The sequence below is a fragment of the Streptomyces sp. NPDC051219 genome, assembly GCF_040682335.1.
Taxonomy (GTDB): Bacteria; Actinomycetota; Actinomycetes; order Streptomycetales; family Streptomycetaceae; genus Streptomyces.
In genome coordinates this window covers 1-56,449 of sequence record NZ_JBFBAS010000016.1, presented here as the reverse complement: position 1 = coordinate 56,449, position 56,449 = coordinate 1, and the positions used below count along the sequence as shown (strand labels likewise).

54 protein-coding genes (1 of these 54 cut by a window edge) are annotated in these 56,449 nt (G+C 70.7%); 33 read left to right on the top strand and 21 right to left on the bottom strand.

The window, feature by feature from the left end; translation table 11 throughout:
• Positions 1-876, top strand: the 3' portion of a protein-coding gene (locus AB0M62_RS19610) for an ABC transporter substrate-binding protein (RefSeq protein ID WP_366075503.1). The gene continues 102 nt to the left of window position 1, outside the view; only the last 876 of its 978 coding nucleotides appear in the window; its start codon lies beyond the left edge, outside the window; its stop codon occupies positions 874-876.
• A 94-nt stretch (positions 877-970) separates the two neighbouring features.
• Positions 971-1,996 (top strand): hypothetical protein, encoded by a 1,026-nt coding sequence (locus AB0M62_RS19605; protein WP_366075502.1) that lies wholly within the window; start codon positions 971-973, stop codon positions 1,994-1,996.
• Between the two features lie 245 nt (positions 1,997-2,241).
• Here AB0M62_RS19605 and AB0M62_RS19600 read toward each other — a convergent pair whose 3' ends face one another.
• A complete protein-coding gene (locus tag AB0M62_RS19600; RefSeq protein WP_366075501.1) occupies positions 2,242-3,171 on the bottom strand; it encodes an endonuclease/exonuclease/phosphatase family protein in 930 nt (309 codons plus the stop codon).
• Positions 3,168-4,310, bottom strand: a complete 1,143-nt coding sequence (locus tag AB0M62_RS19595) for an NADH-quinone oxidoreductase subunit D (protein ID WP_366075500.1) — start codon at positions 4,308-4,310, stop codon at positions 3,168-3,170. The genes AB0M62_RS19600 and AB0M62_RS19595 overlap by 4 nt, the downstream gene beginning before the upstream one ends.
• A gap of 31 nt (positions 4,311-4,341) precedes the next feature.
• Here AB0M62_RS19595 and AB0M62_RS19590 point away from each other — a divergent pair, with 31 nt between their 5' ends.
• Positions 4,342-4,842 (top strand): PH domain-containing protein, encoded by a 501-nt coding sequence (locus AB0M62_RS19590; RefSeq protein ID WP_366075499.1) that lies wholly within the window; start codon positions 4,342-4,344, stop codon positions 4,840-4,842.
• 17 nt (positions 4,843-4,859) lie between these two features.
• Positions 4,860-6,191, top strand: a complete 1,332-nt coding sequence (locus tag AB0M62_RS19585; protein WP_366075498.1) for a PH domain-containing protein — start codon at positions 4,860-4,862, stop codon at positions 6,189-6,191.
• A gap of 25 nt (positions 6,192-6,216) precedes the next feature.
• On the opposite strand, the gene AB0M62_RS19580 is transcribed toward AB0M62_RS19585, so the two are convergent.
• The 3 genes from AB0M62_RS19580 to AB0M62_RS19570 form a co-directional block, all read right to left on the bottom strand.
• Entirely contained in the window at positions 6,217-6,816 is a 600-nt protein-coding gene (locus AB0M62_RS19580; protein ID WP_366075607.1) for a class F sortase, read from the bottom strand.
• A 123-nt stretch (positions 6,817-6,939) separates the two neighbouring features.
• Positions 6,940-7,428 (bottom strand): sortase, encoded by a 489-nt coding sequence (locus tag AB0M62_RS19575; protein ID WP_366075497.1) that lies wholly within the window; start codon positions 7,426-7,428, stop codon positions 6,940-6,942.
• Positions 7,429-7,725: 297 nt separating this feature from the next.
• On the bottom strand, positions 7,726-8,715 hold the full coding sequence (locus AB0M62_RS19570; RefSeq protein WP_366075496.1) for an SAM-dependent methyltransferase: 990 nt from the start codon (positions 8,713-8,715) through the stop codon (positions 7,726-7,728).
• 107 nt (positions 8,716-8,822) lie between these two features.
• Here AB0M62_RS19570 and AB0M62_RS19565 point away from each other — a divergent pair, with 107 nt between their 5' ends.
• Together AB0M62_RS19565 and AB0M62_RS19560 are read left to right on the top strand one after the other, a co-directional pair.
• Positions 8,823-10,022 (top strand): sensor histidine kinase, encoded by a 1,200-nt coding sequence (locus AB0M62_RS19565; protein WP_366075495.1) that lies wholly within the window; start codon positions 8,823-8,825, stop codon positions 10,020-10,022.
• A gap of 25 nt (positions 10,023-10,047) precedes the next feature.
• Positions 10,048-10,722, top strand: coding sequence for a response regulator transcription factor (locus tag AB0M62_RS19560; RefSeq protein WP_366075494.1), 675 nt, complete (start codon positions 10,048-10,050; stop codon positions 10,720-10,722).
• 48 nt (positions 10,723-10,770) lie between these two features.
• Here AB0M62_RS19560 and AB0M62_RS19555 read toward each other — a convergent pair whose 3' ends face one another.
• Positions 10,771-11,883 carry a DUF5937 family protein gene (locus AB0M62_RS19555; RefSeq protein ID WP_366075606.1) on the bottom strand — a complete coding sequence of 371 codons (1,113 nt, stop codon included), beginning with the start codon at positions 11,881-11,883 and terminating at the stop codon, positions 10,771-10,773.
• Positions 11,884-11,988: 105 nt separating this feature from the next.
• Between AB0M62_RS19555 and AB0M62_RS19550 the strand changes: the two genes are divergently transcribed.
• Positions 11,989-12,207, top strand: coding sequence for a hypothetical protein (locus AB0M62_RS19550; protein ID WP_366075493.1), 219 nt, complete (start codon positions 11,989-11,991; stop codon positions 12,205-12,207).
• On the opposite strand, the gene AB0M62_RS19545 is transcribed toward AB0M62_RS19550, so the two are convergent.
• Positions 12,183-13,433 (bottom strand): beta-eliminating lyase-related protein, encoded by a 1,251-nt coding sequence (locus AB0M62_RS19545; RefSeq protein WP_366075605.1) that lies wholly within the window; start codon positions 13,431-13,433, stop codon positions 12,183-12,185. The two genes, AB0M62_RS19550 and AB0M62_RS19545, sit on opposite strands and share 25 nt — an antisense overlap.
• Before the next feature lie 260 nt (positions 13,434-13,693).
• Here AB0M62_RS19545 and AB0M62_RS19540 point away from each other — a divergent pair, with 260 nt between their 5' ends.
• The 10 genes from AB0M62_RS19540 (at position 13,694) to AB0M62_RS19495 (ending at position 21,797) form a co-directional block, all read left to right on the top strand.
• Entirely contained in the window at positions 13,694-14,605 is a 912-nt protein-coding gene (locus AB0M62_RS19540) for a DUF2520 domain-containing protein (RefSeq protein WP_366075604.1), read from the top strand.
• Between the two features lie 83 nt (positions 14,606-14,688).
• On the top strand, positions 14,689-15,669 hold the full coding sequence (panC, locus tag AB0M62_RS19535) for a pantoate--beta-alanine ligase (RefSeq protein WP_366075603.1): 981 nt from the start codon (positions 14,689-14,691) through the stop codon (positions 15,667-15,669).
• Complete coding sequence (locus tag AB0M62_RS19530) at positions 15,666-17,423, top strand: L-aspartate oxidase (protein ID WP_366075491.1); 1,758 nt, start codon at positions 15,666-15,668, stop codon at positions 17,421-17,423. The genes panC and AB0M62_RS19530 overlap by 4 nt, the downstream gene beginning before the upstream one ends.
• Before the next feature lie 6 nt (positions 17,424-17,429).
• A complete protein-coding gene (gene nadC, locus AB0M62_RS19525; RefSeq protein WP_366075490.1) occupies positions 17,430-18,413 on the top strand; it encodes a carboxylating nicotinate-nucleotide diphosphorylase in 984 nt (327 codons plus the stop codon).
• 2 nt (positions 18,414-18,415) lie between these two features.
• Positions 18,416-19,213 (top strand): type III pantothenate kinase, encoded by a 798-nt coding sequence (locus AB0M62_RS19520; RefSeq protein ID WP_366075489.1) that lies wholly within the window; start codon positions 18,416-18,418, stop codon positions 19,211-19,213.
• 98 nt (positions 19,214-19,311) lie between these two features.
• Complete coding sequence (locus AB0M62_RS19515) at positions 19,312-19,938, top strand: hypothetical protein (RefSeq protein ID WP_366075488.1); 627 nt, start codon at positions 19,312-19,314, stop codon at positions 19,936-19,938.
• Positions 19,939-19,951: 13 nt separating this feature from the next.
• Positions 19,952-20,134, top strand: a complete 183-nt coding sequence (locus AB0M62_RS19510; protein ID WP_366075487.1) for a hypothetical protein — start codon at positions 19,952-19,954, stop codon at positions 20,132-20,134.
• A 104-nt stretch (positions 20,135-20,238) separates the two neighbouring features.
• Entirely contained in the window at positions 20,239-20,742 is a 504-nt protein-coding gene (locus tag AB0M62_RS19505; protein ID WP_366075486.1) for a BlaI/MecI/CopY family transcriptional regulator, read from the top strand.
• 9 nt (positions 20,743-20,751) lie between these two features.
• Positions 20,752-21,294, top strand: coding sequence for an amino-acid N-acetyltransferase (locus AB0M62_RS19500; protein WP_366075485.1), 543 nt, complete (start codon positions 20,752-20,754; stop codon positions 21,292-21,294).
• 164 nt (positions 21,295-21,458) lie between these two features.
• The gene (locus tag AB0M62_RS19495) at positions 21,459-21,797 is read left to right on the top strand and encodes an Lsr2 family protein (RefSeq protein ID WP_366075484.1); all 339 of its coding nucleotides are present in this window, start codon (positions 21,459-21,461) and stop codon (positions 21,795-21,797) included.
• On the opposite strand, the gene AB0M62_RS19490 is transcribed toward AB0M62_RS19495, so the two are convergent.
• A complete protein-coding gene (locus AB0M62_RS19490) occupies positions 21,776-22,351 on the bottom strand; it encodes an SCO3374 family protein (protein ID WP_366075483.1) in 576 nt (191 codons plus the stop codon). The two genes, AB0M62_RS19495 and AB0M62_RS19490, sit on opposite strands and share 22 nt — an antisense overlap.
• Positions 22,352-22,787: 436 nt before the next feature.
• Here AB0M62_RS19490 and AB0M62_RS19485 point away from each other — a divergent pair, with 436 nt between their 5' ends.
• Positions 22,788-25,316 (top strand): ATP-dependent Clp protease ATP-binding subunit, encoded by a 2,529-nt coding sequence (locus AB0M62_RS19485; RefSeq protein WP_366075482.1) that lies wholly within the window; start codon positions 22,788-22,790, stop codon positions 25,314-25,316.
• A 106-nt stretch (positions 25,317-25,422) separates the two neighbouring features.
• Here the strand turns inward: AB0M62_RS19485 and AB0M62_RS19480 are convergent, their stop codons facing one another.
• Entirely contained in the window at positions 25,423-28,587 is a 3,165-nt protein-coding gene (locus tag AB0M62_RS19480; RefSeq protein WP_366075481.1) for an NACHT domain-containing protein, read from the bottom strand.
• 467 nt (positions 28,588-29,054) lie between these two features.
• Here AB0M62_RS19480 and AB0M62_RS19475 point away from each other — a divergent pair, with 467 nt between their 5' ends.
• Positions 29,055-29,738: a M23 family metallopeptidase gene (locus AB0M62_RS19475; protein ID WP_366075480.1), complete on the top strand. Its 684-nt coding sequence runs from the start codon at positions 29,055-29,057 to the stop codon at positions 29,736-29,738.
• 13 nt (positions 29,739-29,751) lie between these two features.
• Here the strand turns inward: AB0M62_RS19475 and AB0M62_RS19470 are convergent, their stop codons facing one another.
• Entirely contained in the window at positions 29,752-30,330 is a 579-nt protein-coding gene (locus AB0M62_RS19470) for a TetR/AcrR family transcriptional regulator (protein ID WP_366075479.1), read from the bottom strand.
• A 110-nt stretch (positions 30,331-30,440) separates the two neighbouring features.
• Between AB0M62_RS19470 and AB0M62_RS19465 the strand changes: the two genes are divergently transcribed.
• The 3 genes from AB0M62_RS19465 to AB0M62_RS19455 all read left to right on the top strand — a co-directional run bounded on the left by AB0M62_RS19465 (position 30,441) and on the right by AB0M62_RS19455 (position 33,029).
• Positions 30,441-32,018, top strand: coding sequence for an MDR family MFS transporter (locus AB0M62_RS19465; protein WP_366075478.1), 1,578 nt, complete (start codon positions 30,441-30,443; stop codon positions 32,016-32,018).
• An 83-nt stretch (positions 32,019-32,101) separates the two neighbouring features.
• A complete protein-coding gene (locus AB0M62_RS19460; protein WP_366075477.1) occupies positions 32,102-32,527 on the top strand; it encodes a helix-turn-helix transcriptional regulator in 426 nt (141 codons plus the stop codon).
• 55 nt (positions 32,528-32,582) lie between these two features.
• Entirely contained in the window at positions 32,583-33,029 is a 447-nt protein-coding gene (locus AB0M62_RS19455; protein WP_366075476.1) for a VOC family protein, read from the top strand.
• Between the two features lie 73 nt (positions 33,030-33,102).
• Here AB0M62_RS19455 and cseC read toward each other — a convergent pair whose 3' ends face one another.
• The 5 genes from cseC to AB0M62_RS19430 all read right to left on the bottom strand — a co-directional run bounded on the left by cseC (position 33,103) and on the right by AB0M62_RS19430 (position 37,353).
• Positions 33,103-34,413 carry a two-component system sensor histidine kinase CseC gene (cseC, locus tag AB0M62_RS19450; RefSeq protein ID WP_366075475.1) on the bottom strand — a complete coding sequence of 437 codons (1,311 nt, stop codon included), beginning with the start codon at positions 34,411-34,413 and terminating at the stop codon, positions 33,103-33,105.
• Positions 34,410-35,111 carry a two-component system response regulator CseB gene (cseB, locus tag AB0M62_RS19445; protein WP_366075474.1) on the bottom strand — a complete coding sequence of 234 codons (702 nt, stop codon included), beginning with the start codon at positions 35,109-35,111 and terminating at the stop codon, positions 34,410-34,412. The genes cseC and cseB overlap by 4 nt, the downstream gene beginning before the upstream one ends.
• Positions 35,112-35,120: 9 nt before the next feature.
• A complete protein-coding gene (locus tag AB0M62_RS19440; protein ID WP_366075473.1) occupies positions 35,121-35,759 on the bottom strand; it encodes a hypothetical protein in 639 nt (212 codons plus the stop codon).
• Positions 35,747-36,307: a SigE family RNA polymerase sigma factor gene (locus tag AB0M62_RS19435; RefSeq protein ID WP_366075472.1), complete on the bottom strand. Its 561-nt coding sequence runs from the start codon at positions 36,305-36,307 to the stop codon at positions 35,747-35,749. Before AB0M62_RS19435 ends, AB0M62_RS19440 begins: the two co-directional genes overlap by 13 nt.
• A gap of 140 nt (positions 36,308-36,447) precedes the next feature.
• Positions 36,448-37,353 (bottom strand): A/G-specific adenine glycosylase, encoded by a 906-nt coding sequence (locus AB0M62_RS19430; RefSeq protein ID WP_366075471.1) that lies wholly within the window; start codon positions 37,351-37,353, stop codon positions 36,448-36,450.
• Between the two features lie 272 nt (positions 37,354-37,625).
• On the opposite strand from AB0M62_RS19430, the gene AB0M62_RS19425 reads away from it, so the two are divergent.
• The gene (locus AB0M62_RS19425) at positions 37,626-38,432 is read left to right on the top strand and encodes a hypothetical protein (protein WP_366075470.1); all 807 of its coding nucleotides are present in this window, start codon (positions 37,626-37,628) and stop codon (positions 38,430-38,432) included.
• A 125-nt stretch (positions 38,433-38,557) separates the two neighbouring features.
• Here AB0M62_RS19425 and disA read toward each other — a convergent pair whose 3' ends face one another.
• Together disA and radA are read right to left on the bottom strand one after the other, a co-directional pair.
• Positions 38,558-39,682, bottom strand: coding sequence for a DNA integrity scanning diadenylate cyclase DisA (gene disA / locus AB0M62_RS19420; RefSeq protein ID WP_366075469.1), 1,125 nt, complete (start codon positions 39,680-39,682; stop codon positions 38,558-38,560).
• 146 nt (positions 39,683-39,828) lie between these two features.
• Positions 39,829-41,244, bottom strand: coding sequence for a DNA repair protein RadA (radA, locus tag AB0M62_RS19415; protein WP_366075468.1), 1,416 nt, complete (start codon positions 41,242-41,244; stop codon positions 39,829-39,831).
• A 161-nt stretch (positions 41,245-41,405) separates the two neighbouring features.
• Between radA and AB0M62_RS19410 the strand changes: the two genes are divergently transcribed.
• Entirely contained in the window at positions 41,406-43,079 is a 1,674-nt protein-coding gene (locus tag AB0M62_RS19410; protein ID WP_366075467.1) for a hypothetical protein, read from the top strand.
• Here the strand turns inward: AB0M62_RS19410 and AB0M62_RS19405 are convergent.
• Positions 43,076-43,924, bottom strand: coding sequence for a hypothetical protein (locus tag AB0M62_RS19405; protein WP_366075466.1), 849 nt, complete (start codon positions 43,922-43,924; stop codon positions 43,076-43,078). The two genes, AB0M62_RS19410 and AB0M62_RS19405, sit on opposite strands and share 4 nt — an antisense overlap.
• 71 nt (positions 43,925-43,995) lie before the next feature.
• Here AB0M62_RS19405 and AB0M62_RS19400 point away from each other — a divergent pair, with 71 nt between their 5' ends.
• The 4 genes from AB0M62_RS19400 (at position 43,996) to ilvD (ending at position 48,394) form a co-directional block, all read left to right on the top strand.
• Positions 43,996-44,928 (top strand): Ppx/GppA phosphatase family protein, encoded by a 933-nt coding sequence (locus AB0M62_RS19400; protein WP_366075465.1) that lies wholly within the window; start codon positions 43,996-43,998, stop codon positions 44,926-44,928.
• Between the two features lie 22 nt (positions 44,929-44,950).
• On the top strand, positions 44,951-45,775 hold the full coding sequence (locus AB0M62_RS19395; RefSeq protein WP_366075464.1) for a sugar phosphate isomerase/epimerase: 825 nt from the start codon (positions 44,951-44,953) through the stop codon (positions 45,773-45,775).
• Positions 45,772-46,386 (top strand): TetR family transcriptional regulator, encoded by a 615-nt coding sequence (locus AB0M62_RS19390; protein ID WP_366075463.1) that lies wholly within the window; start codon positions 45,772-45,774, stop codon positions 46,384-46,386. Before AB0M62_RS19395 ends, AB0M62_RS19390 begins: the two co-directional genes overlap by 4 nt.
• 157 nt (positions 46,387-46,543) lie before the next feature.
• A complete protein-coding gene (gene ilvD / locus AB0M62_RS19385; RefSeq protein ID WP_366075462.1) occupies positions 46,544-48,394 on the top strand; it encodes a dihydroxy-acid dehydratase in 1,851 nt (616 codons plus the stop codon).
• Positions 48,395-48,426: 32 nt separating this feature from the next.
• Here the strand turns inward: ilvD and AB0M62_RS19380 are convergent, their stop codons facing one another.
• Positions 48,427-50,550 (bottom strand): serine/threonine-protein kinase, encoded by a 2,124-nt coding sequence (locus AB0M62_RS19380; protein WP_366075461.1) that lies wholly within the window; start codon positions 50,548-50,550, stop codon positions 48,427-48,429.
• Positions 50,551-50,678: 128 nt separating this feature from the next.
• Between AB0M62_RS19380 and AB0M62_RS19375 the strand changes: the two genes are divergently transcribed.
• Together AB0M62_RS19375 and AB0M62_RS19370 are read left to right on the top strand one after the other, a co-directional pair.
• On the top strand, positions 50,679-50,993 hold the full coding sequence (locus tag AB0M62_RS19375) for a peptidase (RefSeq protein WP_366075460.1): 315 nt from the start codon (positions 50,679-50,681) through the stop codon (positions 50,991-50,993).
• A 34-nt stretch (positions 50,994-51,027) separates the two neighbouring features.
• Positions 51,028-51,543: a hypothetical protein gene (locus AB0M62_RS19370; protein ID WP_366075459.1), complete on the top strand. Its 516-nt coding sequence runs from the start codon at positions 51,028-51,030 to the stop codon at positions 51,541-51,543.
• Positions 51,544-51,710: 167 nt separating this feature from the next.
• Here AB0M62_RS19370 and AB0M62_RS19365 read toward each other — a convergent pair whose 3' ends face one another.
• Positions 51,711-52,172: a hypothetical protein gene (locus tag AB0M62_RS19365; protein WP_366075458.1), complete on the bottom strand. Its 462-nt coding sequence runs from the start codon at positions 52,170-52,172 to the stop codon at positions 51,711-51,713.
• Positions 52,173-52,291: 119 nt separating this feature from the next.
• Between AB0M62_RS19365 and AB0M62_RS19360 the strand changes: the two genes are divergently transcribed.
• From AB0M62_RS19360 to proC, 3 genes are all read left to right on the top strand, one after another.
• Entirely contained in the window at positions 52,292-53,071 is a 780-nt protein-coding gene (locus tag AB0M62_RS19360) for an ABC transporter ATP-binding protein (protein WP_366075457.1), read from the top strand.
• A complete protein-coding gene (locus AB0M62_RS19355) occupies positions 53,068-53,862 on the top strand; it encodes an ABC transporter permease (RefSeq protein WP_366075456.1) in 795 nt (264 codons plus the stop codon). The genes AB0M62_RS19360 and AB0M62_RS19355 overlap by 4 nt, the downstream gene beginning before the upstream one ends.
• A 109-nt stretch (positions 53,863-53,971) precedes the next feature.
• A complete protein-coding gene (proC, locus tag AB0M62_RS19350) occupies positions 53,972-54,781 on the top strand; it encodes a pyrroline-5-carboxylate reductase (RefSeq protein WP_366075455.1) in 810 nt (269 codons plus the stop codon).
• Between the two features lie 48 nt (positions 54,782-54,829).
• On the opposite strand, the gene trpS is transcribed toward proC, so the two are convergent.
• Positions 54,830-55,789, bottom strand: a complete 960-nt coding sequence (gene trpS, locus AB0M62_RS19345) for a tryptophan--tRNA ligase (protein WP_366075602.1) — start codon at positions 55,787-55,789, stop codon at positions 54,830-54,832.
• Positions 55,790-56,449 lie beyond the last annotated feature (660 nt).

Sequence of the window (56,449 nt, the reverse complement as noted above, 5' to 3'; positions counted from 1 at the left end):
GGCGACAGCGCGTCCGCCGGGTCGGGCAAGAAGGGCGCGCTGGTCATCGGCGCGGCCGGCTTCACCGAGTCCCAGGTCCTCGCCGAGCTGTACGCCCAGATCCTCAAGGACGCGGGCTACGGCACGTCCGTCACCACGGTGAAGAACCGCGAGCTGTACGAACCCGCGCTGGAGAAGGGCGAGATCGACGTCGTACCGGAATACGCCGCGACGCTCGCCGAATTCCTCAACGCCAAGGTGAACGGCCCCAAGGCGCCGGAGGAGAAGCCGGTCGCGTCCAGCGACGCCGCCGCCACCGTCGCCGCGCTGGAGAAGCTCGGCTCTCCGCTCGGACTCAAAACCCTGCCCGCCGGCGAGGCCGTCGATCAGAACGCCTTCGCGGTGACCAAGGAATTCGCCGAGAAGAACAAGCTCAAGACGCTTTCCGATCTGGGCAGGTCCAAGCTGAAGGTGAAGATCGCGGCGGGTGACGAATGCGAAATCCGTCCGTTCTGCGCACCGGGGCTGAAGAAGACATACGGTATCGACGTCGCCGGTATCGACCCCAAGGGCGTCGGCACTCCGCAGGCGAAGCAGGCGGTCAAGGACGGTGAGGACCAGCTGGTCCTGACCACCACCACCGACGCGACTCTGGAGAGCTTCGGGCTGGTCCTCCTGGAGGACGACAAGAAGCTGCAGAACGCGGACAACGTTCTGCCGGTGCTGAATGCCAAGGACGCCGGAGCGCCCGAGATAGCGGAGGTGCTGGGCAAGCTGACGAAGACGCTGACGACTCAGGATCTGGTCGAACTGAACCGCAAGGTGGACGCGGAGCGGGCCAAGCCGGCCGAGGTGGCGAAGGCCTATCTGGAGTCGAAGGGTCTGTTGAAGAAGTAATCACGACGCGGAGCGGCGCGTAGCAGGTAACTCCCGGGAAACAGATTGCCGGGCAGGGCCCCACGCGCCGTCTACGCACGGTAAATTTCAGGCCATGCCACGTGGACGCCACCGCCATTCCCCACCCCTGCACAGGCTCCTCACGCCGTCGACGGTCGCCGGTGTGTCTCTCGCCTGCGCCGCCGTTGCCTGGCTGGTTGCGGAACCGGTGGCGCTCCGCCTCCTGGTCGCCGCCGCGGCAGCCACGGCCGTCGTCGGCTCCGCCCTCATGCGAAGTTGGGACCGCGTCGCCGGCCGCAAGGTCGCGGAGCTCACCCGTGCCCGGGCGGCCGACGAGTGGAAGACCGAGGAACGAATAGCCGAGCTCGAGGCCGACCTCGAGGAATCCCGCGAGCTGCGCACCCGCCTGGACGCGAAACTGCGCGCCAAGCGCGTGGAATTGGCGGGGCTGCGCGGTGAGCACGCCGAACTGCTGCGCCGGTACGCCACGGCCGAGACCGAGCGCGCCAGCGCGCTGGAAGGCCGTCGGCTGCTCGCCATCGAAGCCGCGTCCCCGGCGAAGGAACTCCCCGCCGCCTCCGACGACCGCACTGCGAGCGGAGCGCCGACTCCGGCCGCTTACGTCCGCGCGGCCGACGCGCTGCGGCACTTGACCCGCAACGCGGCCGCGCAGGAGGCGCGCCGCACGGTGGAAGAGGCCCGCCGCCGCGATCTCGCGGAGCGCCGGCGGGAGGTGGAAGAGCCGCAGGGGAAGCACGCGGCGGTCGCCGGCGCCGAGCACGCACGGCCGTCGTCCGCCCTCCCCGCACGCCGCCCGGTCCCGGCCGCCGCGGCGATCGTCCCGTACGCTCCGGCCCGCCGCTCCGCCTCGCGCGTCGAAGGCGGCTTCGACTTCTTCGGTACGAAGGCGGGTGCGAAGGCCATCGAGGCCGTCCAGAACGAGGACCTCGCCGATGTGGTGGGTGCGGAGGCCCTGGCCGCGCACAAGGCCGAGGCGGGCGCCGGCGAGTTCAAGGCGCTCCCGCCCGCGAACCGCATGGTGGGCCAGGTCATCGACCTCACCGCACACGACGAGACGGAACAGATCGACGTGGCCCGGCTGCGCAGCGCGATCTCCTGACCGCTGAGGCTGAGGCTGAAGCTGAAGTTGAAGCCGGTGCCGTTGGCGAGGCGGAAGCCGGCCGCGGTGACGGGACCTGACCTCGGACGCTCATGCCGGTAGGGCATGGCGGGGGAGCGCCCCGGCGAGCCGCATGGCGAGGAAGCGGGATTGTGTGCCGGGCACGCCGGGAGCGCGGATCGTGAGGCGGGCGTGGGCGGTCGATGACACCCACGGCCAACTGCTCATCGTCGCCGTTTTCTGATTCAGAGCCTGACACGGGCGGCGACCGGCAGGTGGTCGCTACCCGTCCGGGGCAGCGACCACAGGCTGGTGACCGTCGCCGCTCGCGTCATGACGTGGTCGATCCTGGCCACCGGGAAGGACGCCGGCCAGCTGAAGGCGAACCCCTGGCCCGCTGTGGTCATCTGTGACGCGACCGGTGACAGCCCCCGGTCGTCCACCGTGCTGTTGAGGTCCCCCAGCAGGAGCACCCGGTCCAGCGGCTCCGCTGCGACGGCCGCGCCCAGCAGGCCGGCGCTCTCGTCCCGCCAGTCGGAGCCGAAGCCGCTCAACCCGACGCGTACGGACGGAAGATGCGCGACGTACACGGCGATCTCGCCGTGCCCCGCGGTTCGTACGGTGGATCGCAGGCCGCGGTTCCATTCGGTATCCGCTCCGATCCCCTTCGGCCTGATGTCGACCGGGCGGCTGTCCGTCAGCGGGTGCTTCGACCAGAGGCCGACGCTGCCCTCGACCACGTGGTGGGGATAGGCGGGCGCGAGAGACTTCTCGTAGGCCGGCAGCGCGGCGGGCGTCAGCTCCTCCAGCGCGATGAGATCCGGCCGGGCCTCGGCCAGGGTTCTCGCCGTACCCGCCGGGTCGGCGTTCTCGTCGCTGACGTTGTGCTGGACCGCCGTGATGTCCCGTGGCCCGCGGTTCTCGGGCAGCAGCAGCCCGCCGAATAGGTTGACCCAGGCAGCGGTGGGGAGGAGCAGGGCCAGTAGGGCGACGGCCGAGCGGCGCAGCAGAGCAAGGGCCAGCAGGACCGGGACCGCGAGGCCGAGCCAGGGCAGGAAAACCTCCAGCAGGCTGCCGAGGTTGCCCACGGCGTTGGGCACCTGGGCATGGAACACCAGCAGGGCGGCGACCAGTACGGCCAGTGACGCGAGCACCCGCCCGGCCGGGGCCGTCACTTGTCGATGTCGCCGACGACGAAGAAGAGCGAGCCCAGGATCGCCACCATGTCCGCGACCAGCGTGCCGGGCAGGAGTTCCGTCAGCGCCTGGATGTTGTTGTACGACGCGGAGCGGAGCTTGAGGCGGTACGGGGTCTTCTCGCCCTTCGACACCAGGTAATAGCCGTTGATGCCGAGCGGATTCTCGGTCCAGGCGTAGGTGGCGCCCTCGGGGGCCTTCAGTACCTTCGGCAGCCGCTGGTTGATCGGGCCGGGCGGCAGCTCGTCCATCCGGTCGAGGCACGCGTCCGCGAGGGCCAGCGCGTTGTGCGTCTGGTCCAGCAGGCACTCGAAGCGGGCCAGGCAGTCGCCCTCGGTGCGGGTGACGACCTTGAGGGTGTCCTGAAGATCCGGGTAGGCCAGGTACGGCTCGTCGCGGCGCAGGTCGAAGTCGACGCCCGAGGCGCGGGCGATCGGGCCGCTGACGCCGTACGCGTGGACCGTCTCGGCGGAGAGGACGCCCACTCCACGGGTCCGGCCGCGGAAGATCTCGTTGCCGAGGACGAGGTCGTCGTACACGCCCATGCGGGAACGGACCTCGGCGACCGCGTCGCGGGCGCGGCCGAGCCAGCCCGCCGGAAGGTCCTCCTTGAGGCCGCCGACCCGGTTGAACATGTAGTGCATCCGGCCGCCGGAGACCTCCTCCATGATGTGCTGGAGGTCCTCCCGTTCCCGGAACGCGTAGAAGATCGGGGTGATTCCGCCCAGTTCGAGCGGATACGAGCCGAGGAACATCAGGTGGTTCAACACCCGGTTCAGCTCTGCGAGCAGCGTGCGTGTCCAGACCGCGCGCTCGGGGACCTCCATGCCGAGCATGCGCTCGACCGCCATCACCACGCCGAGCTCGTTGGAGAAGGCGGACAGCCAGTCGTGCCGGTTCGCGAGCATCACGATCTGCCGGTAGTCGCGCGCCTCGAAGAGCTTCTCCGCACCACGGTGCATATAGCCGATGACCGGCTCCGCGTGCTCGATCCGCTCTCCGTCGAGTACGAGGCGGAGGCGCAGCACACCGTGGGTGGATGGGTGCTGGGGCCCGATGTTGAGCACCATGTCGGTGCTCTCCGCGGCGCCGCCGATGCCGACCGTGGTCTCCGTCATACGCACATTCTCTCAGCCCTACGCTGGGAGCATGGAAACGGGGACGGCAGTACCGGAGTCGGAAGAGGCGGGACCGCGCTGGAGCGGGCTGCCCGGAGGGCTGCTCCGCATGCGGCGGCTGCTGCTCGTGGGGTGGCTCGGGGTGATCGCCGTCGCGGCCGGGACCCTGCTCGGGGTCTTCGTCGGCCCGGGCTGGGCGGTCTTCGCGCTGCTGCCGCTCGCGCTCCTGGGGTGGGGCTGGGTGATGCTCGGGCGCAACTGGCGGTCCTGGCGGTACGCCGAGCGCGCCGATGACCTGCTGATCAGCCGGGGCGTGCTGTGGCGGGAGGAGACGGTCGTCCCGTACGGGCGCATGCAGCTCGTCGAGGTGACGTCGGGGCCGCTGGAGCGCCGCTTCGGGCTGTCCAGCGTCCAGCTCCACACGGCCGCCGCGGCGACGGACGCGCGGATTCCCGGACTGCTGCCCGAGGAGGCGGCCCGGCTGCGCGACCGGCTCACGGAGCTGGGCGAAGCCAGGTCGGCGGGACTGTGAGCGCCGGGACCGGAACGGTGGATGAACCCGGGCGCGGAGAGGTGGGCGGGCCGGAGCGCGCGGGCGAGCGGCGGCTGCATCCGGTCACGCCGCTGCGCCGGGCCTGGGCGCCGATAGCGGTCGTCGCCGGTATCGCCTTCCACGACCTCCGCCAGGCACAGCACTGGGTCGAGGGACTGACGGTCGGAACCGGCCTGCTGATCGTCGGCATCGCGATACCGGCGGCCGGCCTCTACGGCTTTCTCACCTGGTGGGTCACCCACTTCGCGGTCACCGACACGGAACTGCGGATCAGAACCGGTCTGCTCTTCCGGCGCACCGCCCACATCCGGCTCGACCGGCTGCAGGCCGTCGACGTGACCCAGCCCCTGCTGGCGCGCTTCGTCGGCGTGGCCAAGCTCAAGCTCGACGTCATCGGTACGAACGACAAGGACGAGCTGGCCTACCTCGGCGAGAAGGAGGCACGCGCGCTACGGGCCGAACTTCTGGCCCGGGCGGCGGGATTCGCACCCGAGGACGCGGCGGAGGTCGGCGAGGCGCCGGTCCGGGAACTGGTCCGCGTACAGCCGAGGATCCTTGCCGTGTCGCTGCTGCTGACCGGAGGGACGTGGGGTGCGCTGTTCGCGGCGCTCGTCGTTCCGCCGGTCGTCTGGTGGCTCAGCGGCAGTCCGTGGGTGGCGATCGCGACGGCCCTGCCGTTCCTCGGCGGCATGTGGGCGGCCAGCGCCGGGCGCTTCATCGGCGAGTACGACTGGACCGTCGCGGAATCCCCCGACGGACTGCGCCTGGACCACGGCCTGCTCGACCGTGCGCACGAGACGGTGCCGCCTGGCAGGGTCCAGACCGTGCGGATCGTGGAACCGCTGCTGTGGCGGCGGCGCGGCTGGGTGCGGGTGGAGCTGGATGTCGCGGGGTCCTCGAACAACGTCCTGCTCCCGGTCGCGGAGCGGGCCGTCGCCGAGCGCGTCATCGCCAGGGTCCTGCCGGGGGTCGATCTGGGAGCCCTCGCCTTCTCGCCCTCGCCGGGACGGGCGGCGCGGTGGTGCGTCCCGCTGTGGTGGAAGGGGTACGGGCTGGCTGCCGACGCGACGGTGTTCGCGGCCCGGCACGGGCGGGTGTGCCGGCGTGTCGAGGTGGTCCCGCACGCGAAGGTGCAGAGCGTGCGGCTGACCCAGGGCCCCTGGGAACGCCGGCGCGGCCTCGCGGACGTCCACGTGGACACCGGGGCGAACAAGACGGTGACGGCGCGACTGCGCGAGGCGGGGGAAGCGGCGGCGCTGCTGGCGGAACAGGCGGACCGTTCCCGCACGGGCCGGGCGGAGGCCCGCCCCGACCGGTGGATGGCGTAGGGGGCTCAAGAAGAGCGCGGGCAGGTTATTCCACCGCGTCCAGCGTCGCGTAGACCACGACGTTGCCCTGGTAGCCGGTGTCCTTGGAATAGTCGCCGCCGCATGTGATCACCCGTAGCTCCGGCAGTTCGGAGCTGCCGTAGACCTTCTCGTCCGGGAATTCCTTCTTGTCGTAGAGCTCCACGGCGTAGACGGCGAACACGGCCGTGCGCCCGTCCTGCCGGCTGATCTCGATGGTGTCGCCCTTGGTCAGGGCGCCGAGTCGGTGGAAGACGCCAGGTCCGGTGCGGGTGTCCACGTGCCCGGTCGTGACGGCCGTCCCCGCCGAGCCTGGAGCCGTGCCGCCGCCGTACCAGCCGGCGAGGCCGCCCGCCTCGGCGGGCGGAGGCCGTAGTGCCCCGGCGGCGTCGAGGCCCAGTCTTGTCATGGGGGCGTCCACGCCGATGGCGGGGACCCGAAGCCGGACCGGATCCGACGGGGGCAGCGGGCGGAGGCCGGGGAGGGTGGCCGAGGCGGTGGTGCTGGGGGCGGGCCGTTCAGAGGTGGTGAGGGCCTGGGCAGCCGCGGGCTGCGGTGGCTCGTCGTCGCGTGCCCCGTTGGTCACCAGCAAGGTACCCGCCACCATCGCGCAGGCCAGAAGCCTGAGCGATGGGGTGTACGGGGGAGGGGCAGCGCTGGTCCGGTGCCCGTTGTCGTGCCCCTGCCCGTTGTCCATGGCGGTTGAGCCTCTTGTGGCGGGAGCCGGCGGTCAGGTCCGGACACCGCTCGGGCGGCGGCGCATCCTGACCACACCTCCGGCCGCGGCTGCGGCGAGCAGCGCACCGCCCAGGGCGATCTGCGTGCCCTGGTCATCGGCGACCCCGAAACCGGCGTCGACCGCGCCGCTCGGGCGGTCGGTGACCTGGTACGTATCCGTGACCTTGATCCGCGGGGGGCACTTCAAGGTGACTGTGTCGCTGCCGGCCCGGACCCCTTCCGGGAGCTTGAACTCACCGGTGAGCACACCCTTGCGGTCGCCTTCGAAGAGGTGGAATGCCCCTCCCGCGTCGGACTGCCCCTTGCCGTAGCTCACTTCCGGGCCGCAGGCCGTGGTACTGACGGTGACCGTGGAGCCCGGAGAGGCGTTGCGCGGGTGGATGTGGATGTCCGAGTCGCCGACGGCGGCAGCGGCCTGTACCGACAGACCAAGGGCGCCGAGAACCAAGCCGGTACAGGTGACAACACGTGCCTTACGCATGAAGATCCTCCAACGGAGCAGTGTCCGGCCTGTCTGCGCGGCGCCTCTGCTGTGCTCCAGTTTCGAGGCAACCGACAGTCCGTCACATTCGCAACATGACGTATCGGCACAGGTATCACCCAGGCAGCGCAGGGGCTGCGCTCGCTTGATCGTTTACGCAGGTCACCGGAGCGGGGACCGTCGGGGTGGAGGAATTCCGCAAGGACGGCGAACGGGCTAGGGATTGTCCCCCTGGCCAGGCCGGAACGGGCGGGCCCGAACCTCGCTAACTGATCCGGCCCGGCCGAAGGACACGCTTCAGCCGCCAAGCGGCGAGGTGATGCCCACCGGCTGGAGCAGCCAGCCGAAGTCCCCCAGGCCTCCCCTGGCCGTCAGTTCAGCCGCCTCGCCCGCGGCCGCCAGGGCACGTAGGTACGCGGCCGGCTCCGTCCGCGCCTGCGACAGGGGCGGACGGGCAGCCGAGATGCCCAGGGCCTGCAACGCCTCCCGCTGCGTCAGCAGAATCGCGTCCGGACCGGCGCACGCGTCCAGGGCGACATGCGCGGTGATGTCGCACATGGCGTCCGGCACCGGCTTCACCTCGCGCCCCTCACGGAAGCCGGTCAGCGTGCCGAACGGCGGGCGCGCCTCCCGCGTATGGGCGTAGTCGACGGCGACCGTCAGGCCACGCTCCACCGAGCCCACCACCTCGGCCCACGCCTCGTCCCGTGGCAGGCCGATCTCCGCACGCAGGCCCGGGACCGGGGGCAGTGGCCACCACCTCGTCAGCCAGGCGTGGTCCTGCCCGGACACCGGGTCGCCCAGTTTCTCCGTACCGTCCGGTCCGACCAGGACGTACCGGGCGATACCATCCTCGCCCACCTCCGCCACGTCCACCGGGACGTTGTCCAGCCACTCGTTCGCGAAGAGCAGCCCGGTGATTCCGGTCGGCGGCTCCTCCAGCCACGTAATGCCGGGGTCCAGTTCCGCCGGGCGGCTCGGGGTCCGCTCGACCGCGTAGGGCCGGATCCGTTCCCGTACTGCCGGATCCAGTGCCGCCAGTACACCCGTCAGCAGTTCGCCCCGGCCCGCGCCCATGTCCACCAGGTACAGGTCCGCCGGGTGCTCGAGCGCGGCGTCGACCCTGGTCAGAAGCTGGGCGACCGCCCACGCATACAGCGGCGAGGCATGCACCGAGGTACGGAAGTGGCCGGCGGGACCGGGCCCGTCAGCGCGCCGGTAGAAGCCGTCCGGACCGTACAGGGCGGACTCCGCCGCCTCTCGCCACCCTCGCCATTCGCTTGTCACAAGGCCAAGGCTAGGCTCTGTCTCCACCTTGGGGAGTACGCGCCGGACGATCGGATCGCTCCTCCGGTTGACCCCTGCACCTATTGGCTGTCCCTACGCTGGGTTACGTGCAACGCCTCTACGACTTCATCCGCAGGCACCCGACGAGTGTCGACAGCTTCTGGGCTGTGATGCTCTTCGGGTTCTCCGTGCTGTGGGTCGTCCAGGCACCGATGGACACCGCATCGCGCATCGCCGCCGTCCCGATCATCCTCATCCTCTGCACCGTGGTCGCCCTGCGCCGCCGCGCGCCGGAGTGGATGCTCGCACTCGCGGTGACCGCGGGGGCGGCTCAGCTCGTGCTGGACGTCGAAGTCAACCCGGCCGACTGGGCGATGCTCGTCATCATCTACACCGTCGCCGCGAGCGACGGCCGGCGCTGGGTGTCCCGGGTCGCCCTGATCGCCGGACTGTGCGCGGCGCCACTCGCGCAGTTGCGCTGGCCGGAGCCGACCTCGAACCCCGTCGGCCGGCTCTCCCTCATGGCGATCCTGATCGTGCCGTTCGCCCTCGCCTGGGTGCTCGGCGATTCGATGCGCACCCGTCGCGCGTACTTCGCGCAGCTGGAGGCACGCAACGCCAGCCTGGAGCAGGAGCGCGAGGCACAGGCGAAGGTCGCGGTCGCCGCAGAGCGGGCCCGTATCGCCCGCGAACTCCATGACGTCGTCGCACACAACGTCTCCGTGATGGTGGTGCAGGCGGACGGCGCCGCGTACGTCATGGACGCCGCGCCCGACCAGGCCAGGCAGGCGCTGGAGACGATCTCCAGCACGGGCCGGCAGGCACTGGCCGAGATGCGCCGCCTGCTGGGCGTGCTGCGCACCGGTGAACCGCAGGAGGGCGGCGAGTACGTACCGCAGCCCGACGTCGAGCAGATCGAGGACCTGGTCGAGCAGGTACGCACGGCGGGGCTGGCCGTGGACTTCAAGGTCGAGGGAACGCCGCGACCGCTGCCGAGTGGTGTGGAGCTGACCGCGTACCGCATCGTGCAGGAGGCCCTCACCAACACCCGCAAGCACGGCGGTCCCGACGCGGGCGCCAGCGTCCGGCTCGTCTACTTCGACGACGGGCTCGGCCTGCTCGTGGAGGACGACGGGCGCGGTGCCGCGCACGAGATGTACGAGGACGGCGGCGCCGACGGGCGCGGCCACGGCCTCATCGGTATGCGCGAACGCGTCGGCATGGTGGGGGGCACGCTGGACGCGGGCCCGCGGCCGGGCGGCGGCTTCCGGATCAGCGCGCTGCTCCCCCTGAAACCGGCCCACTGATGTCCGTATACGAAAGGGACGACACATGTCGATCCGCGTGATGCTCGTCGACGACCAGGTGCTGCTGCGCACCGGCTTCCGTATGGTGCTGGCCGCCCAGCCCGACATGGAGGTCGTCGCGGAGGCGGGTGACGGCGTCGAGGCCATCGAGGTGCTGCGGTCGACGGCAGTCGACGTCGTGCTGATGGATGTACGGATGCCGAAGCTGGACGGGGTGGAGGCGACCCGCCGCATCTGCGGGCAGGAGGTCCACCCGAAGGTCATCATCCTGACCACGTTCGACCTCGACGAGTACGCCTTCTCCGGGCTGAAGGCGGGCGCGAGCGGCTTCATGCTCAAGGATGTGCCGCCGGGTGAACTGCTCGGCGCGATCCGCGCGGTGTACAGCGGTGACGCGGTGGTCGCGCCCTCGACGACACGGCGGCTACTGGACCGGTTCGCGCCGATGCTGCCCAGCAGCGGCAAGGAGCCGCAGCGCAAGGAGATCGAGCGGCTGACGGAGCGCGAGCGCGAAGTCATGCTGCTGGTCGCGCAGGGCCTGTCGAACGGCGAGATCGCGGCCCGGCTGGTTCTTTCGGAGGCGACGGTCAAGACGCATGTGGGCCGCATCCTGACGAAGCTGGCCCTGCGGGACCGGGTGCAGGTGGTAGTCCTCGCATACGAGACCGGCCTGGTCCGGGCGGGCGGCGGCGGGGTCTGAGCCGCAGGGCCTGGCGGAGTGTTCCGCTCCTGGCGGAGCATCCCGCTCCTAGCGGAGTATCCCCTCCAGGAAATCGCTGCCCAGCCGGGCCACCAGCGTGAGGTCCAGCTGGTGCAACACGTAGCGCCCTCGGCGGCGGGTGGTGATCAGGCCCGCCTTCTTCAGCGCCGAGAGGTGGCGGGACACCTCCGGGGCGGTGATGCCGTACGTCTCGGCCAGTTCGCCGGTGGTGTACGGCGCGCGGGCCAGGCTGCGGCACAGCCGCATGCGCATCGGGTGCGCGAGTGCCTCCATCCGTAGCTGAAGCAGGGCCACGGAGGTGGGCGTCGGCAGTGCCGGCGTGCCGATCGGGTAGTGGACCACCGGACGCCAGCCGGGCGCGTGCAGGACCAGCAGATGCGGCCTCCCGAAGGTGGACGGTACGAAGACGAGGCCGGCGCCGACGGCCGGGTCCACCGCGTTCGCATGGCCGTGGGTGAGCTTGTCGGCGGTGATGCGCGTCCCGTCGTCGTCCACCGTCAGAGCGGACGAAACCGCGCGGACCGCCTCGGCGAGGCCTTTGCGGCGCAGCAGTTCGGTCTTGTGCCGGGCGTCCGCGGCGAGCTGGACCCCCACCCGCTGCCAGGTGTCCGCGAAGAAGGCCTGGTCGCAGTCCTCCAGCAGTCGTCGCACCCAGGCCCGTACGGACGCCGGATCGTCCAGCAGCCGCGCGGTGAAGTCCGCCTGCCTGGGACCGCGCGCGGCCGCCACCTCCAGGGCCCGCACACGCATCGGCGAGTCGACGAGCGGAGAGGGGCTGCCGGTGTTGTACGCGCTGCCGCAGGTGAACTCCAGAGCGGCCGACACGAACCGCTCGTCGTCCAGCCTGTCCAGCGCGTCCAGTTCCTCGGTCAGCGTCGCCGCGGGGACGCCCGCACCGTCGCGTACGCCGGCGAACGGCATGAAGATGTCGGAGAACGTGTGACGCCACAGGAAGTCGGCCTCGTGCAGCCGGTCCGCCAGTTCCGGCTTGAGCCCGGCGGCCGTCGCGGTCGCCCAGCCGTGCAGCCCCGGATGGTGCGCCGGCTCGGACAGCGCGTGCAGGGCCATGCACAGCTCCGCCAGCGGGGACGGGGCGAAGACGATGCGCTCGGGCGGCAGGCCCGCGATGTCGATGGTCACGCTCACACCCCCATGGTGCACGGGTGGGCGAGACCGGCCGGCGTCATTTGACAGTGCTGGTCAATCGACGCGCCGGCCGCCCCCGGCGAGAGCACGCTGAAACACATGGACGCACTGCAGCAGCACATGATCGACACGTATCGCGCCGCCCAGCACGGCGCCCCGACACCGCCGCTCCCCGGTACGCACGACTGGGAGACGCTGCGCTTCATACGCGATGAGCGGGCCTTCCGCGCGGTGATCGCCGGGCGGCCCGCCCGAGGGCGCGTACGGGCCGCGCTGGCGCGCGCGTTCGGCCCTCACCCGGCCCGCCCGACGCGCTGACCCGACCTGTCGGCGGCCGGCGCTTCGACCGGCGGCGCTTCGAGCGGCGGCCCTTCGAGCGACCCTCCGGCCGGCCCGGACACCGCCTGCCCGAGTCGCGTGACGAAGTGCGACACCGCCGCCTTCACGTCGTCCGGTGTCCACTCCAGGCCCGGCGCCGTCACCGTCAACTCGGTGACCGACAGACCGGGCGGCGTGCCCGGGAACCAGCGGCGGAAGAGCGTCACTCCCGTCTCCTCCGCCTGCCGCACCGACGCCTCGTCCAGCACCTCCGCCTCGTACGGCAGCCACATCTGGAACTGGTGGGTGTGGGGCACCTCCGGGTTCACCCGGAACCACGGCACCCCGGCCTCCCGGAAGCCGTCCCGCAGTGCGGCGGCGACCACCTTCGCGTGAGCGACGTACGACGGGAGGCGCGGCAGCTCGCGCTGCAGGCCGAGCAGCGCGCTCACCACCGCCGGGTACTGCTGGAACAGCCGGCCGCCGTACCGGTGACGCCATACCCGGGCCTCGTCCACGAGGGACTCCGAGCCCGCGAGCACCGCGCCGGACATACCGTCCATGGACTTGTAGAAGGACACGTACACGCTGTCCGCGAGGGCCGCGATCTCGGGGAGCGTACGGCTGAAGTGGGGAGCGCACTCCCACAGTCGTGCGCCGTCGAAGTGCACCACCGCATCGCGTTCCCGGGCGGCCTCCACCACCGCGGTCAGTTCGTCCCACGACGGCAGGACGAAACCCGCCTCCCTCAGCGGAAGCTCCAGCATCAGCGTTCCGAACGGCTCGCCGCAGTCGCGCACTTCCCGGGCGGTCGGCAGCCGCGGCTCCGACGTCGGACGGACCGTCCGCAGTCCGCTCACGACGGACAGGGCGTCCCCTTCGTGTATCTCCGGATGGGCCAGCGGGTGCAGCGCGACGACCGGGTTCCCGGTCCGGCCCGCCCAGCAACGCAGCGCCACCTGCTGGGCCATGGTCCCGGTGGGGAAGAATGCGGCGGCCTCCAGGTCCAGCAGATCGGCGACCCGTCGCTCGAGTTCGGCGACCACTCCCCCGCCGTAGAAGTCGAGTCCTTCGTTTACGTCGATCACGGAGCCGGCGTCCGCCGCCAGCGCGGCCAGTTGCTCGCCGATCGTCCCGTCGCCCGAAGCCCGCCACAGCCGCCGCTTCGATCCCCGCCAGGCGGCGATCCTGCGCTGCCGGTCCTGCTCGTCAGGTCCGTCGGCCACATCCGTCGAGTCCGCCACATCCGTCGAGTCCGTCGCATCTGCCGCGCCCGCCCCATCTGCTGTGCTCGCCGCATCTGCAGTGCCCGTCACATCCGCTGTGCCCGCCGGGTCCGTCGTATCCGCCATCCGTCGATCATCGCCGACACCGCACCCCCCTGCCCACAGCCTGTGGACAGTCGGCAGGCGCGGAGTGACGCTGGCGTAGCATGACGAAGAATCGTCCGGTACCCACCGCGGACTGGAACGGAAGGCCGTCGCGCGTGAACGCATCCCACCCAGTGGACCCCCAGGACCGCCCCGCCCGTCTCACCGTCGGCGTCGTCGGAGCGGGCCGGGTCGGCCCTGCCCTCGCCGCGGCGCTTCAGCTCGCGGGACACCGCCCCGTCGCCGTCTCGGGAGTCTCCGACGCCTCGGTCCGCAGGGCCGCGACGCTGCTCCCCGACGTCCCTGTCGTCCCGCCCGCCCAGGTCCTCGAGCGCGCAGAACTGGTCCTGCTCACCGTCCCCGACGACGCCCTGCCGGGCCTCGTCGAGGGCCTCGCCGAGACCGGGGCAGTGCGGCCGGGGCAGTTGCTCGTCCACACCTCCGGCCGGTACGGCGCCGCCGTGCTCGACCCCGCCCGCCGGGTCGGCGCCCTGCCGCTCGCCCTGCATCCCGCCATGACGTTCACCGGCACCGCCGTCGACGTCCAGCGGCTGGCCGGCTGCTCCTTCGGCGTCACCGCCCCCGAGGAGCTGCGGCTCGCAGCCGAGGCACTGGTCATCGAGATGGGCGGCGAGCCCGAGTGGATCGAGGAGGAGGCGCGCCCGCTGTACCACGCGGCTCTCGCACTGGGCGCGAACCACCTGGTCACTCTGGTCGCCCAGTCCATGGAACTGCTGCGCAAGGCGGGCGTCGCGGCCCCCGACCGGATGCTCGGCCCGCTGCTCGGCGCGGCGCTCGACAACGCCCTGCGCTCGGGGGACGCCGCCCTGACCGGACCCGTCGCCCGAGGCGACGCCGGTACCGTTGCCGCCCATGTCGCGGAGCTGCGGAAGCACGCGCCGCAGACCGTGGCCGGCTACCTGGCGATGGCCCGATCCACCGCGGACCGCGCGCTCGCGCACGGCCTGCTCAAGCCGGAGCTGGCCGAGGACCTGCTCGGCGTACTGGCAGAAGGAGGCGACCGGTGAGCCCGACGCCGTGGGCCCGGAACCCGCGTGCGGGTCGGGACGAGTCGTTCGGGCTCGTCCCGACCCGCGAGGACCTCGACGACATGCTCAGCCACTACGGCGTCCCGGGCCGCAACGCCGTGGTAATGACGATGGGCGCCCTGCACGACGGACACGCGGGCCTGATCCGGGCCGCCCGCGAGCGCGTCGGCCGCAAGGGCTTCGTCCTCGTAACGGTCTTCGTCAACCCCCTCCAGTTCGGCGCGGGCGAGGACCTCGACCGCTACCCCCGCACCCTCGACGCCGACCTCCGGGTCGCCGAGGAGGCGGGCGCTAGCGCCGTGTTCGCCCCGTCCGTCGACGAGGTCTACCCGTGGGGCGAGCCCCAGGTCAGGCTGAACGCCGGCCCGATGGGCGAGCGACTCGAGGGTGCCACCCGCCCCGGCCACTTCGACGGCATGCTGACCGTCGTCGCGAAGCTGCTCCACCTCACCCGTCCCGACGTGGCCTTCTTCGGCCAGAAGGACGCGCAGCAGCTCGCCCTGATCCGTCGTATGGCGCGGGACCTCGATTTCCCCGTCGAGATCGTCGGCGTGCCGACCGTCCGCGAGCGTGACGGCCTCGCGCTGTCCAGCCGCAACCGCTACCTCTCCGCCGCCGAACGGCACACGGCCCTCGCCCTCTCCCGCGCCCTGTTCGCGGGCCGCGACCGGCTCGCCGCGCAGGAGGCGCTGCGCGCCCGCGCCGAATCGGTGCCCGCCACCGACCAGCGCGCCGCCGCGCTGGCCAAGATCGGCGAAGCCCGCGCATCCGCGGACGCGCACGCCGTAGCCCGCGCCGCGGAGGGAGTGCCCGCCGCGGTACGCGCCGCCGCGCAGGCCGTACTGGACGAGGCCGCCCGGTGGGATCCGCCGCTCGTCCTCGACTACCTGGTGCTCGGGGACCCCGCCGACTTCACCGAGGTCCCCGACGACCACACCGGCGACGCGATCCTCGCCGTGGCGGCGAAGGTGGGCGCGACCCGCCTGATCGACAATCTCCCGCTGGCCTTTTCCCCGATCCGACACAGTGGAGAGCCCAAGTGACCACCGGAATACGCCTGCACGCCCCCGCCCCCGGCTGGGCGATCGCCGCCGATGTCGTGGTCGTCGGCTCCGGCGTTGCCGGGCTCACCGCCGCACTGCGCTGCGCGGCGGCGGGCCGCAAGACGGTGGTCGTCACCAAGGCACGCCTCGACGACGGCTCCACCCGCTGGGCGCAGGGCGGCATCGCGGCCGCGCTCGGCGAGGGCGACACCCCGGGGCAGCACCTGGACGACACGCTCGTCGCGGGCGCCGGGCTGTGCGACGAGGAGGCCGTACGGACGCTCGTCACCGAGGGCCCCGACGCGGTACGGCGGCTGATCGCCACCGGCGCCGTGTTCGACACCTCCGCCGCAACCGGCGAGATAGAACTGACCCGTGAAGGCGGCCACCACCGCCGCCGCATCGCGCACGCGGGAGGCGACGCGACCGGCGCCGAGATCTCCCGCGCCCTGGTCGAGGCCGTACACGCCTCCCGGATCGAGACCGTCGAGAACGCCCTTGTCCTGGACCTCCTCACCGACGCCGAAGGCCGTACGGCAGGGGTGACCCTGCACGTCATGGGCGAGGGCCAGCACGACGGCGTCGGCGCGGTACACGCCCCCGCGGTGATCCTGGCCACCGGCGGCATGGGCCAGGTCTTCTCGGCCACGACCAATCCGTCGGTCTCCACGGGCGACGGGGTGGCGCTCGCGCTGCGGGCCGGCGCCGAGGTCTCCGACCTGGAGTTCGTCCAGTTCCATCCGACCGTGCTCTTCCTCGGCCCGGACGCCGAGGGCCAGCAGCCGCTGGTGTCCGAGGCGGTACGCGGAGAGGGCGCGCATCTCGTCGACGCGGACGGCGTGCGTTTCATGCTGGGGCAGCACGAGCTGGCGGAGCTGGCCCCCCGCGACATCGTCGCGAAGGCCATCATGCGGCGCATGCGGGAACAGGGCGCCCGGCACATGTATCTGGACGCCCGCCACTTCGGCGCCGAGATGTGGGAGCACCGCTTCCCGACCATCCTCGCCGCCTGCCGCAGTCACGGCATCGACCCGGTGACGGAGCCGATCCCGGTGTCGCCCGCGGCGCACTACGCCAGCGGCGGCGTACGGACCGACCTGCGCGGCCGCACCACGGTCCCCGGCCTCTACGCGTGCGGCGAAGTCGCCTGCACAGGCGTCCACGGCGCGAACCGGCTCGCCTCCAACTCGCTCCTGGAGGGCCTAGTCTTCGCCGAGCGCATCGCCGAGGACATCGCGGAGAACTCCCCGGCGGCCGGTGCGCCGTGCGTGCCCTGCGCGCCGGAACCGTCCACCGTCCCGCTGCTCGGTCCCGAGACGCGTATCGAAATCCAGCAGGTCATGTCCGGGGGTGCCGGTGTGCTGCGCTCCGCCGGGAGTCTCCGGCACGCGGCCGAGGGCCTCGAGGCCTTGTACCTCTCCGCCCTCAACGACCTCGAGACGCACGGCAAGACCGCCGAGCCGGGTGTCGACACATGGGAGGCCACCAACCTCCTGTGCGTGGCCCGGGTCCTGGTCGCCGCCGCTCTCGAACGGGAGGAGACGCGTGGCTGCCACTGGCGCGAGGACCGCCCGGGCCGCGACGACGCGAACTGGCACCGCCATCTCGTCGTGCGACTTTCCAGGAGCGAGAAGCGGGCCCTGGTGATCCACCGCACCGACACAGCCGCTTTTCCTCCCACGTGGCCCGACCCGGCTGCCCCGTCCACCGTCCCGTCCCCCGTCCCTCCCGCCGCCCGTCCCCAGGAGCAGTGACCGACCGTGTCCACCCCGAACGACCTTCCCCTCGTCCAGACCGGCTGCGGTGACTCCTGTGGCTGCGGCGCGGACGACGCGTACGACGCCGACCCGATGGAGTGCGGCCTGGACCCCGCCCTCGCCCAGCTCCTCGCCGACGCGGGCCTGGACCCCGTACTGGTCGAGGACATCGCCCACATGGCGATCGAGGAGGACCTCGACGGGGGCGTGGACGTGACGACCGTCGCGACCGTCCCCGAGGACGCCGTCGCCACCGCCGATTTCACCGCCCGCGAGACCGGAACGGTGGCGGGCCTGCGCATCGCGGAGGCGGTGCTCTCCATCGTCTGCACCGACGCGTTCGAGGTGGAGCGGCACGTCGAGGACGGCGACCGAGTCGAGGCCGGACAGAAGCTGCTGTCCGTCACCACTCGCACCCGCGACCTGCTCACCGGCGAGCGCAGCGCGCTCAACATCCTGTGCAGGCTGTCCGGCATCGCGACCGCCACCCGCGCCTGGGCCGACGTACTCGAAGGCACCGGGGCGAAGGTCCGCGACACCCGCAAGACGACCCCCGGCCTGCGCGCCCTGGAGAAGTACGCGGTGCGCTGCGGCGGCGGCGTCAACCACCGCATGTCGCTGTCCGACGCGGCTCTGGTCAAGGACAACCACGTGGTCGCCGCGGGGGGCGTGGCGGAAGCCTTCGGCGCCGTACGGAAGGCCTTTCCGGACGTACCGATCGAGGTCGAGGTCGACACCCTCGCGCAGGTGGACGAAGTACTGGCGGCGGGAGCGGACCTGATCCTGCTGGACAACTTCACCCCGGCCCAGACCGCGGAAGCGGTCAAGGCCGTCGCCGGCAGGGCCGTCCTGGAGTCCTCGGGCCGACTGACCCTGGACACGGCCCGCGCCTACGCCGAGACCGGGGTGGACTACCTCGCTGTCGGCGGCCTCACCCACTCCTCCCCGATCCTGGACATCGGCCTCGACCTGCGCGAGGCGAGCTGACCATGCTGCTCACCATCGATGTCGGCAACACGCACACCGTCCTCGGCCTCTTCGACGGTGAAGAGATCGTCGAGCACTGGCGCATCTCCACCGACGCGCGCCGCACGGCTGACGAGCTGGCCGTACTCCTCCAGGGCCTGATGGGCATGCACCCGCTGCTCGGCGAGGAGCTCGGAGACAACATCGAGGGCATCGCGATCTGCGCGACCGTCCCCTCGGTCCTGCACGAGCTGCGCGAGGTCACCCGCCGGTACTACGGCGACGTGCCGGCCGTCCTGGTCGAGCCCGGCATCAAGACCGGTGTCCCGATCCTCATGGACAACCCCAAGGAGGTCGGCGCCGACCGCATCATCAACGCGGTCGCGGCGGTCGAGCTGTACGGCGGCCCGGCGATCGTCGTGGACTTCGGTACGGCGACGACGTTCGACGCGGTGTCGGCCCGGGGCGAGTACGCGGGCGGCGTCATCGCGCCGGGCATCGAGATCTCGGTCGAGGCGCTCGGCGTCAGGGGCGCGCAGCTCCGCAAGATCGAGCTGGCCCGCCCCCGAAGTGTGATCGGCAAGAACACGGTCGAGGCGATGCAGTCCGGCATCCTGTACGGCTTCGCCGGCCAGGTCGACGGAGTGGTCAGCCGGATGGCCAGGGAACTGGCCGAGGACCCGGAAGACGTCACGGTCATCGCCACGGGCGGTCTCGCGCCGATGGTCCTGGGCGAGGCGTCCGTGATCGACGAGCACGAGCCGTGGCTGACGCTGATCGGACTCCGCCTGGTCTACGAACGCAACATCACGTCGTTCTGACGCACCCGCCTCCCGCGCTCGGTGCGCGGGAGGCGTACCACCACGCCGGACGATCTACGTTGAGCGGATTTTGTCCGATTAGCGCGTATTGTCGGCCCATGCCCACGCCATACGGTTCCCGTGGCGGCATGGCGTTCAGCGCAGACGAACTGCGTGTGCTCCGGCGCGCCCTCGCCCATGCCCTCCACTCAGACTCCACGCCCCTGACGGACGAGGACGTACAGGACTGCCTGCGCCTCGCGGACTCCGTGGACGAAGCGGTCCGCGAAGGCGGCCGGCTCCGGGCGTTCCTGCTCGCGGACCTCGGCCGCTACCGGGCCGCCATGCCCGGCACCACGGCCGGGTATCTGGAGCTGCTCCAGGACGCCCTCGCCGCAGGCTACCTCCCGAGCCCCGACGACCTCGCCGCACTCCGGGCGCTGCGCGGCAACCGCGTCGGCGCGGCGCTGTTCAACCGCTGTCAGGCGCTGGCGGAGCAGTCCGTACGGGCCAGGCTGGCCGGCCGCACCGGCCAGGCGCCTGCTCCCGCGACCCCTGCGCCGCGCACCCGGCTGCTCGCGCTCCCGGGCGGCAAGGAGGAGCAGAAGCCGGGGAAGCCGGCGCCGGAGAGGCCCGTACCGCAGCCCAGCGCACCCCGGCCGGACCGCCCAATCCCGACGCCGGGCGAGGTGTTCCCGCCACGCCGGAGGCCCACGCCCCCGCCGGAGGCGCGCGCGGCCGGGTAGCTACCCTGAAGGCATGGACTACGTATCCGCGCTTGTGCCGCCCGTGGTGATGGCCGCCTTCTTCATCGGTCTGATCGTGACTATCGTCAAGAGCCAGGGCGGCGCCAACAAGGCCAAGGAGGATGCGGCCGTCGACGCCGCCATCGCCCGGGCCGAGGCCGCGCAGCAGACGCCGCGGCCCGGCAGTACAGCCTGATCCTCCCTGCAGCTCCCTGCGGCGTACGGCTCATTTCGAGCCGTACGCCCATTTTGTTGTGTAAATATCAAGCCAATCCGGATATCTCCGACTATCGTTCTCGTGTGCCTCGCCCCTTGGGAGAACTCGAAGACGCCGTCATGACACGGGTGTGGCAGTGGAACCGCCCGGTCACCGTCCGGGAAGTCCTGGAAGACCTTCAGCAGGAACGGTCCATCGCCTACACCACCGTCATGACGGTTATGGACAATCTGCATCAGAAGGGCTGGGTGCGGAGGGAAGCCGAAGGCCGCGCCTATCGATATACGGCGGTCTCCACTCGAGCCGCCTACTCCGCCGCACTGATGAACGAAGCCTGGTCGACGAGTGACAACCCCGCAGCCGCCCTGGTCGCCTTCTTCGGCATGATGTCGGCCGAACAGCGAGAAGCGCTCCGCGACGCGGTACGGATGGTTCAACGGGACGAGCCGGGACCCGCACCCGAACGTGCACCGGAACGCGGGGCGGAACGCGCACCGGAACCGGAAGCAGAACCGGACGCGGAGGCCGGACGGGAAGCAGAGCCGGAAGCCGATGCCGGTTCCGGCGGCGGCGGGACGGGGCGATAGCGTCCCGACATGACCCGTGCACATCCCCAGGTTCCTCATGCAAACGGAAAAGCCGTCACCATTCGCCGGGCGCGGACGAGTGATGTGCCCACGGTTCGGCGACTCCTGGACTCGTACGTTCGCGATCGGATCCTGCTCGACAAAGCGACGGTCACGCTTTACGAGGACATCCAGGAGTTCTGGGTCGCGGAACGCGACGAAGATGCCCAGGTGGTGGGCTGCGGGGCACTGCATGTGATGTGGGAGGACCTGGCAGAAGTACGCACTCTGGCCGTCGACCGGGAGTTCCGGGGCGCCGGAGTGGGGCACCGGCTGCTGGCGAAGCTCTTGCAGACGGCCCGCTGGCTGGGTGTGCGCCGGGTATTCTGCCTCACCTTCGAAGTGGACTTCTTTGCGAAGTACGGCTTCGTCGAGATCGGAGAGACTCCGGTCGACGGAGATGTCTACAGCGAGCTGCTGCGTTCCTCCGACGAGGGCGTCGCCGAGTTCCTCGGTCTCGAACGAGTGAAGCCGAACACCTTGGGCAACAGTCGGATGCTTCTGCACCTGTGATCGGCCGCCCGCTATTCCCGGACGCTGTCACTCCGCGGGGCCTATGTCCGAATCGCGTACGTTTCCCGTGCCGATGCCCTCCGGAACCTCCACCAGGGGTTTGTGTTTTCCAGGCAAAAGCGGTTTCCTTTCCGCGTACTGCATTTTCGATGAAAGGAAATCCGGTGGCACAGAAGGTTCAGGTCCTTCTTGTCGATGACCTCGACGGCGTCGAGGCGGACGAGACCGTGACGTTCGCGCTGGACGGCAAGACCTACGAGATCGACCTCACCACCGCCAACGCGGACAAGCTCCGCGGCCTCCTCGAGCCGTACACCAAGAGCGGGCGGCGTACCGGTGGGCGCGCCGCGACCGGCCGGGGCAAGGGCCGTGCGGTCGCCGTCGGGGGCAGCAAGGACACAGCCGAGATCCGTGCGTGGGCGAAGGCCAACAACTACAGCGTCAACGACCGCGGCCGGGTACCCGCCGAGATCCGCGAGGCCTACGAGAAGGCCAACGGCTGAGTATTCGTACGCAGCAGCCGGGCCCGGTGGCATTCCGTCGCCGCCGCGTCCACCAGTCGTACGAGATCGGGGACACGCCCAATGTCCCCGGGTCCGGCCCTGTGTCCCATGGGATGTCCCATCGGGGCGATGGCCGGTAGCCGTGCCTCGCACCCCGGCTCGGGGGGCCGCAGCCACCTGGCGGCCCCCCGCGAGCACGCCCCCGGGAAGCCGGGCGGCGCGGGGGCGGTGATCCGGCCGCCCGCACCGGTCGCGGTCAGGTCCAGGGCGATCCCGCCCCAGTCGAGCCAGTCGAGCAGCCCGTCCAGCTCGTCCGCGCTCCCGGCGGCCACCAGCAGCCGCATCCGCTGCCCCGCCAGCGCCACCGGACAGGTGGCGGCGATGCGCCGCAGCACCGCGAAGCCCGCCTCGGCCGGCAGCTCCAGGACGTCGAAGCGCAGCCCGGTCAGCAGCTCCACCGGAACCCCGTCGGCGACCGCCCAGCCGAGTTCGCGCTCGTACCAGTGCGCGATGCCGTCGAGCGGCGCCCGAGGGACCGGGACAGTCGTAATCATGTCCGGAGCAACTCCTGAGGACCCCGCGGAGTTACGCAGAGTCGCCTCATGAGCGCGTTCCGTGGTGGCGCGAGGGTCTCGCTGACGCTTTCGGAGGCGCAAAGATGTTCGCCCATAGCTGAGGGAACCGGGGAAAGCGGCATGGAGTGTCAGTGCTTACGGGTAAGACATTCCTAGTGGGAAGGGGCGACACGCAGTTCTGGCGGTCTCACGTTCGCCATCGGCGTACTGGTGGCACGGGTATCTGCCTGGCCTGCGGGAACATCGTCTCGCACCATCAGGTTGGAGCAGTTGTCGACTGTTCGGGGCAGGAGGCCAAGGACGGGTGTCGGCAGTTGGAATGAGCTGTCCCGTCTTGCGGGACTAGCATGCGGAAGGACTGCGGGGAGGGGACACGCCCCTCTCACTGCCCGACCGCTCTGAGGAGCGATTAACGATGTTCGAGAGGTTCACCGACCGCGCGCGGCGGGTTGTCGTCCTGGCTCAGGAAGAAGCCCGGATGCTCAACCACAACTACATCGGCACCGAGCACATCCTCCTGGGCCTTATCCACGAGGGTGAGGGTGTCGCCGCTAAGGCCCTGGAGAGCCTCGGGATTTCGCTCGAGGCGGTCCGCCAGCAGGTGGAGGAGATCATCGGGCAGGGGCAGCAGGCCCCGTCCGGGCACATCCCCTTCACCCCTCGTGCAAAGAAGGTCCTGGAGCTCTCGCTCCGCGAGGCCCTTCAGCTCGGCCACAACTACATCGGCACGGAGCACATCCTGCTCGGCCTGATCCGCGAGGGTGAGGGTGTCGCCGCCCAGGTCCTCGTGAAGCTGGGCGCCGATCTGAACCGGGTGCGGCAGCAGGTCATCCAGCTGCTGTCCGGTTACCAGGGCAAGGAGGCCGCCACGGCAGGCGGTCCGGCCGAGGGAACTCCCTCGACCTCGCTCGTCCTGGACCAGTTCGGCCGCAACCTGACTCAGGCCGCTCGCGAATCCAAGCTCGACCCGGTCATCGGGCGCGAGAAGGAGATCGAGCGGGTCATGCAGGTGTTGTCCCGCCGAACCAAGAACAACCCGGTCCTGATCGGCGAGCCCGGCGTCGGAAAGACGGCGGTCGTCGAAGGACTGGCGCAGGCCATCGTCAAGGGAGAGGTGCCCGAGACCCTCAAGGACAAGCACCTCTACACCCTCGACCTCGGTGCGCTCGTCGCCGGGTCCCGCTACCGCGGTGACTTCGAGGAGCGCCTGAAGAAGGTCCTGAAGGAGATCCGCACCCGCGGCGACATCATCCTGTTCATCGACGAGCTCCACACCCTCGTGGGTGCGGGTGCCGCCGAGGGTGCGATCGACGCCGCCAGCATCCTCAAGCCGATGCTGGCCCGCGGTGAGCTGCAGACCATCGGTGCGACGACGCTCGACGAGTACCGCAAGCACCTGGAGAAGGACGCGGCCCTCGAGCGCCGCTTCCAGCCGATCCAGGTCGCGGAGCCGTCGCTGCCGCACACCATCGAGATCCTCAAGGGACTGCGCGATCGCTACGAGGCACACCACCGGGTGTCCATCACGGACTCCGCGCTGGTCGCCGCAGCGACGCTCGCCGACCGGTACATCTCGGACCGCTTCCTGCCGGACAAGGCGATCGACCTGATCGACGAGGCCGGCTCCAGGATGCGCATCCGCCGGATGACCGCGCCGCCGGACCTCCGTGAGTTCGACGAGAAGATCGCCGGTGTCCGCCGGGACAAGGAGTCCGCGATCGACTCGCAGGACTTCGAGAAGGCGGCCTCCCTCCGCGACAAGGAGAAGCAGCTCCTTGCGGCCAAGGCCAAGCGCGAGAAGGAGTGGAAGGCCGGCGACATGGACGTCGTCGCCGAGGTGGACGAGGAGCTGATTGCCGAGGTCCTCGCGACCGCCACGGGCATTCCGGTCTTCAAGCTCACCGAGGAGGAGTCGTCCAGGCTGCTCCGCATGGAGGACGAGCTCCACAAGCGCGTCATCGGTCAGAAGGACGCCATCAAGGCGCTGTCGCAGGCCATCCGCCGTACGCGGGCAGGCCTGAAGGACCCGAAGCGGCCCGGTGGCTCGTTCATCTTCGCCGGCCCGTCCGGTGTCGGTAAGACCGAGCTCTCCAAGACGCTCGCCGAATTCCTCTTCGGTGACGAGGACGCGCTGATCTCCCTCGACATGTCGGAGTTCAGTGAGAAGCACACGGTTTCCCGCCTCTTCGGTTCTCCCCCCGGATACGTGGGTTACGAAGAGGGCGGCCAGCTCACCGAGAAGGTGCGCCGGAAGCCGTTCTCCGTCGTCCTGTTCGACGAGGTCGAGAAGGCCCACCCCGATATCTTCAATTCCCTTCTGCAGATCCTTGAGGACGGTCGTCTGACCGACTCACAGGGCCGCGTCGTGGACTTCAAGAACACGGTCATCATCATGACGACCAACCTCGGGACCCGGGACATCTCGAAGGGCTTCAACCTGGGCTTCGCCGCCCAGGGCGACGTCAAGTCGAACTACGAGCGGATGAAGATCAAGGTCAACGAAGAGCTCAAGCAGCACTTCCGGCCGGAATTCCTCAACCGCGTCGACGACACGGTGGTCTTCCACCAGCTCACCGAGGAAGACATCATCCAGATCGTCGACCTCATGGTCGCCAAGGTGGACGAGCGTCTGAAGGACCGGGACATGGGCCTCGAGCTCAGCCCGTCCGCCAAGTCGCTCCTCGCCAAGAAGGGGTACGACCCGGTTCTGGGCGCGCGGCCGCTGCGCCGGACGATCCAGCGCGAGATCGAGGACATCCTCTCCGAGAAGATCCTCTTCGGCGAGCTGCGCCCCGGTCACATCGTGGTCGTGGACACCGAAGGCGATGGTGAGGAGCGGAAGTTCACCTTCCGTGGCGAGGAGAAGTCCGCTCTGCCGGACGTCCCCCCGATCGAGCAGGCGACGGGCGGCGGCGCCGGCCCCAACCTGAGCAAGGACGCGTAACGCGCGGCCTCCTGTACGACGGAGCGGCCCCCGGAACCTCGGTTCCGGGGGCCGCTCCGTTGCGCGGGCTTCAGGCGTCGCCGGCCTCTCGGGCGTCTCGGGCCTCTCAGGACTCGAGGATCTCGACGTGGTCCGGAAGATCGGCGGCTCCCGATGCCGACTCGGCGCCGCCGGGGAGGTGGATCCGCTCCAGCCAGGGCAGGTCGCGGAGTGGAATCAGGTCGCCCCAGTACCCGGACCCCACGATGTGCAGGTCCGTGAGCTCGGGGAAGAGCTCCGGTACGCGCCGCAGACCGGGGCCCCGGCCGCTCTCGTACCTGAGGTGCAATTTTCGGACAGGGGGGAGGAATTCTCCGGCCGGGTGACTGTCCAAGGCCTCCGCCGCCACCTCCAGCAGGACGAGACGCCCCGCCTCCGCGAGGTCCGCCCAGTCGGCTGCGGTCCGCGGGCTGCTCTCTGCGCCGAGGCGCAGGAAGATCAGGTCGGCCCAGCGGCCGATGCCCCCGTAGCCGGACTCCGGGCCGCGGGACCCCACGAGGTCGAGCGCGTCCAGGGAGGCGTCCGATGAGAGATCGTCGAGTGTCCACCGGGTCGCGGGGGAGAGCGCCAAGGTGAGGTTGGTCAGGCGGTCCAGCGTGCGGAGAGGGCGCAGATGCGGGATGTCCCCGAGCTGCGTCAGACTCAGGAACCGCACGGGGAGGCCCGCCAGGCCGGAGAGGTCCCGAAGGCGGCCGCAGTGGCTTACGGACAGGTCGATGAGCTCGTGCGAGGCCCGCAGGAAGTCCACGTCGGCCAGCGTGGAGTGGTGACTGAGGCGGATGCGCACGGGTGAGGCCGTGCGCACGTACTCGGTCAGGTCCCCGACGGACAGGTCGCCCTTGGTCTGGAGCAGGGGACGGCCGCCGAGCGCCTTCAGGGCCGCCAGCTGCTGGTCGGTGCGGATGCTGAAGTACAGGTGCCGGGGGTCGAGGCCGGCGACCACCTCGTCCGCGTACCGCTGGGTGTCGAAGCGGTCCCAGGACCATACGAGCTGGGAGCGGACGCGCAGCGAACTGTGGCCGGCGAAGCGGGCGAGGAACGGAATGGCCGCGTCGGACGGGATCCGGGACGCGGTGACCACCACATTGACCGCCTCGCCCTCGGTCAGCTCTTCGGGCCCGGGCAGCAGATCGAGTACGAGGGGACCCACCGCGGCCAGCTCATGAGCGGCCTGGGTGCTGCGCGGCGGCAGGAGTCGGCTCGCGCGTTCTTTCACGGCTTCGGCGACCGCTGGGTCCAGCTCGGTGGCGTGCTCCAGGCAGGCCGCGGCGAGGAGATAGATGCGGGCTCGCGCGCCGCCCGCGGCCTGGTCGCCCGCGGCCAGCAGGTCGCTGAGCAGCTCCGCCCGCTCGCGCGGCCGGGCGTGGGCGACGGCCAGCCGGATCACGTCCTCCCACTGGTCGTCGGCCGCGTGCGCGATGAGCAGGCCGATGTCCCACGCCTCGACGGCGGCCCTGGCGCCCAGGTAGTCCTGAAAGGTGCGGTGGACGAAGACCACGGCGCCGGGGGCAGGCTCCCGCAGCAGGCCGCTGCGGAGCAGGAGGTGGCCGAAGATGTCGGTCCCGTTGCCCTGCGCCGCGGCAAGGGGCACGGCGGGCAGGGCCTCGCTGATGATCCGTTCGGCGCGCTCGCGGTCCAACTCGGTGCGGCCGTTGCGGATGAGCCAGTAGGCGAGTCGCTGGAGCAGCTGGGTCTGGGCCTCCTGCTGGAGGTCGATGCCGTCCACGGCGCCCATGTCGCGTTCGCGGTCCCGGCGGGCGAGGAGCATGGTGAGGGCCGCCTCGTACAGCTCCTTGCGGCCGTGCGGCAGGAAGCCGCGCCTGTCCCGGTGGAGGGCGCAGATCAACCCGCACATGAGCGGATTGGTGGCGAGCCTTCCGAGGTCGGACTTCGTCCGGACCGCGGCGAGCAGCGAGGTCTCGTACGCGTCCAGCCGGTCCTGGTCCCGGCCCTCGCCCCGGGCGGCCGTGTGCCAGCGGGTGATGAACGCCGCGACACCGGCGGGGCTCATGGGGGAGAGGGCCAGCTCGGCGAAGCCGTCCTCGCACAGCCAGTTCTCCCGTACGGCCGAAGGGCGCGAAGTGACCAGCCAGCGGTTGCCGGGAAAGGCGTCCAGCAGGTCGCGTAGCCAGTCGCGCGTGCGCTCGCGCTCGGCGTCGGGGATCTCGTCGATGCCGTCGACGAGCAGCAGACCGCGGCCGGTGCTGAGTACGCGGTCCACCCAGCTGTCGGGCTGCGACCCGGACAGCGGGGAGCCGATGGCCGAGAGGAACCGGTCGGGGGCGGGCAGCCGTTCGCCGTGCCGGGTGAGGGTGCGCAGGGGCAGGACGAACGGGATGCGGTCGTGCAGATACGACATCCGGGCGCCGAGATCCTGGCGCGCGGCGGAGAGCGCGAGCCACTGGACGAGGGTGGTCTTGCCGGAGCCCGCCACCCCCCTCAGCAGGACCCTGTCGTGGCCGGCGAGAGCCTGATCGGCCGCCACGGGCTGGTTCGGGGCCACGGCCGGATGGTCGGCGTCCGAGTCGGCGTCGAGTGCCTCCAGGCTCAGGTACGCCGCGTTCAGCGGCCATCGGTCCGGGGAGTTCGACAGGTCGATGCCGTAGATCGTGAGCTTGCCGTGTTTCTTCGCGACATGGGCGAGGTAGCGCTGCTCGAACGCGGCGTCCCGCGCGTCCGGGCGAGGGGTGCGGGCGATCAGTTCGTCAATTCTGGCGATCAACTCGGCCTGGGATCGGCTCTGCTCGACCAGGGTGCGGGCGACGAAGGTCGAGCGCTGAGTGAAGAAGTGCAGGATGTGCAGGCACGCGGTGCCGGTCAGGCCGTCGTGGAACGCGGTGGCGTCCGCCGACAGGTGCCTGGTCACGGGAGCGGCCCTGCGCAGGCGCCGGGCGAGGTCCGCGTGACCGAGGCGGACGGCCTGGACGTCGTCGATGTCCAGGCCGCCGAGGGCCAGCAGCGTCCGGGTCAGCGCGTCGGTGACGGCCTGCTCCTCGTCGGGCGGGACCGGGCGCTCGCCGGCGCGCAGCGCTCGGCGGACGAGTTCGGCGCCGAGCTGCTGCACGTCCTTCTCCGTGAGTACGCGCTTCTCGCCCTTGAAGGAGACGAGTCCGGAGATGCGGACCGGCTTGTCGACCAGGCCCGCGCCCGGCCCTTCGGTTACGAAGAGCTTTCTGATGAGCGGTGCGACGGCGGCGGACGCGAGGCGGGCGCCGATGACTGCCGGATCCATGTGCGTTGTCCCCCCGAACGCCCCCGAACTTGCCCTGTTTCGCGGCTCAGTTTAGTGAGGGCGGGTGTGACCCCGGTCTCGATTCGGCGCTGGGGGGACCGGGTCCGTGGTGACAAGGCGCACAGCCATTTTGGGCGGTACTAGGTGGATTAGGAGATAGGGGACGTTGCGGTGTCCGGATCCGGTCGGGACGTTGTGCGGCTTCTGTCCCCCTGAGGGTGAAGAGTCCGAATCCTTACGCAGGTAATCGGATGCATGGGCGAAGAGCTGGGCTTAAACGCGCCGCGCGCCTTCGAATCAGAGTGTCCGAGAGTTGATTTCGGTGTCAACGCCTGCGTATTCCGGAAGGGCTTCTACGAGCTTTGGTAGTAATAGGGGGGTTTGAGTGCTGGGGGAGCGCGGGTTACCAAGGTATGGCCAGCCCGGCATGCGTGCCGGGTCCATTCATGCCCGGAGGTACTCCCCGTATGTCGAAGCGCACCGATTCCCTCAGCACCCGCCGCCCGTCCGCCCTCCGTACCCGTGCCGCCGTCCTGGCCGCGGGCATGGGTGCCACGGCGGTGCTCGGGGCGGGCGTCGCGTTCGCCGATGACGCGGCCGCCTCCTCGACTGTCCTGTCCGCGCCGGCCGCCTCGATCGCCGCGCAGTCCGAGGCGCAGGCCAAGAAGGCTGCCGAGGTCAAGAAGGCCACGGTGGCCGCGAAGGCCAAGAAGGCCAAGAAGGCGGCCAATCCTGCGTGGACCAACCCGGTCGCCAAGTACACCCTGAGCGCCAGCTTCGGCCTCGGCGGCAACATGTGGTCGCAGAAGCACTCCGGCCAGGACTTCGCGGTTCCGACCGGCACCCCGGTGAAGGCCGCCGGCGCCGGCACCGTCGTCAAGGCCGGCCCGAACGGTGGCGGCGACGGTCCCGCGTACGGCAACGCCATCGTGGTCAAGCATGCCAACGGCAAGTACTCGCAGTATGCGCACCTGTCGAAGATCAAGGTGTACATCGGCCAGAAGGTCAAGACGAACCAGCAGATCGCGCTCTCCGGCAACACCGGAAACTCCAGCGGCCCGCACCTGCACTTCGAGATCCGTACGACCCCGAACTACGGCTCGGCGATCAACCCGGTCGCGTTCCTGCGCAGCGCCGGCGTCAATCTCTGACCGGTCGCGGTGGTCACGGCGTGACCGCGTGAGCCTGCGTCACCAGATCGATGGCGACTTCGAGGACAGCCCTGCGCTTGTCCTCGGGGTCGCCTTCGACGTTCTGCAGGAAGAACATGCCGGCGTGCATCGTGAACAGCGCGCTCGCGCAGCGGACCTGATTCACGAGCGGAGCGTCGGGCTCCTTGATCAGGTCGAGCATGACGATCATGCGCTCCTTGAAGGTCTCGCCCACGCTCAGCTCGCGCACTGTGGCCTGGTTCTCCTGCATGAAGCGGAAAAGCGGGGCGGCGCCGGTCAGGGCCTCGCTGTAGCGGCGCAGAATCTCCTGCTTGGTCTCCAGTGTGGAGGGCTGCTGCCTTCCCCAGTCGATCAGCTCGTCGATGGGCCGGGTCAGGTCCTGGAAGAGGCTGATGAGAATGTCTTCCTTGGTCTTGAAGTGGTAGTAGAGCGCCGCCTTCGTGACGTCCAGCTTCTCCGAGATCTCGCGCAGCGACGTCTTCTCGTACCCCTGCTCGGCGAAGAGTGCCAGGGCCACGTCCTGGATGCGCTGGCGGGTGTTCCCTCTGCGCGGCTGCCGCGTGCTGGCCATGGATACCTCCAGGAGATACTTGCTTGACGCCCGGCTAGTTACGGGTCTACGGTCCCTCAGTGTAGTGAACTAGCCGGGCGGCAAGTAAGTGCCCGGGGGGAGTGGGGATCATGGCGGACGTCGGGATACCGGAGAAGAACGGGACACCGGGCAGCGAGGTGAAGCCGCGCAGCGTGCGCGTGGTGCTGCTCGCGCTGATGATCGCGATGCTGCTCGCCATGCTCGACAACATGATCATCGGCACCGCCATGCCGACCATCGTGGGCGAGCTCGGCGGCCTGGAGCACCTGTCATGGGTGGTCACCGCCTACACGCTCGCCACGGCTGCCTCGACCCCGATCTGGGGCAAGCTCGGCGACATGTACGGGCGGAAGGGAATCTTCCTCACCTCGATCGTCATCTTCCTGATCGGATCGGTGCTGAGCGGCATGGCCCAGGACATGGGTCAGCTCATCGGCTTCCGGGTGATCCAGGGCCTCGGCGCGGGCGGCCTCATGGTCGGCGTCATGGCGATCATTGGGGACCTGATCCCGCCCCGGGAGCGCGGCAAGTACCAGGGCATGATGGCCGGCGTCATGGCGCTGGCCATGATCGGCGGGCCGCTGGCCGGCGGGGTCATCACCGACCACTGGGGCTGGCGCTGGTCCTTCTACATCAACCTGCCGCTCGGCGCCGTCGCCCTTGCCATGGTCTCTTCCGTACTGCACCTGCCGAAGAAGGAGGCGCAGGGGCGTATCGACTACCTCGGGGCCGCGCTGCTGACTGTCGGCATCACGGCGATCGTGCTCGTCACCACCTGGGGCGGTACCGAGTACGCCTGGGGCTCCGCGGTGATCATGGAGCTCATCGCCCTCGGCGTCGCCTCGCTCGTCGGGTTCCTCTTCGTCGAGACGAAGGCGGCCGAGCCGATCATGCCGCTGCACATCTTCCGCAGCCGCAACTTCACGCTCATGTCGGTGATCGGCTTCCTGACCGGCTTCGCGATGTTCGGCGCGGTGCTCTTCCTGCCACTGTTCCAGCAGTCCGTCCAGGGCGCCTCGGCCACCAACTCCGGTCTGCTGCTCCTGCCGCTGCTGCTCTCGATGATGGTCGTCTCGCTGATCGCGGGCCGGGTCACCACCAACAGCGGCAAGTACAAGATCTTTCCGATCGTGGGCGGCGCCCTGATGGTCGCGGGCCTGTTCCTGCTGGCCCAGATGGACACCGGCACCTCCCGCCTCACCTCCGGGATCTACATGGCGGTGCTCGGCGCCGGCATGGGCTTTCTGATGCAGATCACGATGCTCGTCGCGCAGAACAGCGTGGAGATGAAGGACATGGGCGTCGCCTCGTCCTCCACCACCCTGTTCCGTACGCTGGGCAGCTCCTTCGGCGTCTCGATCATGGGCGCGCTCTTCACCACCCGGGTCCAGGACACGATGGCCGAGCGGGGTGCGGCAGCCGCCACACAGGGTTCCGCCCAGCTCGACGCGGCCGGCCTGGCCAAACTGCCGGACGCGGTGCGCGAGGCGTACCAGCACGCGGTGGCGTCGGGCATTCACTCGGCGTTCCTGCTCGGCGCGGCGCTCGCGGTGATCGGCTTCGCGGCCGCGTGGTTCGTCAAGGAGGTGCCGCTGCGCGGGGCGGGACCCGCCGCCGCCGGCCCGGACGCGGAGGCGCCCGGCGGCAAGGTGGCCGAGACCGTCTGACCTGCCCGGATCCAGTCGTCGGGCAGAGGCCACGGTGTACGCACCCGGGGCCTTTGTCAGTGCCTCGTGCCAGCATCGAGTACGTGAGGCACCTGGCGCATCTCAAGCAGCTGAGGCTGGCCAAGGACGCGATGGACCGCGACTGGGCCGGGCCGCTCGACCTCGACGCCGTCGCCGCGCACGCGGGCTACTCCCGGTACCACTTCGTCCGGGCCTTCAAAGCGGTGTACGGCGAGACGCCCGGTCAGTACCTGTCCCGCCGCCGGATAGAGCGGGCGGAGGAGATGCTCCGCACGGCGAACTTGTCGGTCACCGAGATCTGCGTGCTGGTCGGCTTCAGCAGCCTGGGCACCTTCTCGTCGCGCTTCAAGAAACAGACCGGTCTGTCACCGAGCGAATACCGCGGCAAACACGTCGGCCGCGGAGCGGCGCTGATACCCGGGTGCTACGCGATGCTGTGGGCCGGGGGCTTCCCCGCCAAGCACCGCAATTCTGAAGAAGCAGGCTGAGCGTGCCGCTGCCTACGGTGGCACGGCAAGCCCATCCCCTCCCCTGGAGTAAGACATGATCAAGGGTCTCGTCATTTCCACCGTCTGGGTCCTGGACCAGGACCGGGCCAAGGAGTTCTACACCCAGAAGCTCGGCCTCGAGGTCCGGACGGACATGACGATGGGTGAAGGCGGTATGCGCTGGCTGACCGTCGGGTCGAAGGAACAGCCCGACGTCGAGCTGACGCTGATGGTCCCCGGCCCGCCCGCCATGGACCCCGAGTCGGCGGAGGCGATGAAGACGCTCATCTCCAAGGGCGTCCTCGGTGCGGGGGTGCTGGCCACCGACGACATCCACGGGGACTACGAGAAGCTGAAGGCCCGCGGCGTCGAGTTCCTCCAGGAGCCCCAGGAGCGGCCGTACGGCACCGAGGCGATCTTCCGTGACGACTCGGGGAACTGGTTCTCGTTCACCCAGCCGCGCGAGGGCGGCCTCGACGTCGACAAGGACTGGGCCTGCTGAAACAACTGGGCCTGCTGAAACAAGGGACTCGCGCCCGCCGAGGACCGGGACCCGACCCCAGGCACTGACCGGCCTACCCCGGGAGCCGCACGATGGGGAAGCTGCCGGTGTTCGTCGGCGCGTGTTCGGGAAGCCAGAGCACCGCGATCGCACCGCCCGCGCCCGCTGCCGTGTCGGTTTCAGGGCGTGCGGCGTTGCGGAAGGTAAGGCGTGCCCCGAGTACGCGGGCCTGGCCCGCGGCGATGGTCAGTCCCAGTCCGTGGCCGACGCCCGCGCGGTCGCTGCTGCCGGTGCGGAACCGGCTCGGTCCCTCCCGCAGCAGCGCCTCGGGAAACCCAGGCCCGTGGTCACGTACACGCAGCACCCGGCCCTCCACGGTGACCTCGACCGGCGGCTTGCCGTGCTTGGCGGCATTGGCCAGCAGATTGCCGAGGATGCGCTCCAGCCGCCGCGGATCGGTGCTGACCTCCGACTCGTGCACCACGCGCACCACGGCATCCGGATCCAGCGTCCTGACGCGGCGGCTGACGAACTCGCCGAGGGCGACCTCCTGGAGCTCGGCCCGCTCGGAGGCGCTGTCCAGCCGCGCCACCTCCAGTACGTCCTCCACGAGCACGCGCATCGCCTGGGCCCGGTCCCGGACCAGCTCGCTGGGCCGGCCCGGCGGCAGCAGTTCCGCCGCCGTCAGCAACCCCGTCACCGGCGTGCGCAGCTCGTGTGCGATGTCCGCGGTGACCCGCCGTTCGGCCTCCAGACGCTGCTGAAGGGCGTCCGCCATGGCGTCCACGGCACGCGCGAGGTGGTCAGTCTCGTCGCGGACGACGCCGCCGACCGCGTCCCGTACCCGTACGTCCGGATTGCCCTGGGCCACCTTGCCCGCCGCGGTAGCCGCCTTGCGGAGCCTGCGGGAGATCTGGCCGCCGATGAGCACGCCGAGCGCCGAGCCGACGAAGACGACCGCGACAGAGCCGATGACCAGCGCCCTGTCCAGATCCTTCATCACGTTCGCGCTGTCGGTGAAGCGGGTGTGCAGCGACAGGATCTGCCCGTTGCCCAGCGGCACGGCCGCCCACACGTCCGGCGCGCCGCCGTCGTGCTCCTGCACATACGTGCCGCGCCGCGCCGAGGTCGCCTTGTCCTTCAGGGCCCTGGGCAGCTCGGGATCGTTCAGCTTGGCGCCGAGTGGCGGCTTCTTGGCCGCCTCCGAGTTGCGGGCGATGAACTGCACCCGCTCCAGCTGTACGTCACGGGCGTTGTCGAGCATGGAGACGCGCGCCGCGTTGTGCACGACCAGGCTGAGAGCCACGGCGACCAACGCGCCGACGGCGGCGATCGCGAAGCTGATCTTCCAGCGGATTCCCGTGCGCAGGGCGAACCGTTTCATGCCTTCAACTTGTATCCGAAGCCGCGGACCGTCTCGATCCTGTCCTGGCCGATCTTGGTACGCAGCCGCTGCACATGGACGTCCACGACCCGGGTGTCACCGCCCCAGCCGTAGTCCCACACCCGTTCCAGCAGCCGGTCGCGGGAGAGCACCGTGCCCGGCGCCGCGGAGAACTCCAGGAGCAGCCGCATCTCGGTCGGTGTGAGCGCCACCGGCGTGCCGTCCTTCCGTACCTCCATGCCCTCCGTGTCGACCTCCAGGTCGCCGAAGGACAGCAGCGGGCTGTCGCCCTGCCCGTTCGCGTGGCCCTGCCCCCCCGGCCCGCCCGCGTGCCCGAAGCGGCGCAGTACGGCCCGGATGCGGGCGACCAGCACGGCGCCGTCGAAGGGCTTGGTGACGTAGTCGTCGGCGCCCGCCTCCAGCCCCAGCACAACGTCGATCGAGTCGGCGCGAGCGGAGAGCATGATGACCGGCACGGTGGACTCGTCGCGGATCCGGCGGCACAGGCTGACACCGTCCAGGCCCGGCACCATGACGTCGAGCAGCGCGATGTCCGGCCGGTTGGAGCGGAACGCCTCCAGGCCCGACAGTCCGTCGGGCATCGCGGTCACCCGGAAGCCGTCACGCTCAAGCGCCAGCTGGGTCGCCTCACGGATGACATCGTCGTCCTCGACGAAAAGCACATGTGTCTCGGCCATCCGCTGCTCTCAGTCCTCCGACGAAGCGGTGGGCGGCTGGGCGCCGCCGTCGACCGCGTTGCTGTAGTCGTTGTGCACCCGGTCCTGCTCGGTGAACTTCTCTCCCGACCAGCGGTACGTGATGATGTCCTCGCCGGACGGGAAGGCCACCGAGTCGCCCTTGGCGTACACCTGCTTGGTGAGCACCAGGTCGCCGCGGTCGATCTCCGCATAGACCGGCGGCTCCTCGGCCGCGAAGACGTTCTCGTACCTGTCGCCCTCGGCGCGATACACGTACGTGCCCACGCCGACCGCGTCCGCGCACGACAGGACGTTGACCACGACGTCGTTGACGCCGTTCGCGGTGATCTTCCCGTAGGAGACGTCGACCGGGTACTCGTCGGCGACGCAGGGCTTCAGATCGCGCTTGACCGCCTCGCTGACCTCGGGGTCGTTCTTCACCAGCGTCACCGCGTCGACGGTCTGCAGAGCCTCGGAGGACGCCGAAGTGGTGGGCGCCACCTTCGCCACCTGGTCGGAGCGTGCCGCACCCTCGTCGCGCACCCCGGCACCGCCCGTGGAACAGCCCGCCACAAACAGGCCGACGGCGGCGAGGCTGGCCGCAGCCGTTCCCGTCGCCGCCAGTGAGGCTCTGTCTAGGCCGCGCACCGCTCCCGCCCCTCGTTCCGCGCGGCGTGTTCACCGCGCTCCAGTGCCCGCGCGTCCAGATCGCGGCTCTCCAGCTCCTGACGGAGCCGGGCCAGCGCCCGGTGCAGGGTGCTCTTCACCGTACCTGCCGACATACCGAGCGCCGCGGCGGTCTCCTCGGTGCTCATCTGCTCCCAGTGCCGGAGTACGACCACGCTGCGCTGCTTGGGCGCCAGCACGCCGAGTATGTCCATCAGCAGGGCGCGGTCGGCGCGCTGCTCGGTGCCGTCCTCGACGCTCGCGTCGGGCAGCTGCTCGGTGGGGACTTCTTCGAGCTTGCGGGCGCGCCACCACTCGGTCCGGGTGTTGATCATGACCCGGCGGAGGTAGGCATCGGCCAGGGACTTGTCCGCGATGCCGTCCCAGCGGCCGTACGTACGGGCCAGCGCGGTCTGCAGCAGGTCCTGGGCGTCCACGGGGTCGGGGACCAGGCGCCGGGCACTGCGCAGCAGCGCCTCCTGACGGGTCCGTACGTACTCCTCGAACTCGAGCACCTCGCCGTGCGCCATTTCCGAACCGCCTCTGTTCCGCCTCCGTTGTTTACGGACCTGAAGTTACGGAGGCGGTGTCACGAGGTTGTGCGGACCAGTGCTCGGTGGGCGCACGGCTGTACGTAGGTTGTGTAACAGGCGCCGGTTCCGGGCCCCGGTCAGCTCAGCGGCAGCCGGTACACCCCGCCCGGCAGCGGTTCCACCAGCCCGTCGGCCACCAGCCCGTCCAGTGCCCTGGCGCGCTGTACCGGCTCGTCCCACACCGTGTCGAGCACCGATTGCGGCACCGGCCCGACGGCCTCGCGCAGTACGGCGAGCAGCTTTCCACGCACCTGCCGGTCCGTACCGGCGTACGTCTGGCCGCGCCGCGGCGGACCCTGGTGCTCGGGTTTGCCGGCCAGCCGCCAGGCGCACTGCTGGGCGATCGGGCAGCGCACGCAGTCCGGACTCTTGGCCGTGCACACCAGCGCGCCGAGCTCCATCGAGGCGGCTGCCCAGCGTGCCGCTGTGGGCTCGTCCTCGGGCAACAGCATCCGGGCGAGTTTGCGCTCGGCGGCGGTGGTGGCGTTCGGCGGGTACTGGACACCGGTCGCGGCCCGCGCGAACACCCGCCGGACATTGGTGTCGAGGACGGTGTGCCGCTGCCCGTAGGCGAAGGAGACGACGGCCGCGGCCGTGTACTCGCCGATCCCGGGCAGCGCGAGCAGCTGACCGTGCTCGCGCGGCACATCACCGCCATGGCGTTCCGTTATCGCCACGGCCGCGCCGTGCAGCCGCAGGGCACGCCGCGGGTAGCCGAGCCGGCCCCAGGCGCGGACCGCCTCGCCGGGCGGCTCGGCCGCCAGGGCGGCAGGGCGCGGCCAGCGGGCCAGCCACTGCTCGTACACCGGGAGCACCCGGCCGACCGGGGTCTGCTGCAGCATGAACTCGCTGACCATCACACCCCAGGGGCCGGCCTCGGGGCGGCGCCAGGGCAGATCGCGCGCGTTCTCGTCGAACCACGCGATGACGGGGGCGTGGAGGGCACTGGGGGCAGTCGTCGTGAGGGCAGTCATGGCAGTCATGGCAGAACCGATCCTGGCACGTTTCGCCTCGGAAGTGGCTCAGGGCCCCTCGGTGCGAGCGGCGCGAGCGTGATCGCGCCGCCGGGCTCGTCGCTCTCGGACCCATGTTGCGCCGTGTCCGCCGTCATGTGGCGACGAACAGGTCGATACCGGGGCGTCAGGCGCAACAGCCCATGCTCCTGGGCCAGTTCATTGATGATGATCCGCAAATCATGGGCGCAGGGCGGCATGTGGGGCGGGAGTTGGCGCCGATCTCTCGTACAGTTTGCGCCGTGGGATCTCTGCGCAATCCGATCGGGCCGCTTCCCTCCTCCATCTACTGGCGGCGGAGGGCCGTTGCGATGTCGCTGGTCGCGTTGCTCGCGCTGCTGATCGCATGGGTCCTCAGTTCGGGTGGGGGCAACGGCGACAAGAACGGCGACAAGCCCGACGGCAAGGGCCCCGCACCCTCGATCACCCCCGGCCCGACCGGATCGGGTCCCGCCATCAGTGAAGACCCGGGCGGCCGCGACGAGTCGGGCAGTACGGGCGGTGACGGCGGCGGGCAGGGCGGTACCGGCCCGGGCGGCGGTGAGGACGGCGGCGGCTCCGGCGGCAAGAACGGTGACACCGGGGTGGGCGGCTCGGTCACCGGTGGCGTCGGTGCGCCGGTGCGCGTTCCGGCGGGCTCCGGCCTCCCCGACTGCACTGCGGGCGCCGTGCAGTTGACCCTGCGCAGCGTCAAGAACGCCTACGAGCCGGGTGAGAAGCCGGAGTTCGAGCTGATCGCGAAGAACGTATCGGGCACCACCTGCAAGGTGGACTTCGGGCCGAAGGCCGCCGTGCTGACGATCACCGAAGCGGGCGGCGACGACGAGGTGTGGTCCTCGGCGGACTGCCCGGGCGGGCCGGGGAGCGTGCTGTTCCGGGTGCCGGCGAAGAGCGGGATCACCCACCGGGTGGAGTGGGACCTCAAGCAGAGCGCGCCGCAGTGCGCGACACCGCCGGCCGGCGCCGCCAAGGCCGGCACGTACCTGGTGGAGGCGAAGGTGCCGGGTCTGTCCGTGACACCCGCGTCGTTCGTACTCGAAAGGGACTAGGCCCTGTCCCGGCGGTCCGTCGCGGGCCCGACAAGTCGGCCGGACAGGCCTAGGGGGCTCGGGCGCGCCGTCCGAACCTCGTTCCGGACGTTGCGCGGCTCCTTCCGGACGTACCGCAGCTCGTTCTAGACGTACCGCTCCAGGATCGACGACTCGGCGAGTCGCGAAAGGCCCTCGCGCACCGAGCGGGCCCGCGCCTCGCCCACGCCGTCCACCGTCTGGAGGTCGTCGACACTCGCCGCGAGCAGCTTCTGCAGTCCGCCGAAGTGCTCGACGAGCCGCTCGATGATCGCGCCGGGCAGCCGCGGCACCTTGGCCAGCAGCCGGTAGCCGCGGGGCGAGACGGCCGAGTCGAGAGTCTCGGGAGAGCCGCTGTAACCCAACGCGCGTGCCACGATGGGCAGTTCGAGCAGCTCGGCGTGGCTCAGGGCGTCCAGTTCGGTGAGTGCCTCCGCGACGGTGCGCGAACGCTTGGCGGTCGGCTCCGGTACGTAGTCACGGATGACCAGCTCGCGCTCGGGCTCGACGCCCGCGATCAGCTCGTCGAGCTGGAGGGAGAGCAGCCGTCCGTCAGTGCCCAGCTCCACCACGTACTCGGCGATCTCGGTGGCGATCCGGCGGACCATCTCCAGCCGCTGTGCGACGGCCGTCACATCACGGACCGTCACCAAGTCCTCGATCTCCAGGGCGGAGAGCGTTCCGGCCACCTCGTCGAGGCGGAGCTTGTAGCGCTCCAGGGTGGCCAGCGCCTGGTTGGCACGGGACAGGATCGCCGCCGACTCCTCCAGGACGCGACGCTCCCCGTCGACGTACAGCGCGATCAGCCGCATCGACTGGGAGACCGAGACGACCGGGAAACCGCACTGCTTGGAGACCCGGTCCGCCGTGCGGTGGCGGGTGCCTGTCTCCTCGGTCGGGATGGACGCGTCCGGGACCAGCTGCACACCGGCCCGGAGGATCTTGGTGATGTCCTTGTCGAGGATGAGCGCGCCGTCGAGCTTGCACAGTTCGCGCAGCCGCGTCGCGGTGAACTCGACGTCAAGCACGAAGCCGCCCGTGCACATCGATTCAACCGTTTTGTCCATACCGAGGACGATCAGGCCGCCCGTGTTGCCGCGGAGGATGCGCTCCAGGCCGTCGCGCAGGGCCATGCCGGGCGCGACCGCGCTCAGCGAGGCACGCATCAGCGCTTCGATGCCGGTACCTCCGCCGGACTTCCCGGATGCTGCTGCCCCGTCCTTGGCTGCCACTGCACTCCTCCGGTCGCGGGTTGCGGGTGCCCTGGTGGCACGGTACGTGCTGGCCCACGCGGCCGACCTGTTCTTTCCTGCCGGAGGTCCGGGCATGGCCGCGTGGGCAGCAGTATTCGTACGGGCGGGCGAGACCAGGGCAAAGTCTACCGGCGTGCGTTGTCCTCCCGCGGGGCCTCTGCCCGAGACCGGCGCGGGAGCACCCGCAGCGCGTCCCCCATGTCGGCCACCTCAGTGACCTTCATCCCCGCCGGGACCTTCCCGGGGTCGGTCGGAACCAGGGCGTGGGTGAAGCCGAGACGGTGCGCCTCGGCCAGTCGGCGCTGGACCCCCGTAACCCGTCTGACCTCGCCCGCGAGACCCACCTCACCGATCGCGACCAGGTTCTTCGGCAACGGGGTGTCGCTGGCCGCCGAGGCCAGCGCGAGCGCGATGGCGAGGTCGGCGGCGGGCTCGGAGAGCTTCACACCGCCGACCGTCGCGCTGTAGATGTCGCGCTTGCCGAGCGCCGTGATCCGGCCGCGCTGCTCCAGCACGGCCAGCATCATCGACACCCGGGAAGTCTCCAGCCCGGAGGTGGTCCGCCGGGGCGAGGGGATCTGGGAGTCGACCGTGAGGGCCTGCACCTCGGCGACGAGCGGCCGACGGCCCTCCAGGGTGACGGTCAGGCAGGTGCCGGGGACGGCCTCGGCGCGCCGGGTCAGGAACAGCCCCGAGGGATCGGCGAGGCCGGTGATGCCTTCGTCGTGCAGCTCGAAGCAGCCGACCTCGTCCGTCGCGCCGTACCGGTTCTTGACGCCCCGGACGAGCCGCAGGCGCGCGTGCCGGTCGCCCTCGAAGCTGAGTACGACGTCGACCAGGTGCTCCAGCAGGCGCGGGCCCGCGATCGCGCCGTCCTTGGTGACATGGCCGACCAGGAGGGTGGACATGCCACGCTCCTTCGACGCGCGGATCAGCGCACCCGCCACTTCCCGGACCTGCGCCATGCCGCCGGGCGCCCCGTCGATCTCGGGCGATGCCACGGTCTGTACGGAGTCCAGGATCAGCAGGGACGGCTTGACCGCGTCGAGGTGGCCGAGGACGGCGGACAGGTCGGTCTCGGCCGCGAGGTAGAGGTGGTCGCTGATGGCGTTGATCCGGTCGGCACGCAGCCGGACCTGGCTCGCGGACTCCTCCCCGGTGACGTAGAGAGTCCGGTGCTCGTCGCCCGACGCCTTGGCGGCGACATCCAGCAGGAGCGTCGACTTGCCCACGCCCGGCTCGCCCGCGAGCAGCACGACCGCTCCCGGCACCAGCCCGCCCCCGAGGACCCGGTCGAGCTCGTCGACCCCGGTGGAGCGGGCCGTGGCCTGTCGGCCGTCCACCTGGCCGATGGGGACCGCGGCGGTGCTGACCCGGCCGGCCGCGGTGGTCCGGACCGCCGGCGCGCCGTACTCCTCCACCGTCCCCCAGGCCTGGCATTCGGGGCAGCGGCCGAGCCATTTGGCCGTCGTCCAGCCGCATTCGGTGCAGCGGTAGGACGGCCGGTCCTTGGCGGATGATCGAGCGGTGCGGGCAGCCATGCGGTCACCGTATAGGGAAGGTCGGACATCGCCGCCCGAGTGGCTCCGCACCCGCCGGAATGCCTGACTCCTGTCCCCTTTTGAGGGATCTGTTCACCCGTAAGGATTAAAAGTGTTCAAGAGGTACGAACGCGCCCCCATCATCCGCCTACGGTCGCCGGGTGACGAGCAGTAGGCACGAACTCCCCACGCACACCACCGGCGCACACCGGGCGCACAGGCGCGCGCCGCGCACCCTGGCGCAGACGCCCCCCACCCGCTACGAGCCGTACCTGGACGGCCTGTTCACGTACTGCCTCTCCGTGCTGTGCGACCACGACACGGCGACCGAGGTGCTCGGAGACGTGCTCGCCGTCTCCGAGCGGCAGTTCGGCCGCTGTCCCGCGGGCGAGGGCCGGCGCAGGGCCTGGCTGTACGCCCTCGCCCGCTGGGCCTGTCTGCGCAAGCTGACCGAGCAGAAGCGCAGCCGCCAGGGGGCTCACGCCGGGCAGCGCACGCCGGAGCCCGAGCCGGTGGCTCCGGTCTCCGAAGACGTCGCCCAGCGCCGTCGCCGCGAGCTCGCCCTGCTCGCCTGGCCCGAGGCGGCCGGGACCACGCCCGAGCAGCGCGAGGCCCTCGAACTGGCCGTCCGCCACCAGCTGTCCCCGCGCGAGGTGGCCGCCGTACTCGGTATGGAAGCCCTGGCGGCCCGGGAGCTGCTCGCCGGCGCCGCGTGCGAGGTTGAGCGGACCAGGGCCGCGCTCGCCGTCGTGGAGACCGGCACATGCCCGGTCGTGGCCCGGCTCACCGGCGACAACCAGGTGCTGCTGTCCAGCGCGCTGCGCCGCGAGCTGGTCCGGCATGTCGACGACTGCCCGCGCTGCCGGCGCGTCGCCGAGCGGGCCGGCGCGGGCGGGCCGTGGCCCGGCTCCGTCGCCACTCCCGCCAGGCTTCCGCTGCTGGAAGCGCCCCGCGCCGCGACGCATGTGGCGATGATGCACGTGGCGCGGGCCCGCGGGGCCGGTCCGCGCTTCGACCGGACCGGGTTCCCCACGGACCCCAAGGACCGCGCCGCGCGACGTGAGCGGCTACGTGCCCGCGCCGTGACCACCACCGTGGTCGCCACCGTGGTGGCCGCTCCCGTGCTGGCCCTCTGGGCGGCGTACCGAGGGGCGCCCCTCACCGGGGAGGGGGGCAGGGACGGGACGTCCGTCTCCGCCAGCGAGGTGGACGCGCCGGGCTGGATGGAGGGCAGCCCGCACGATACGTACGAGAACGCGGGCAACGCCCGCATCGAGCCCGTGCCCGGCTTCACGGCGGGCAGTCGCGCGCCGGACGTCTCGGTAGAGGTCATCAGTCCTGCCGGGCCGTCCGCTCCGGGATCGGTACTGGGGCCCGGCCGGCTCGCCGTGGCGGCCGAGTCGAGCGGCGACACGACGATCGTGACCCTGACCGCCTCGGGCGGCGCGCCGGTCGAGTGGTCGGCCTGGACGGAGGCGCACTGGCTCTACGTGAGTCAGTCCCACGGGACGCTCGCACCCGGTGAGTCGGTCACGATCTATGTGTCCGTCGACCACGACAGGGAGCCGGAGGGCCACTGGAGTGCCCGGATCGGGGTGGACCCGTCGGGCGCGGTGATCGTGGTGGAGGGGCACGGCGATACGAAGCCGCCGCCGTCCTCGGAGCCGCCGTCGAGCGAGCCCCCACCGTCGTCCGAGCCGCCACCGTCGTCCGAGCCGCCACCCTCGTCCGAACCCCCGCCGTCGTCACCGGACCCGTCCCCGGACCCCGACCCGACACCGACGGACGGGGCACCGCCCCCGAGCGAACCGGAGACTGCCAGTCCTGCCGGCTAGGGCCGGACAGAGTCTGGACCGGGCCTGGACCGGGCCTGGACCGGGTCCGCCGGGTGCGGGGCCATCGGGAGAAGCGACGACAGCCGCTCCTCGCAGAGCTCGACCAGCCGCTCGTATGCGGCCTTGCCCATCAGTTCGGTCAGCTCCGGGCGGTACGAGACGTACACCGGGTCGCCCGCTCCGTGCGCCGACGTCGCCGATGTGCACCACCAGTGCAGGTCATGGCCCCCCGGACCCCACCCGCGGCGGTCGTACTCGCCGATGGAGACCTGGAGGACGCGCGTGTCGTCGGGCCGGTCGATCCAGTCGTACGTACGCCGGATCGGCAGCTGCCAGCAGACGTCGGGCTTGGTCTCGAGCGGCTCCCGCCCCTCGCGCAGAGCGAGGATGTGCAGCGAGCAGCCCGCGCCGGCCGCGAACCCTGGCCTGTTCTGGAAGATGCAGGAGCCCTCCCAGCGGCGGGTCTGCCGGTCGCCGTCCTCGTCGGTCTGGACCCAGCCGGACTCGGTACCGACGTCGTGGAACTGCCACAGTTCGGGGGTGAGCCGCGCCACGTGCGAGGCGACCCGCTTCTCGTCGTCCTCGTCGGAGAAGTGCGCGCCGAGCGTGCAGCAGCCGTCGTCCGCCCGGCCGGCCTGGATGCCCTGGCAGCCGCTGCCGAAGATGCAGTTCCAGCGAGAGGTCAGCCAGGTCAGGTCGCAGCGGAAGACCTGTTCGTCGTCGTCCGGGTCGGGAAACTCGACCCAGGCGCGGGCGAAGTCCAGGCCCTTCTCGTCCGTGACGGCGGGGGTCTGCGGTTGCTTCTTCGAGGCTTTGTCCTGCTTCGCCTTTTTCGTCTTGGGCACGTGACAAGCGTAAGCGGGAGGAAGCCACTCCGTGGCCGGTCAGGGGCCGCGAGAGCAGTAGCGTTCCGTACATGAGACTCGGCGTCCTCGATGTGGGTTCGAACACGGTGCATCTGCTGGTGGTGGATGCGCACCCCGGTGCGTGCCCGTTGCCCGCGCACTCGCACAAGGCGGAGCTGCGCCTCGCGCAGCTCCTCGACACCGACGGGGCCATCGGCCCCACGGGCGTCGACAAACTGGTGGCCGTGATCGTGGACGCTCTGCAGGCCGCCGAGGACAAGGGCTGCGAGGACGTGCTGCCGTTCGCCACGTCCGCGGTCCGGGAGGCGACCAACGCCGACCAGGTGCTTGCCCGGGTGCGCGAGGAGACCGGCGTCGATCTGGCGGTGCTCAGCGGCGCGGAGGAGGCCCGGCTGACCTTCCTGGCGGCCCGCCGCTGGTTCGGCTGGTCGTCGGGCAGGCTGCTGGTGCTGGACATCGGCGGGGGTTCGCTGGAGATAGCGTGCGGGGTCGACGAGGAGCCGGACATCGCCGTGTCCCTGCCGCTGGGCGCGGGCCGGCTGACGGCAGGCTGGCTGCCGGGCGACCCGCCGGACCCGACCGACGTGAAGGCGCTGCGCCGCCATGTGCGCGCCCAGATCGCCCGTACGGTCGGCGACTTCAACCGCACCGGTTCGCCGGACCACGTGGTGGCCACGTCCAAGACCTTCAAGCAGCTCGCGCGGATGGCGGGGGCGGCCCGTTCCGCCGAGGGGCCGTACGTCCAGCGTGATCTGAGTCGCAAATCGCTGGAGGAGTGGGTGCCGAAGCTGGCGGCGATGACGGCCGGACAGCGCGCGGAGCTCCCCGGTGTGTCCGAGGGCCGGGCGCAGCAGCTGCTGGCAGGAGCGCTGGTCGCGGAGGGTGCGATGGATCTGTTCGGGGTCGACGTACTCGAGATCTGCCCCTGGGCGCTGCGCGAGGGAGTCATCCTGCGGCGTCTGGACCATCTGCCGGTCACCTAGAGGGTGCCCGTACGCTGTCCCCGTGGCAGAACCAGTGGTGCGCATCCCGGATGCGAAGGTCGTGCTGTCCACGGCGTCCGTGTACCCGGAGTCGACGGCGACGGCCTTCGAGATCGCCGCGCGCCTCGGCTACGACGGCGTCGAGGTCATGGTCTGGACGGATCCCGTCAGTCAGGACATCGAGGCCCTGCGACGGCTCTCCGACTACCATCAGGTGCCGATCCTGGCCGTGCACGCCCCTTGTCTGCTGATCACGCAGCGGGTGTGGTCCACGGACCCGTGGGTGAAGCTGCAGCGGGCGCAGGCGGCGGCCGAGAAGCTCGGCGCTTCGACCGTGGTCGTCCATCCGCCCTTCCGCTGGCAGCGGCAGTACGCGCGTGACTTCGTGCGGGGGATCTGGCGGATGGCGGACGAGACGGACGTCCGGTTCGCTGTCGAGAACATGTACCCGTGGCGCTACCGGGACCGCGAGATGCTGGCGTACGCACCCGACTGGGACGTGACGAAAGAGGACTTCCGCGACTTCACGGTGGACCTCTCGCACGCCGCGACCTCCCGCATCGACACCATGGCCATGGTCGACCGGATGGACGACCGGCTGGCCCACGTACATCTGGCCGACGGCAACGGCTCCAACAAGGACGAGCACCTGGTGCCGGGCCGCGGCAACCAGCCCTGTGCCGAGCTCCTGGAGCGGCTGGCCCTCAGCGGTTTCGGCGGCCATGTCGTCATCGAGGTCAACACACGGCGCGCGATGTCCGCCGCCGAACGTGAGGCCGACCTGGCGGAAGCGCTGGCGTTCACCCGGCTGCACCTGGCATCCGCCCTGCGGATGCCCCGCTCATGACGGGCCCCGCCACACCACGCCGCAGGGGCCGCCCGGCCCGTACGGACGCTGACAGCGGTCCCGGCGCCCGCGAGCGGATCCTGGCGGCGGCGCGTACGGAGTTCGCCGAGCGCGGGTACGACAAGACATCGGTCCGCGGGATCGCCAAGGCGGCCGGAGTCGACCCGGCGCTCGTCCACCACTACTTCGGTACGAAGGACGAGGTCTTCGCGGCGGCGATCGAGGTGTCCTTCGAACCGGCCCTGGTCATCCCGGCGGTGCTGGGCGAGGGGACCGAAGGCATCGGTGAACGGCTGGCCCGGTACTTCATCGGCGTATGGGAGAACCCGGCGACGCGGGCCCCGCTGCTGGCGATCATCCGGTCCGCGCTGACGCACGAGGCGGCGGCGAAGGTGCTGCGTGGCTTCGTGCTGCGGCGGCTGCTGGAGCGGGTGGCGGCGGACCTGAAGGTGCCGGACCCGAAGTTCCGGGCGGAGCTGGCCGCCTCCCACATGATCGGAATCGCGATCCTGCGCTATGTGATCAAGGTGGAGCCGCTGGCGTCGGCGGACCCCGAGGACATCGTGGCGATGGTGGCTCCGACGCTCCAGCGATACCTGACCCAGGACTGACCCTGACCGAGGACTGCCCCCGGCCCATGGCCGACCTCTGGCCGAGGGCTGACCGAAAGCTGAGCGCCCTGTCCCGCAATCCGGACAGACTGTCCAGATCTTGGAGGCTGGGCGTAGGCTCGAAGGCAGTCGTATCTGCCTATGGGGAGTGAACCCGATGCCCGAGCTCAGGTCCCGAACCGTCACCCACGGCCGCAACATGGCGGGCGCCCGCGCCCTTATGCGGGCGTCGGGCGTAGCGAGCGCGGACATCGGGAAGCCGATCATCGCGGTCGCCAACTCCTTCACCGAGTTCGTGCCCGGCCACACCCACCTCGCGCCGGTCGGCCGTATCGTCTCCGACGCGATCCTGGCGGCGGGTGCGGTGCCGCGCGAGTTCAACACGATCGCGGTCGACGACGGCATCGCGATGGGCCACGCCGGCATGCTCTACTCGCTGCCGTCCCGCGACCTGATCGCCGACTCCGTCGAGTACATGGTCGAGGCGCACTGCGCCGACGCGCTGATCTGCATCTCCAACTGCGACAAGATCACCCCGGGCATGCTGATGGCCGCCATGCGGCTCAACATCCCGGTGGTCTTCGTCTCCGGCGGCCCCATGGAGGCCGGACAGGCCACGCTCGTCGACGGCACGGTCCGCAAGCTCGACCTGATCAACGCCATCACGGACGCGGTCAACGAGAACGTCTCGGACGAGGACATCCTCCGTATCGAGGAGAACGCCTGTCCGACCTGCGGCTCCTGTTCCGGCATGTTCACCGCCAACTCGATGAACTGCCTGACCGAGGCCATGGGCCTGTCGCTGCCCGGCAACGGCTCGGTCCTGGCCACGCACACCGCCCGCCAGGCGCTGTACGAGGAGGCCGGCCGCACGGTCGTCGAGATCACCAAGCGCTACTACGAGCAAGACGACGAGACCGTCCTGCCGCGCAACATCGCGACCCGCGCCGCCTTCGACAACGCGATGGCCCTCGACATCGCCATGGGCGGCTCGACCAACACGATCCTGCATCTGCTCGCCGCCGCCCAGGAGGCCGGGCTCGACTACGACCTCACGGACATCGACGCGGTTTCGCGCCGCGTGCCGTGCCTGGCCAAGGTGGCGCCGAACGTCGCCCCCGGCGGCACGTACTACATGGAGGACGTGCACCGCGCCGGCGGCATCCCCGCCATCCTCGGCGAGCTGTACCGCGCGGGCCTGCTGAACGAGGACGTGCACTCGGTGCACGCCCCGTCCCTCGCGGACTGGCTCAAGACCTGGGACGTGCGTGGCGGTTCGCCGTCCGCCGAGGCCGTCGAGCTGTGGCACGCGGCGCCCGGATGCGTGCGCTCCGCGACCGCCTTCTCGCAGTCCGAGCGCTGGGACTCGCTGGACGTCGATGCGGCCGGCGGCTGCATTCGCGACGCGGCGCACGCGTACTCGAAGGACGGCGGACTGGCCGTCCTCAAGGGGAACCTGGCGGTCGACGGCTGTGTCGTGAAGACGGCCGGGGTCGACGAGTCGATCTGGAAGTTCGAGGGACCGGCCGTCGTCTGCGAGTCGCAGGAGGACGCCGTCGACAAGATCCTCCGTAAGGAGATCAAGGAGGGCGACGTCGTCGTCATCCGCTACGAGGGCCCCAAGGGCGGCCCCGGTATGCAGGAGATGCTCTACCCGACGTCCTTCCTCAAGGGCAGGGGTCTCGGCAAGTCCTGCGCGCTGATCACCGACGGCCGCTTCTCCGGCGGCACTTCGGGCCTGTCCATCGGCCACGCCTCGCCCGAGGCGGCTTCCGGCGGCATGATCGCGGTCGTCCGGGACGGCGACCGCATCCGCATCGACATCCCGGCCCGTTCGATCGAACTCCTCGTTCCCGAGGACGAATTGACAGCCCGCCACGAGAAGCTGAACGGCGTCTACGCCCCGAAGGACCGAGAGCGCCAGGTCTCGGCCGCACTGCGCGCTTACGCGGCGATGGCGACCAGCGCCGACAAGGGCGCCGTGCGGGACGTCTCCAAGCTGGGCTGAGCCCCGGGCATACAGGCCCCCGGCCTCCCGGCTCACCAGCCGGCGGGGTCCCGCGCGTCCACAGCGAACACCGACCCGTCGGGGGCACCGGCGAAGACCCGGCCCCCGACGGCCACCGGTGCGGGCAGTGTCGGTGTGAAGGTGTAACGCCCGCCGTCCATCCGGGGCTTGGTCTGGCCCAGCAGAGCACCGGTACGGGCATCCACCCCCAGCAGGCGCCCGTCCGCGGCGGTCAGATAGACACGTTCCCCGGCGGCGACGGGCCGCGAGGCCCGGCTCACAGAAGTCTCCAGCCGCCACAGCTGGGCGCTCTGCGCGTCGGTGTCGCGGGAAGTGTCGACGGCAAGAAGCGACCCGCCGGCGCCGAAGACGTACACGGTGTCACCGCCCACGGTGGCCTGAGCCTGGTCGACCGGAGTGGTCAGGGGGATCCGGCGGGCGTCGCGGGTGGCGGTGTCGACGCGGATCACGGCGGTGGCCAGGATGTCCGTGTTGCTGGACAGCAGGAACAGCGCCCCCTCCGCAGCGGCGACCGGGGTCAGACCACCGCTGAGGCGGCTCGTCCACAGGGCGGTCCCGCTCTCCGGATCGAAGGCTTTGACCGTGGACGACGAAGCGTCGTCCGACGGCGTGACCGCGAAGACCTTTCCGCCGTCAGCTGCGGCGATCAGTTGCGAGCCGAGAGCTCCCAGACTCTTGTTCCACCGCTTCCTGCCCGTAGCACTGTCGAGTGCCTGGACTCTGCCGTCCGGCGCGAGAAGGAGAGCGGTGCTGTCCGTGTGCCGGACGGCGGCGTACGCGGAGATGTCGGCGGACCAGTGCTTGCGGCCCGTATCCGGGGAGAGCGCCTCGAGCCGGCGTCCTTCGGGGTCCAGGACGTGCAGGAGACCACCCGACAGCGTGGGTGCCATCGCCTCTTCGGCATTCGGCTCGGCACCCGGCCCGGCGTTCGCGGCCCTGAGGGACCAACCGATGGCACCGTCGGCCGGGTCCAGGCGGGCGGCCTTGATCCCGGGGCCGGCGCAGTACAGAGCGGCTTCGAGGTACGAGCAGAAGCCCGTCGCACTCTCGGCTCCCGCCAGAAAGGGGGTCTCCCAGGGGCGGAAAGCCGTGGCCCGCGTATGCGCGTCCGGGGGTGTGTCGTCGGCCCTGTCGTCGCCCCTCGTCCCGGCCGTGCCCAGGACTCCGCCGACGACCACCGCCGCCAGAACCGCGGCGCCCGCCACCCACCGGCCGCGCCCCCCGCGCCTGGTGGTGACGACGGGTGCGGACTTCTCCGAGGTGTGCGGCCGCTGAGCGGGAACGAAGGCCTGTGTGTCCTCCGACGTCCGGTAGCCCGCGGACCGAAGCGCCGCCATCAGCGCGTCCGTCGTGGGCCGGTCCGCCGGTTCCTTGGCGAGGCAGCGAGCGATCAGCGGGGCCAGTTCGTCCGGCACACCCGCCAGATCCGGCTCGTTGTGGACCACTTGGTACGCGACGATGTACGGGCTGTCCGAGTCGAACGGGCCGCGTCCGGTGGCCGCGTGGACCAGGACGGCGCCCAGGGCGAACACATCGGCCGCGGGCCCGACCTCGCGGGGGCGCTGGAACTGCTCGGGGGCCATGAACGGCGGCGTGCCGATCAGCTTGCCGGTCTCCGTCCGCAGATCACTGTCGGAAGGGCGGGAGATCCCGAAATCGATGACCTTCGGCCCGTCGGCCGCCAGCAGTACATTGCTCGGCTTCAGATCGCGGTGTACGACACCGGCGCGGTGGATGTCGCGCAACGCCTCGGCCAGGCCGGCCCCGAGCCGGCTCAGTTCCGCCGCTTCCAGAGGCTTCCGCTTGACGCGCTCGGCGAGAGTGGGACCGTCGATGAACAGCGTGGCCATCCAGGGCCGTCCGGCCTCCGGGTCCGCGTCCACCACGGGCGCGGTGAAGGCGCCGCTCACCCTGCGAGCAGCGGTGATTTCCTGCCTGAAACGCGCCCTGAACTCGGGATCCACCGCATGGTCGGCATGGACCACCTTGACCGCGAGCCGCAGGCCGGAGGCAGAGGTGGCCAGATGCACGACCCCCATACCGCCGGAGCCCAGCACGGATTCCAGCCGGTACTGCCCGGCGTACTGCGGATGCTCCGCTTCCGGGCTCCGCCCGGTGCTGCGCAGCGGCGGCATCGCCCCACCCCCGTGAGATTCGTGCGCAAGCGCGACTCACGGAGCCTAGTCGACGATGCGTGCGATGTCGGTGGGGCTTGCTAGCCTGCGCGGGTCGCAGAGAGTGAACCTCATGGGGGAGGGGCTTTATGGCTGTGGAAGAGGCCGAGGAGAGCGTTGGAGGCGCGGGCGGGGAATCCGCCGCCGGCGCGCTCGCGGCGCGGTATGCCGTGGCCCCCGGGCAGCGGGTCAACGTACGCAGCGGGCCCGGAACCGGCTACCGGATCGTCAAGGTCCTGCCGCTTGGTGCGACGGTGCCCGTCAACTGCCAGATACCGGGCGAGAGGATCACCGGCCCGTACGGCACGACCAGCCTGTGGGACAACATCGCCAACGGCCAGTTCGTGTCGGACGCGTACGTGAACACGGGCAGCGACGGCTACGTCGCCCCGCGCTGCTCCTGACTCCGCCCTGCCGCGCCGGGGGATAATCGGCCCCGTGAGCGACAGAGCAGACGGCGGCGCAGCCGCAGCCCCCACCCCGGCCGGGCCGCAGCCCGAACCCATCCGTTTCTTCGGCACGACCTGGGTCGGCCATGACGGCGGCTACGGGCTGCGCCGCGCCGGCGTGGCCGCGGGGGCATTGGCGGCTGCCGTAGCCGGGTGCTTCGTGCTGCGCTTCGCGTACCAGGGACTGGCGATCGCCGAGGTCGGCAACTTCGTCAACCTCCTGGTCGTCATCATGTTCGCCGTGTGCAGTGCCATCGCCTTCCGCAAGACCTGGGAGGGCTTCACCCGGCGCCCCGCCGACACCGCCGCCGAGGCGTCACTGCGCAGCCTCAAGATGATCGGCTTCGTGGGCTCCTTGCTCGCCTATTTCTTCCGCTCGCTCGCGGAGGCCCCGGGCGAGAAGCTTCACCGCGCCGAGTACGACCAGGCCATCGTCCAGTACGAGCGCCGCCGGGGCTCCCGTACCGGCAACCCCGCCGCGCGCAAGAAGCCCAAGCGCAAGTAGCTGATACGCGAGGAGACTCGCGTCGCGAGCGCCCGAGCGCAAGAAGCCCGAGCCCCGGCCCACGTCACACCGCGCCCAAGCGGCCGAACCCAAGCTGCCGCGCCCGAGCGGCCCGAGTGGTTCAAGCGGCCCCGGCGAATCGAGCGCCGGCAGTCGGCCGCTCCGAGTCATGCCTTCCCGCGGCCCCTCGAACCGACCAGCCCCACCACCCCCGCTACCAGCGCGCTCCGCCACAGCCCGTCCCACATGCTGCCGAAGAAGCCCTCGGCGGTCAGGAGCTGCCGCATCACCACGTCGGTGACGACCAGCAGCGAGGCCGGTACGGCCGCGACCCGCCACGGGTGGGCCGCCGCCCAGCGCCGCATTCGGTGATCCGTACCGGCAGCGGTCCCCGGCTTGCCGCCCAGCGCCGCGCCCGCGCCGCCGACCAGGAAAAACAGCATCAGCGCGGCCGAAAGGGCGCCGGCCAGCACGCCGAGCCCGACTCCGTCGCCGATAGCGCCGAGCGCGAGCGAGACCCCGCCACCCAGCGCGCCCACCGCGGCGGCGGCCCGCCAAGGGCCGAGGGTGGCGGACGCGACTGCCAGGTGCCGCCGTTCGGACGGGGTGCATTCGCCGTTTCGCCTCATACGTCAACCGTGCTCCCGTCAGGTCCTCGAACGCCATGGGGGATGACCCTGACCCGTCCCTGAGCCCGCCGCCCCCAGGCCCCTTGACGACGGCTGCCCCCAGCCGCATTATTCATCGCATGATGAATTACCAGGTGGCCGACGCCGTCGCCGCCCGCGGCCTCACCGTCGTACGAGGCGACCGCATCGTCCTGCGCGGACTCGAATTCGCCGTCCCCCGCGGCCAGATCACCGGCCTCCTCGGCCCGTCCGGCTGCGGCAAGTCGACCCTCATGCGCGCGATCGTCGGCACCCAGGCCAAAGTCACCGGAACCCTCGAGGTCCTCGGCAGCCCGGCGGGCGACCCTTCCCTCCGCGCCCGCATCGGCTACGTGACACAGGCCCCGTCCGTGTACGACGACCTGTCCGTCCGCCAGAACCTCGACTACTTCGCGGCGATCCTCGACCCGGGCCGCGCGGCCACCGAACGCCGCCACGAGAACGTGGGCCGGGCCATCGCCGACGTCGACCTCACCTCGCACACCGACGCCCTCGCCGGCAACCTCTCCGGCGGCCAGCGCAGCCGCGTCTCACTGGCCGTCGCCCTGCTCGGCACGCCCGAACTCCTCGTCCTCGACGAGCCGACCGTCGGCCTCGACCCGGTCCTGCGCCGCGACCTGTGGGACCTTTTCCACTCCATCGCCGCCGAGCGCGGCGCCACCCTGCTCATCTCGTCCCACGTCATGGACGAGGCCGAGCGCTGCCACCGCCTCCTCCTCATGCGCGACGGCGAGATCCTGGCCGACGACACCCCGGACGCCCTGCGCTCCCGTACAGCCACCGAAACCGTCGAAGCGGCCTTCCTGCACCTCGTCGACGAGGCCAACGCCGTCCACGAGACCCGGGAGCAGACCCGATGAACGCCCACCCGTTGCCCACCGCCACCCCGATGGCGCCGAGTTCCGCGCCTCCTCTCTCCCTCTCCCGCACTCTCGCGACCGCCGGCCGCGTCCTGCGCCAGCTGCACCACGACCCGCGGACCATCGCCCTGATGCTCTTCGTCCCGGTCCTGATGATCACCCTGCTCCGGTACGTCTTCGACGGCAGCCCGCACACCTTCGACTCCATCGGAGCCTCGCTGCTCGGCATCTTCCCGCTGATCACGATGTTCCTGGTGACCTCCATCGCCACCCTGCGCGAACGCACCTCCGGCACCCTGGAACGCCTCCTCGCCATGCCGCTCGGCAAGGGCGACCTGATCGTCGGCTACGCACTGGCCTTCGGCGCCGTGGCGATCGTCCAGTCGGCCCTGGCCACCGGCCTGTCGGTCTGGCTCCTGGGGCTGGACGTGGTCGGCTCGCCCTGGCTGCTCCTCCTGGTCGCCCTGCTCGACGCGCTGCTCGGCACGGCGCTGGGCCTGTTCGTCTCCGCCTTCGCGGCCTCGGAATTCCAGGCGGTCCAGTTCATGCCGGCGGTGATCTTCCCGCAGCTCCTGCTGTGCGGCCTCTTCACCCCGCGCGACGAGATGGCGCCCGCCCTCGAAGCGATCTCCAACTTCCTGCCCATGTCCTACGCCGTGGACGGGATGAACGAGGTCCTGCGCCACACCGACGTCACGGCGGACTTCATCCGCGACGTGGTGATCGTCGCAGCCTGCGCCGTCCTCGTCCTCGGCCTGGGCGCGGCCACCCTCCGCCGTCGTACGGCCTGATGCCGCCGGGCGTCCATCCGGTTCCGCGACCTGGACACCGACGACGCCGGCACCTGCCCCGGTGCGAGGATGGCCAGGGACGACCGCAAGCCCACCCGGAGGGTGAACCATGACCCAGACAGTCGCAGTCCTCGGCACCGGCAAGATCGGCGAGGCCCTGCTCAGTGGCATGATCCGGGCCGGATGGGCGCCCTCCGACCTCCTCGTCACCGCTCGCCGCCCGGAGCGGGCCGAGGAACTCCGCAACCGCTACGGCGTCGAGCCCGTCAGCAACGCCGAGGCCGCCAAGCGCGCCGACACTCTCATCCTCACGGTCAAGCCCCAGGACATGGGCAAGCTCCTCGACGAACTCGCCCCCCATGTCCCGGCCGACCGTCTGGTCATCAGCGGAGCGGCCGGCATCCCCACCGCCTACTTCGAGGAGCGGCTCGCCCCGGGCACGCCCGTCGTCCGCGTCATGACGAACACGCCCGCCCTTGTCGACGAGGCGATGTCCGTCATCTCGGCCGGCAGCCACGCGACCGCCGAGCACCTGGCCCATGCGGAGGAGATCTTCGGCGGCGTCGGCAAGACGCTGCGCGTGCCGGAGTCCCAGCAGGACGCAGCGACCGCGCTGTCCGGCTCCGGCCCGGCGTACTTCTACTTCCTCGTCGAGGCGATGACCGACGCCGGCATCCTGCTCGGCCTGCCCCGCGCCCAGGCCCACGACCTGATCGTGCAGGCGGCCATCGGCGCGGCCGTCATGCTCCGCGACAGCGGCGAGCACCCCGTCAAGCTCCGCGAGGCCGTGACGTCGCCCGCCGGCACCACCATCAACGCCATCCGCGAACTCGAGAACCACGGCGTACGCGCCGCACTCATCGCCGCACTCGAAGCCGCCCGCGACCGCAGCCGTGAACTCGCCTCCGGCAACGGCTGACCGGCACTGGCAGCAGCGCGGCGATCACCACACCACCACGGCGTTCCGTCAGCCGGCCGGCAGCAGGCCGATCGCCCGATATGCGGCATCGACCACGGGCCGCGCCATGGCCCGGGCCCGGGCCGCCCCGTCCCGGAGCACCCGGTCCAGATGGCCGGGGTCGGCGCACAGCTCCGCATGCCGCGCCCGCAACGGCCGCAGCAGCTCGACCACGGCCTCGGCGGCATCCTTCTTGAGGGCCCCGTACGAGGCGTACCCGGCAGCCAGCGCCTCCGGCTCACTGCCCGTACAAGCCGCCAGCACATCGAGCAGGTTCGCCACACCGGGCCTGGCCTCGCGGTCGTACTCGACATCCCGCCCGCTGTCCGTCACGGCTCGCATCACCTTCCTGCGCACCACATCGGGCTCATCGAGCAGGTACACGATCCCGGCCGTGGCCTCGTGGGACTTACCCATCTTCGACGTGGGCGCCTGCAGATCCATGACACGGGCCGCCACCTTGGGATGGGTGGCCTTCGGCACGACGAAGGTGTGCCCGTAGCGCTGGTTGAAGCGGACAGCCAGGTCGCGCGTCAGCTCGACATGCTGAGCCTGGTTGTCCCCCACCGGAACCTCATCCGCCCCGTAGGCCAGGATGTCGGCGGCCATCAGCACGGCATACGTCAGCAGCGAAAGCCGCACACTCTGCCCGGCCGCCTGCGCCTGCGTGGCCTTCTCCTTGTACTGGATCATCCGCCGCAGTTCGCCGTCGGTGGCTGTGCATTCCAGCAGATACGAGAGTCTCGCGTGCTCGTCCACGTGGCTCTGTACGAACACCGTGCACTGCGCCGGGTCCAGCCCGGCCGCACGCAACAGCGTCGCCGCCTGCCGGCTGAGCCGTCGCACCCGCGCGGGATCGTGCTCCACGGTGAGCGCATGCAGGTCCACCACACAGAACAGGGCATCGGCCCGGTACTGCTCGGTCTCGGCCCACTGCCGGACGGCTCCCAGATAGTTGCCCAGCGTCAGGTGCCCGGTCGGCTTAACCCCGCTGAGATCCGTGTCATCTCTCCACCTCCTGGTCGGAGCCGCCGCAGTCCGCGGCCGGCCCCAGGAGGGAGAAACACGAACGGCCGCCGAAGCGGCGGCCGTTGAACGCGTGCGTAAGCGTCGGCCGCCGTCAGGCGGCCCACCAGCGAAGGGTGAACGCACGCGTAGTCATGCCCACAGGCTAGCGCTACAGACTCGGAGCGAGCCCCGGTTGACATGCCCGGCGTGCCTCCGTAGTGTTCTCCGAGTTGTCCGACGTGAGCGCCGACCCCGGTCGGTCCCCGGACAGCCATTCCGCAAGAACCATTGGAACGAACGACGTGTTGTCGTCTCGTTTTCATGCGTATTTGCGAAATGAGGAATCCGCGTTCGAAGACCGCGGCCCCCGATTAGCTCGGGGGCGAGGATTCCGCTAATGTCTCACCTCGTCGGAACGGCCCAAACAGCCGGAAAGGCGAAACTTGCTGACTGGGAATCAGGCCCGAAAGGATCTGGTAGAGTCGGAGCCGCCGGAAAGGAAACGCGAAAGCGGGACCAGGAAGGCAACCAAATCCCACTTCGACTGGGAATCGGACACGAAAGAGTCTGATAGAGTCGGAAACGCAAGACCGAAGGGAAGCGCCCGGAGGAAAGCCCGAG

Coding starts and splice junctions, on each gene's coding strand:
- AB0M62_RS19605 (WP_366075502.1), top strand. CDS start 971: ATGCCACGTGGACGCCACCGCCATTCCCCACCCCTGCACAGGCTCCTC.
- AB0M62_RS19595 (WP_366075500.1), bottom strand. CDS start 4,310: ATGACGGAGACCACGGTCGGCATCGGCGGCGCCGCGGAGAGCACCGAC.
- AB0M62_RS19590 (WP_366075499.1), top strand. CDS start 4,342: ATGGAAACGGGGACGGCAGTACCGGAGTCGGAAGAGGCGGGACCGCGC.
- AB0M62_RS19580 (WP_366075607.1), bottom strand. CDS start 6,816: ATGGTGGCGGGTACCTTGCTGGTGACCAACGGGGCACGCGACGACGAG.
- AB0M62_RS19575 (WP_366075497.1), bottom strand. CDS start 7,428: ATGCGTAAGGCACGTGTTGTCACCTGTACCGGCTTGGTTCTCGGCGCC.
- AB0M62_RS19560 (WP_366075494.1), top strand. CDS start 10,048: ATGTCGATCCGCGTGATGCTCGTCGACGACCAGGTGCTGCTGCGCACC.
- AB0M62_RS19550 (WP_366075493.1), top strand. CDS start 11,989: ATGGACGCACTGCAGCAGCACATGATCGACACGTATCGCGCCGCCCAG.
- panC (WP_366075603.1), top strand. CDS start 14,689: ATGCTCAGCCACTACGGCGTCCCGGGCCGCAACGCCGTGGTAATGACG.
- AB0M62_RS19520 (WP_366075489.1), top strand. CDS start 18,416: ATGCTGCTCACCATCGATGTCGGCAACACGCACACCGTCCTCGGCCTC.
- AB0M62_RS19515 (WP_366075488.1), top strand. CDS start 19,312: ATGCCCACGCCATACGGTTCCCGTGGCGGCATGGCGTTCAGCGCAGAC.
- AB0M62_RS19510 (WP_366075487.1), top strand. CDS start 19,952: ATGGACTACGTATCCGCGCTTGTGCCGCCCGTGGTGATGGCCGCCTTC.
- AB0M62_RS19500 (WP_366075485.1), top strand. CDS start 20,752: ATGACCCGTGCACATCCCCAGGTTCCTCATGCAAACGGAAAAGCCGTC.
- AB0M62_RS19490 (WP_366075483.1), bottom strand. CDS start 22,351: ATGATTACGACTGTCCCGGTCCCTCGGGCGCCGCTCGACGGCATCGCG.
- AB0M62_RS19485 (WP_366075482.1), top strand. CDS start 22,788: ATGTTCGAGAGGTTCACCGACCGCGCGCGGCGGGTTGTCGTCCTGGCT.
- AB0M62_RS19480 (WP_366075481.1), bottom strand. CDS start 28,587: ATGGATCCGGCAGTCATCGGCGCCCGCCTCGCGTCCGCCGCCGTCGCA.
- AB0M62_RS19475 (WP_366075480.1), top strand. CDS start 29,055: ATGTCGAAGCGCACCGATTCCCTCAGCACCCGCCGCCCGTCCGCCCTC.
- AB0M62_RS19470 (WP_366075479.1), bottom strand. CDS start 30,330: ATGGCCAGCACGCGGCAGCCGCGCAGAGGGAACACCCGCCAGCGCATC.
- AB0M62_RS19465 (WP_366075478.1), top strand. CDS start 30,441: ATGGCGGACGTCGGGATACCGGAGAAGAACGGGACACCGGGCAGCGAG.
- AB0M62_RS19455 (WP_366075476.1), top strand. CDS start 32,583: ATGATCAAGGGTCTCGTCATTTCCACCGTCTGGGTCCTGGACCAGGAC.
- cseC (WP_366075475.1), bottom strand. CDS start 34,413: ATGAAACGGTTCGCCCTGCGCACGGGAATCCGCTGGAAGATCAGCTTC.
- cseB (WP_366075474.1), bottom strand. CDS start 35,111: ATGGCCGAGACACATGTGCTTTTCGTCGAGGACGACGATGTCATCCGT.
- AB0M62_RS19435 (WP_366075472.1), bottom strand. CDS start 36,307: ATGGCGCACGGCGAGGTGCTCGAGTTCGAGGAGTACGTACGGACCCGT.
- AB0M62_RS19430 (WP_366075471.1), bottom strand. CDS start 37,353: ATGACTGCCATGACTGCCCTCACGACGACTGCCCCCAGTGCCCTCCAC.
- radA (WP_366075468.1), bottom strand. CDS start 41,244: ATGGCTGCCCGCACCGCTCGATCATCCGCCAAGGACCGGCCGTCCTAC.
- AB0M62_RS19400 (WP_366075465.1), top strand. CDS start 43,996: ATGAGACTCGGCGTCCTCGATGTGGGTTCGAACACGGTGCATCTGCTG.
- AB0M62_RS19390 (WP_366075463.1), top strand. CDS start 45,772: ATGACGGGCCCCGCCACACCACGCCGCAGGGGCCGCCCGGCCCGTACG.
- ilvD (WP_366075462.1), top strand. CDS start 46,544: ATGCCCGAGCTCAGGTCCCGAACCGTCACCCACGGCCGCAACATGGCG.
- AB0M62_RS19380 (WP_366075461.1), bottom strand. CDS start 50,550: ATGCCGCCGCTGCGCAGCACCGGGCGGAGCCCGGAAGCGGAGCATCCG.
- AB0M62_RS19375 (WP_366075460.1), top strand. CDS start 50,679: ATGGCTGTGGAAGAGGCCGAGGAGAGCGTTGGAGGCGCGGGCGGGGAA.
- AB0M62_RS19365 (WP_366075458.1), bottom strand. CDS start 52,172: ATGAGGCGAAACGGCGAATGCACCCCGTCCGAACGGCGGCACCTGGCA.
- AB0M62_RS19360 (WP_366075457.1), top strand. CDS start 52,292: ATGATGAATTACCAGGTGGCCGACGCCGTCGCCGCCCGCGGCCTCACC.
- AB0M62_RS19355 (WP_366075456.1), top strand. CDS start 53,068: ATGAACGCCCACCCGTTGCCCACCGCCACCCCGATGGCGCCGAGTTCC.
- proC (WP_366075455.1), top strand. CDS start 53,972: ATGACCCAGACAGTCGCAGTCCTCGGCACCGGCAAGATCGGCGAGGCC.